Here is a 56,090-nt window from a genome sequence, read left to right as displayed (position 1 = left end):
TACCTGCCGTAGCGATCGCTCGGTGGAACCGAAAGTCGGCCTCGACGGCGTCTTCGGGTGCCGCGGCGACGAACGCATCCAGGGCCGACTGGATCGCGGTGCGGCCCGCGGCGTCCAGCCGGGCCGCAGCCAGTGCTGCCGCCTCGGTCTCGATCCCGAGCCGGAAGTCGATCATGTCGAGCACGTCCTGATGGCTGCGGATCGCGGTGGATTCCACGGTGAACGACGTCGACTCCGGCACCGTGAGCACGAATGAACCCCGGCCGTGGAAGGTTTCGACCAGACCCTCGGCGCGCAGGCGGGTCACCGCTTCCCGTACGACGGTGCGGGACACCCCGAACTCCTCGATGAGTTCGGCCTCCGAGGGCAGCTTGTGACCGGCAGGCAGGTCGCCGGCGAGGATCTTGTCCTTCAAACCGGCGACCACCCGCCCGGCCAGCGTTGTTGTCATTGCCCGAACTCGGCGCTTTCCTTCGTGAGTGCGCGCATCTGATCGGACAGCGAGAAGCCCAGGCCGGGCCGATCGGGTAACCACATGTGGCCATCGTGAATGTCGATGCGCTCGTTGAACAGTGGGTTGAGCCATTCGAAGTGCTCGACCCACGGCTCGGTGGGATAGGTGGCCGCCAGATGCAGATGGATCTCCATCGCGTAGTGCGGGGCCAGCGCCAGCCCGGCATGAGCGGCCAGCGTGGCGAAGCGCAGGAACGGGGTGATGCCGCCGATCCGGGGCGCGTCGGGCTGGACGATGCCGCGGTAGCCGGCGTCGAGCAGTGCCATGTGCTCGGGGACCGACGTGAGCATCTCGCCGGTCGCGATCGGGGTGTCAAAGGTATGGCTGAGGTCCGCGTGCCCGACCGCGTCCCAGGCGTCCAGCGGCTCCTCGATCCACACCAGGTCGTAGCGCTCGAGTTCACGGCACATCCGGCGGGCCCGATCCCGGTCCCACTGCTGATTGGCATCGACCATCAGCGGCGTGTCGCCCAGATGCTCCTTGATCGCCGCTACCCGATCCAGGTCCGTCTTCCAGTCCGGTTGCCCCACTTTGATTTTGATGGCGCCGATGCCGGCCTCGAGCGAGGCGGTGGCTTTCTCCTTGATCTCGTCGACGGAGGCCTGCAGGAAGCCGCCGGAGGTGTTGTAGACACGGCAGGAGTCGCGATGGGCGCCGATGAGCTTGGCCAGCGGAAGCCCGGCCCGCCGCGCCTTGAGGTCCCACAGCGCGACGTCCAATGCCGCGATCGCCTGGGTGGCCACCCCCGATCGGCCGACCGACGCGCCTGCCCACAGCAGCGATTGGTAGATGCGGTCGATGTCGGACGGGTCGGCGCCGATCGCGGTGTCGGCGACCTCGGCGAGGTGCGCGAACTGGGCCCGACCGCCGGCGCGCTTCGAGTAACTGAACCCCATGCCCTCGAGGCCGTCTTCCGTGGTGACCTCGGCGAACAGCAGCACGGTCTCGGTCAGCGGCTTCTGCCTGCCGGTGAGCACCTTGGCGTCACTGACCGGGTTGGCCAGCGGGAGGACCACGTGGGAAAGCGTGATGTGGCGAATGCGGTCGGACATCTCGAACTCCTAGAACAAGTCATATGATGAGTAACCAACTCATCATACAAGTTGTACCGGGCGTCGCGACCGCAGAGGCCGCGGCTAGTCGAACCTGATGATCTGCCGGACTGCATTGCCGTCGGCGAGTTCGTCCATACCGCTGTTGATCTCGTCGAGGGTGATCGTCGACGACACCAGCGACTCGACCGGAAGCCGGCCCGCCCGCCACAGGCCCACGAAGTGCGGGATCTCCCGCGAGGGCACGGCCGAGCCGAGGTAGCTGCCGATCAGCGACCGGCCCTCTGCGACAAAGCCCAACGGCGACAGGTTGATTCGAGCGTCGGGCCGCGGGAGTCCGACGCAGACGGTCCGGCCTCCTGGCGCGGTGAGGTCGACGGCGGTCTCCACCGCCTTCGGATGGCCGACCGCCTCGATCACCACGGCGGCCTTGAGGCCCGCTTCGTGCGCCTCATCCGGTGTGTATGCCTCGTGCGCACCCATGGTGCGCGCCAGACCCAGCTTGGCGGGCAGCTGGTCGACACCGATGACACGGACGTCGTCATGCGAGAGAGCGGTGAGCACCGCGGCCATGCCGACGCCGCCGAGGCCGACGACAACTACGGTGTCACCCGCCCGTGGGCGTCCCGCATTGATCACCGCGCCACCGCCGGTCAGCACGGCACACCCGAGCAACGCCGCGACGTCGGGAGGCACGTCGGCGGGGACGGGCACGACCGAGCGACGGTCGACGACCGCGTGAGTGGCAAAACCGGAGACCCCGAGGTGGTGATGGATCGGGTGCCCGCCGCGCGAGAGCCGACGTTCGCCGGTCATCAAGGTGCCGGCCGCATTGGCCGCGCTGCCCGGCAGACACGGTGTGAGCCCGTTGGTGTCGCACGCCTCGCAAGCTCCGCACCTCGGGAGGAAGGTCATCACCAGGCGCTGTCCCACGGCCCCGTCGGGCACCCCGGGACCCGTCTGCTCGACGACGCCCGCGGCCTCGTGGCCCAGCAGCATCGGCATCGGCCGGACCCGGTTGCCGTCGACCACTGACAGATCGGAGTGGCACATGCCCGCGGCCTCGATGCGGACGAGGAGTTCACCGGCTCCGGGCGGATCCAGGTCGAGCTCCTGCACCGCGAGCGGTCGTGATTCGGCGTATGGCCTTGGCAGGCCGATCTCTTCGAGTACGGCGCCACGGACCCTCATGACTACAGCCTGCCGTCACTGCGAGACCGCTGCAATGACCCAGCGGGTTCCCATACGCTCCCGGGGATGCTGGAAAAGTCCGAGATCCGGTTTCTGCCCGTCGGCGGACGCCGGGTGGCGTACGAGGTGCGCGGCAGCGGGCCACCGCTGGTCGCCCCGGCGTGGTGGGTGAGTCACCTCGAGCTCGACACCCAGGACGCCGATTTTCGTCGCTTCTGGGATGGCATCGCGGATGGATACACACTGATCCGGTACGACCGGCTCGGAGTCGGCATGTCGGATCGCACGCTGCATGATTCCGATCTGACCCTCGACGGCGAGGTCGCAACGCTGCGCTCGCTCATCGACGAGCTCGGACTCGAGCGCGTTTCGCTCATCGGCGGCTCATCCGGCAGCTGCACGGCAATTGCGTTTGCCGCAGCTTTCCCCGAACGCGTCGAGCGGTTGGTGCTGTACGGGTCGTACCCGGACGGGAAGGCACTCACGGCACCCGGCGTGGGTGAGGCGATATTGACTGCGATACAAGCGCATTGGGGCTTGGGCTCACGCCTTCTCGGTGATATCTTTCTCGGCAGTGCCGGCGGTGACGAGCACGAACGTTTCAGCCGGTTGCAGCGTGAGGCGGCGACGGCCGAAACCGCCGCCGCAGTATTGGCTCTCGTCTATCGCCTTGATGTTCGAGACCAGCTTGCGCTCGTCCGCTCGCCAACGCTGGTGGTGCATCGCCGCGACGACCGCGCCGTGCCGTACCGGCTCGGGCGCGAGGTCGCGGCCGCGATTCCCGGCGCGACATTCATCCCGCTGAAGGGAAGCGCGCACTTTCCGTGGCACGGTGACGCCGATTCCGTCGTTCGCGCATGCCGCGAATCGCTGGGACCGGCGCAGCCGTCGCCGCACCACGCGAGCGGGCAGCAGCAGGTCCTGTCGGTTCGTGAACGCGAAATCCTGGCGTGCATCGCGCGCGGTCTCGGTGATCGCGAGATCGCGGAGCACCTGGTGCTCAGCCCGCACACCGTCCACCGCCACGTGGCCAACATCCGCCGCAAGCTGGGCGGCACTTCGCGAACCGCCGCCGTCGCGGAAGCCGCGCGCCTCGGAATCCTGTGAGGTAGCCGAAAGGGGCCATCTGCCGAAGATGGCCGAATCGGGCGATGTGCGCGTCAGGTGGACACTCCTACGTTTGCGGCATGACGGAAATCGCTGACATCAGATCGGATACCGAATCACGGGGGAACCCGCCATCTGCCGCGTGGCTGCGGATCTTCGCTCTCGTGTACGACCCCTTTCTCTGGCTGGGGGAGACCGCAGGCATGCGTCGCCGCCGCGGCACGCTGCTGGCCGACGCCTATGGCCGCGCCGTCGAGATCGGCGCCGGGACCGGGCTGAACATTGCCCACTATCCGGAGTCGGTCACCGAGCTGGTGCTCATCGAGCCCGAACCAGGCATGCGCAACAAACTCTCGCGTCGCATGCCCCGACATGGTTGCCCCACAAGGATTGTCGACGCGTCGGCGGAGCGCCTACCACTGTCCGACGCGTCCGTGGACACCGTCGTTTCGACGCTGGCCCTATGCACAATCGACGAGCCCGAACGTGCGCTGCGCGAAATTGCGCGGGTACTCCGGCCGGGCGGGCAACTGCTGTTCATCGAACATGTGCGCGCAAGCTCGCGGCTACTGGCGACGTGGCAGGACACGCTCGCCGAACCGTGGCGCCGCTTTGCAGGTGGCTGTCGCTGCAACCGCGACACCGTCGAGCGCATGCGCGCCTGCGGCTTCACCGTCGCGGCCCAAAACGTCGTGTGGCGCGGCATGCCCGCGATCGTCCACCCACTCGCCACGGGTCGCGCGACACGAACCGTCAGAACCACTGATGAACACCAAATCCGAAGGGAAACAACATGAGAACTCGACCAATTGGAAGAACGGCGATGGCGGCGATCGCCCTGTCGGGCGCGCTCGTCGGCCTCGGCGCCGGGATAGCGGACGCCAAGCCGATGGAACGCGAGAACCAAAGGTATTGCGCCAAGATCGTCAGGGATTACGAGACCACCGGGCGAATCTACCGGGACTACCACAACAGGTATGGGCCCTATGACGCGCTGACCATCCAGGCCTCCAGCAACCACTCCCGCGCCGCCGACGCGTTCGTGAGCTCACCCTGTAGCTATTAGGCCATAAGTGACCACCACCTGCGAGACTGCTGCCCATGACCGAGCAAGCGCTCACCAGCGCTGACTTTCCCGTGCACTGGCCGGCGACGACCCGATGGACCGACAATGACATGTTCGGTCACCTGAACAACGCGGTCTACTACGGACTGTTCGACACGGCGATCAACGGGTGGATCAACACCAACTGCGAGATCGATCCGTTGACCGTGCCGTGGCTGGGGGTGGTCGCCGAGTCGGGGTGCAAGTACTTCGCCGAACTGCGTTTCCCCGAACCGCTTTTCGTCGGAGTGGCGGTCACACGGCTGGGCAACAGCAGCGTCACCTACCGGCTGGGGATCTGGCAGGAAGGCAAACCCAACGAACCTGTTGCGGCCGTCGGCCACTGGGTGCACGTCTACGTCGACCGGGCTGGACGCAGGCCCGTGCCGATCCCGGAAGTGATTCGTTCCCTGCTCGAAAAGGCGCGCGTCGACTAGTCGATATGCTCGTGCGATGCCGTTTGTGAGCAAGACCGTCGAGGTCGAAGCCCCCGCCGAGGCGATCATGGGCATCGTCGCCGACTTCGAGTCGTACCCGTTGTGGAACGACGAGATCAAGGGCTGCTGGGTGCTGGCCCGCTACGACGACGGCCGTCCCAGCCAATTGCGTCTGGACGTTGTGGTCCAGGGTCAGTCGGGCACGTTCATCACCGCGGTCTACTACCCCGGCGACAATCAGATCCAGACGGTGCTGCAGCAGGGTGAGTTCTTCGAGAAGCAGGAACAGAAGTTCTCGGTGGTCCCCATGGGAGCGACATCGCTTCTGACGGTCGACCTCGACGTCGAGACCAAACTGCCGATCCCGGCACAGTTCGTCAAGAAGGCCATCGGGGACACGCTCGACTATCTGGCAGGCAATTTGAAGACTCGCGCCGAGGAACTCTCCGCGGGCAGCTGACGCTCAGCCCCACAACTTTGTGTCGTCGAGTCGCGCGATGAGGCGTTGCGCGCCGTCGGTGAACTCGCCGCCGGTCAGCCTGACGGCCGTGTCGACGTCGCCTCGGCGTAGCGCCGCGATCATCTCGCGATGACCGGCCACCGCGGAGATTCCCCACTGCGGACTCGCCGCGTAGATGTGGCCGGGCAGGTATCGCGCGACATGTAAGAGGAACCACGCCAGCTTGATGCGGCCGGCAGACCTGTTGAACGCCCGGTGGAACGTGAACTCCGCGGACGCGATCGCGTCGGGCTCATGGTGGTCGACGGCTTCGGCGAGTGCGTCGTTGAGTCGCTCCAGCTCGTCGATCTCCGCCTCGGTGATCTGCGCGGCCGCGGTCGCCGCCAACTCCTTGGCGATGGTGGCCTGGAGCCAGAAGATGTCCTCGACGTCGCGGCGCGTCAGGGGGACGACTACATGGCCGCGGTGCGGTTCGAGTGCCACCATGCCCTCGCCGCGAAGGGTGCGCAGTGCCTCGCGGACCGGCGTGATGCTGACCCCGAGCGCCGCGGCGGTCTCGTCCAGCCTGATGTAGGTGCCCGGCCGCAGGTTGCCGGTCATGATGTCGGTGCGCAGCCGCGCCGCGACCTCGTCGGATAGCTGTTCGCGGCGCACTGCGCGCCGGGCCACGGTCCGGGTCCTCGGTGGTGCGTTCACACGACTCTCCGGTCTGTCTGGGGTGGTCTTGTACCCGAGCAGCCGAGGCCATATTGTGACCGGGGCAACACCATGTTTGATCAAATGTAAAAGCTACGCAACCCGGGAAGTGGGCCCCAGCCTGCGAGGGGAGGAGCACTCGCTGTTGACGTCCCCTCTGGTACCCGACCCGACCGAACAGCCGTTTCTTGCGCGTCGGCAGAATTGGACCACCCAACTCGCACGACACTCACTGATGCAGCCCGGCGATACCGCCCTGCGCTTCCTGGGGCACACCACGACCTGGCGTGAACTGGACAACCGGGTCGCCGCCCTGGCCGGGGCACTGAGCCGGCGTGGGGTCGCATTCTCCGACCGAGTGCTGATCCTGATGCTCAACCGCACGGAGTTCATCGAGTCCTTCCTTGCGATCAACAAGCTCGGAGCCATTGCCGTACCGGTCAACTTCCGGATGACCCCGCCCGAGATCGCCTTCCTGGTGAGCGATTGCCAGGCCCGCGTGATCATCACCGAGTCGGTGCTCGCCGGGGTCGCCACCGCGGTCCGCGACATCGATCAGACGCTGTCCACCGTGATCGTCGCGGGCGGTGCGACGGACGACAACGTGATCGGAACGATCGGCTACGACGATGTGATGGCCGAACCTGGCGACGAAGCCCCGCCCGCCGACATCGAAAACGACTCGCCCGCGCTGATCATGTACACCTCGGGAACCACCGGCAGGCCCAAGGGCGCCGTGCTCACCCACACCAACATCGCCGGGCAGGCGATGACGTTTCTTTTCACCAACGGCGCCGACCTCAACAGCGACGTCGGCTTCATCGGTGTCCCGCTGTTCCACATAGCGGGTATCGGGAACATGATCATCGGCCTGCTGCTCGGCAGGCCCACCGTGATCTATCCGTTGGGCGCATTCGATCCCGGTGCACTGCTCGATGTCCTCGAGGCCGAGGCGGTCACCGGTATCTTCCTGGTGCCCGCGCAGTGGCAGGCGGTCGTCGCCGAACAACGGGCGCGTCCGCGGAACCTGAAGCTGCGGGTGTTGTCGTGGGGTGCGGCGCCGGCTTCAGATACCCTGCTGCGCAGCATGTCCGAGACGTTCCCCGGGACCCAGATCCTCGCCGCGTTCGGCCAGACGGAGATGTCGCCGGTGACCTGCATGCTGCTGGGTGACGATGCCGTCCGGAAACTCGGCTCGGTGGGGAAGGTGATTCCCACGGTGTCGGCGCGCATCGTCGACGAGAACATGAACGACGTCGAAATCGGCCAGGTCGGTGAAATCGTCTACCGCGCGCCAACACTGATGGCGGGCTATTGGAACAACCCCAAGGCCACCGCGGAGGCCTTCGCCGGTGGCTGGTTCCACTCCGGAGACCTCGTGCGCCAGGACGAGGAAGGCTACGTCTGGGTCGTGGACCGCAAGAAGGACATGATCATCTCGGGCGGTGAAAACATCTACTGCGCCGAGATCGAGAACGTCCTCGCCGCACACCCCTCGATCGCCGAGGTGGCGGTCATCGGCCGTCCGGACGACAAGTGGGGTGAGGTCCCGGTGGCCGTGATCGCACTCGGCGCCGACAGCGATCTGGGGCTCGCAGATGTCGAGAGTTTCCTGTCCGAACGCCTCGCCAGATACAAGCATCCGAAGGCTTTGGAGATCGTCGACGCGCTCCCTCGCAACCCGGCTGGCAAAGTACTCAAAACGGAACTACGGGTGCGCTTCGGTGCGGGAAAGCGGATTGACGCAGGCGAAAGCGTTACTCCCCCAACGGTTTCTGCTGGCGCACAAGAGATTTAGGGAATCGGGGCGGGTTTGCTAACGGTTAAGGACTCAATCTTCCAGATGCCATGCAACGCGGGGATGGCATCGGGTACAGTCCTGTGGTCTGTCTTACTACTGACGAGTAGGGAGACGCTGGTCACAGTCAGCGGGTTGGGGCAAGGAGGCCGCGTGCGACAGGGTGTGCCGTCGCGCCGCAACGGGCGCGGTCTCGTCGTAGGAGCACGTCGGTGACGGCGTCGAACGACGTCGTCGGTTACGTCCGCGACCAGATTCGGCCCGGCCTGACCGCCGTCGGCGGATTCGTCCGCATGTGCACGCTCACCGCCAAGGCGACGTTCAAGTCACCGTTCCAGTGGCGCGAGTTCATCCTCCAGAGCTGGTTCCTGATGCGGGTGGCCTTCCTCCCGACCGTCGCGGTGTCGATCCCGCTGACGGTGCTCCTCATATTCACGCTCAACATCCTGCTCACGGAGTTCGGCGCGGCTGACATCTCCGGCGCGGGCGCAGCGCTCGCCGCCGTCACCCAGCTCGGCCCCCTGGTGACCGTGCTCGTGGTGGCGGGTGCCGGCTCGACGGCCATCTGTGCCGACCTCGGCGCCCGCACCATCCGCGAGGAGATCGACGCGCTCGAGGTCCTCGGCATCGACCCGATCCACCGGCTGGTCGTCCCACGCGTGATCGCCTCGACGTTCGTCGCGCTTCTGCTCAACGGTGCGGTCATCACCATCGGTCTGGTCGGCGGCTTCATCTTCGGCGTGTACCTGCAGAACGTCTCGGCAGGCGCGTATGTCTCCACCCTCACCCTCGTGACCGGGCTGCCCGAGGTGCTGATCTCGGTCGTGAAGGCCATGACCTTCGGGCTGATCGCCGGTCTGGTCGGCTGCTACCGCGGACTCACGGTCGCCGGTGGCGCCAAAGGCGTCGGGACGGCGGTCAACGAGACGCTGGTGTTGTGCGTGATCGCCCTGTTCGCGGTGAACGTGGTGCTGACCACAATCGGTGTCCGATTCGGAACGGGGAGCTGACGTGTCGACAACCCAGGTCCTGCGTTCTCGGTTTCCGCGGGGGTTCTCCCGCGGAACGGGCGTCGTCACGGCCCCGGCCAAGTTCCTCGACAGCGTCGGGCATGTCGCGTGGTTCGTCGTCACCGCCATCGGCTCTATCGGCCACGCATTGCGCTTCTACCGCAAGGAGACCCTGCGACTGATCGCTGAGATCGGCATGGGCACCGGCGCGATGGCCGTCATCGGCGGCACCGTGGCGATCGTCGGGTTCGTCACGCTGTCCGGTTCCTCGCTCGTCGCGATCCAGGGCTTCGCATCGCTTGGCAACATCGGTGTCGAGGCGTTCACCGGCTTCTTCGCCGCACTGATCAACGTGCGCATCGCCGCGCCCGTCGTGGCGGGCCAGGCGCTGGCCGCCACGGTCGGCGCGGGCGCCACCGCCGAACTCGGCGCGATGCGGATCAGCGAGGAGATCGACGCGCTGGAGGTGATGGGCATCAAGTCCATCTCGTATCTGGTGTCCACGCGAATCATGGCCGGCTTCGTCGTCATCATCCCGCTGTACGCGATGGCGATCATCATGAGCTTCCTGTCGGCCCAGGTCACCACGACGTTCTTCTACGGACAGTCGATCGGCACCTACGAGCACTACTTCCGCACGTTCCTGCGCGCCGATGACGTCATGTGGTCCTTCGTGCAGGCGATCATCATCTCGGTCATCGTGATGCTCAACCACTGCTATTACGGCTACTTCGCCAGCGGCGGACCGGTGGGCGTCGGAGAGGCAGTCGGCCGGTCGATGCGGGCATCCCTTGTCGCGATCGTCTGCGTGGTCCTGTTCGCATCGTTGGCGCTCTACGGCGTCGACCCGAACTTCAACCTGACGGTGTAGCGCCATGACCGCACCGATCAACTCGCCTCGCACCCCGCCGTACAAGCTGGCCGGCCTGGTGTTGACGCTGTTGGTGATCGTCGCGGTGGTGCTGGTCTACTTCCAGTTCCGCGGGGACTTCCTCAAGCGCGAACAGCTGACGATGATGTCGGCGCGCGCGGGCCTGTCGATGGATCCCGGCGCAAAGGTCACCTTCAACGGCGTGGAGATCGGCCGGGTCGCCACGGTCAACGCCGTGGACGTCGGAGGTGAGCCACGGGCCAAGATCGTCCTCGACGTGGATCCCAAATACATCGAACTGATCCCGAAGAACGTCACGGCCGACATCAGCGCGACGACGGTGTTCGGCAACAAGTACATCTCCTTCACATCGCCGAAAGACCCGTCATCGCAACGGATCACCCCCTCCGACGTGATCGACGTGACGAAGGTGACCACCGAGTTCAACACCCTGTTCGAGACGGTGGTGGACATCTCGTCGCAGGTGGACCCGATCAAGCTGAACCAGACCCTGGCGGCTACCGCCGAAGCGCTGGACGGGCTGGGTGACCGCTTCGGCCAGTCGATCATCAACGGCAATGAGATCCTCGCCGACCTCAATCCGCAGATGCCTCAGCTCCGGAGGGACAACCAGTTGCTGGCCGACCTCGGCGAGACCTATGCCGACGCGGCGCCAGACCTTTTCGACGGTCTGCAGAACGCGGTCACCACGGCCCGCACGCTCAACCAGGAGCAGGGCAACATCGACCAGGCGCTGATGGCAGCGGTCGGGTTCGGCAACACCGGAGCCGACATCTTCGAGCGTGGCGGGCCGTACCTGGTCCGTGGCGCGGAGGATCTGATCCGCCCGTCGGAGATCCTGGACGAGTACAGCCCGGCGCTGTTCTGCACGATCCGCAACTTCCACGACGTCGAACCCAAGGTGGCGGCGTCACTGGGCGGCAACGGCTACTCGCTGCGGACGTGGTCGAGCCTCATGGGCTTGGGCGCGGGCAACCCCTACGTTTATCCGGATAACCTGCCGCGCGTGAACGCCAGGGGCGGCCCCGAGGGCAAGCCCGGATGCTGGCAGCCCATCACGCGTGACCTGTGGCCGGCCCCGCACCTCGTGATGGACACCGGTGCGTCGATCGCGCCGTACAACCACTTCGAACTGGGCCAGCCGATCCTGATCGAGTACGTCTGGGGACGCCAGATTGGGGAGAACACGATCAACCCATGAAAATCACCGGTACCGCCATCAAGCTCGGCGCCTTCTCTCTGGTGCTGTTGCTGTTCACCGCGATCATCATCGTGGTGTTCGGGCAGATGCGTTTCGACCGCACCACCGGCTACTCAGCCGTCTTCTCCAATGCCAGCGGCCTGCGGGCCGGCCAGTTCGTCCGCGCGTCCGGTGTGGAAGTGGGCAAGGTCTCCAAGGTCGAACTCGTCAACAGCGGATCGTTGGTCAAGGTCGACTTCGACGTGGACCGCTCGCTGCCGCTGTTCGAGGGCACTACCGCTTCGATTCGCTACCTGAATCTGATCGGCGACCGGTACATGGAGCTCAAGCGCGGCGAGAGCGACCGTCGGTTGCCCGGTGGAGGGACCATCCCGGTCGAACTCACCGAGCCCGCACTGGATCTCGACGCCTTGATCGGCGGATTCCGCCCGGTGTTCCGGTCCCTTGATCCGGACAAGGTGAACACCATCGCCCAGTCGATCATCACGATTTTCCAGGGACAGGGCGGCACCATAAGCGACATTCTCGACCAGACCGCGTCACTGACTTCCGCGTTGGCCGACCGCGACCAGGCGATCGGAGAGGTGATCCGCAACCTCAACACCGTGCTCGACACCACGGTCAGACACCAGCAGCAGTTCGACGAGACGGTGCAGGATTTCGAGGCGCTCATCACGGGGCTGAACGACCGCGCGGACCCGATCGCCTCATCGGTGGCCGAGATCAGCGACGCTGCGGGCACCATCGCGGATCTACTGGCGGACAACCGCCCACTGCTGCAGAGCACCGTCGGCCATCTCGAGACCGTCCAGCAGCCGCTGGTGGACCAGAGGGACAAGCTCAACGACATCCTGACCAGGCTCCCGACCGCGTTCAAGATCATCGGGCGGGCCGGTGGAATCTACGGTGATTTCTTCAACTTCTACTCCTGCGACATCTCGATCCGGATGAACGGTCTGCAACCCGGCGGTCCGGTGCGCACGATCAAACTCTTCAGCCAGCCGTCGGGTAGGTGCACGCCGCAATGAGAACTCTGGAGGGATCGAACCGCGTCCGTAACGGCATGATGGGCATCCTTGTGCTCTTGCTCGTTATCGGTGTCGGGCAGAGCTTCGCCAGTGTGCCGATGCTGTTCGCGACACCCACGTACTACGCGGAGTTCTCCGACACCGGCGGCATCAACAACGGCGACAAGGTGCGTATCGCCGGTGTGGATGTCGGCCTGGTGCGCAGCGCGGAGATCGTCGGCGACAAGGTCAGGATCGGCTATTCGCTCGACGGCACGCAGATCGGGACGGAGAGCCGGGCGGCCATTCGTACCGACACCATCCTCGGTCGCCGCAACGTCGAGATCGAGCCGCGCGGCTCAACGGTGTTGCGGGCCAACGGAACGCTGCCGCTGGGTCAGACCACGACGCCGTACCAGATCTACGACGCGTTCTTCGACGTGACCGAGGCGTCGTCGGGCTGGGACACCCAGACGGTGAAGAAGTCACTGAATGTGTTGTCGGAGACTATCGACCAGACTTATCCGCATCTGAGTGCCGCACTCGACGGGGTGGCGCGGTTCTCCGACACCATCGGCAAGCGCGACGACCAGATCAAGCAGCTGCTGGCCAACGCCAACCAGATCGCGGGTATCCTCGGCAGCCGCAGTGAACAGATCAACAAGCTCCTGGTCAATGCCCAGCAGCTGCTCGGCGCGATTAACGAACGCCAGTATGCGGTGAGCATGTTGCTCGAACGCGTCGGTTCCTTCTCCGAACAGGTCAAGGGATTCATCGACGACAACCCGAACCTGAACCGGGTACTCGAACAGCTGCGCGTGGTCAGCGACGTCCTGTCCGAGCGCCGATTCGACCTGATGGACACGCTCACCACCGTCGCCAGCTTCGTGGCGTCCCTCGGTGAAGCGGTCGCGTCCGGCCCCTACTTCAAGGTCATGCTCGTCAACCTGCTGCCGGGCCAGATCCTGCAACCGTTCGTCGACGCGGCGTTCAAGAAGCGCGGGATCGACCCCGAGAAGTTCTGGGGTGACGCGGGTCTGCCCGCATGGCGGTTCCCGGATCCGAACGCGGCCCGGTTCCCGAACGGCGCTCCGGCGCCAGGGCCCGCCGTGCTGGAAGGCACTCCCGAGCATCCCGGCCCTGCGGTGCGCGCGGGAACTCCGTGTTCCTACACGCCGGCGCCGGACGGCATCCCGACCCCGGGCAACCCGCTGCCGTGTGCCGGCTTGACCGTCGGTCCGTTCGGCGACAACCCGTACGGACCGAACTACGGACCTCCCGATGTGGTCACGTCCGAGCCGAATGCGCACGGCCCGCAGCCGTCGCCGGGCGTGCCGTCGGCCGCGATCCCGGGTCAGGTGTCGCCGGATATGCCGGGCGTTCCTGCGGCGCTTCCGCCGGCCCCGCCGGGCGCCCGGACGGTACCCGTCGGCCCGCAGCCTCCGCTGCCGCCGGACTTCACGCCGGGCATCGCGCCGCTGCCGCCGGCCTTGACCGGGCCTCCGCCGCCACCGGGGCCCGGCCCGAATGCGGGACCCGCAGGCACAGCGCCGTTGCCGGGCAACCCGCCGTTCCTTCCACCAGGCTCGCAGGGATAGGGGGTGTAACCGATGACAACGATCTTCAACGTTCGAAACATGAAGCTGCCGAAGGTATCCCGTGCTGCGGTGATCATCGGCACGCTCGTCGTGATTCTCGGCCTGGTGGCCGTGATCGTGGGCTGGAACGTCTACAAGAAGCTGACCACCAACACCGTCGTCGCCTACTTCCCTGAGACGCTCGCCCTGTACCCCGGCGACAAGATCCAGATCATGGGCGTCAAGGTCGGCACGATCGAGGCGATCGACCCGGCCGGCGACAAGATGAAGGTCACCTTCAACTACGACAACAAGTTCAAGGTGCCCGCCAACGCCACCGCGTCGATCCTGAACCCCAGCCTGGTCGCGTCGCGCACCATCCAGTTGTCACCGCCCTACACCGGCGGGCCGGTGTTGGAGGACGGCGCGGTCATCCCGATCGACCGCACCCAGATCCCGGTGGAGTACGACGAGCTGCGCGACTCCATCAGCCGCATCCTGACCGACCTGGGTCCGACACCGGAACAGCCCAAGGGCCCGTTCGGCGACATCATCGAGTCGGCGGCCGACGGGTTCGCGGGCAAGGGCGAACAGCTCAACAAGACACTGAACGGCTTGTCCGAGGCGCTCTTCACGCTCAACGAGGGCCGCGGTGACTTCTTCGGCGTGGTCAAGAGTCTCGCCCTGTTCGTCAATGCGCTGTATCAAAGCGATCAGCAGTTCGTCGCGTTGAACGACGACCTCGCGACATTCACCAACGCGTTCACCAACACCGACCGGGAGGTCGCCAACGCACTGCAGGACCTCAACACACTGCTGGCGACCACCCGCAGCTTCCTCGACGAGAACGCCGAGGTGCTGACGCACGACGTCAACAACCTGGCCGACGTTACCAACGCGATCCTGCAGCCCGATTCGAAGGACGGGCTGGAAACGGCGCTGCACGTGTTCCCGAACCTCGGCGCCAACTTGATGAACATCGTCTCCCCGGTCACCGGCGGTGTGAATAGCTTCCCGGTGATCAATAACTTCGCGAATCCGATCCAGTTCGTCTGCAGTTCGATCCAGGCAGGTAGCCGGCTGGGATATCAGGAGTCGGCCGAGATGTGCGCGCAGTACCTCGCCCCCATTTTGGACGCGATCAAGTTCAATTATCTGCCGTTCGGTATCAACCAGACCACGACGGCGATGACCCTGCCCAAGCACATCGCCTACTCGGAGCCGAGGCTGCAGCCGCCACCGGGTTACAAGGACACCACCGTTCCGGGTATCTGGTCGCGCGACACCTTGTTCTCGCACGGCAACCACGAGCCCGGATGGGTGACCGCTCCCGGGATGCAGGGCGTCGACGTGCAGCCGTTCACCAGGAACATGCTGCTGCCCGAGTCCCTCGCCGAGTTGATGGGCGGCCCCGACGCTCCCATCCCGCCCGCGCCGCCGACCTTCGGTGGTCCGCATCAGGCCGGCCCGCCGAACGCGTACACCGAGAACACCCCGCTGCCGCCGCCCTGGTATCCGCAGCCGGGGCCGGTGCCCGGCCCTGCGCCCGGTGTGACCCCGGGTGATCCGGGTAGCGCGGCGCTGACAGGTCCACTGCCCGTCCCCGGACCCGGCCCAGGACCGGCCCCGGCGGCGCCGCCGGCGCCGGTAGGACCGCCGCTACCCGCTGAGGCAGGCTGATGATGACCGGTCGCAGATGGAGTCGAATCGCGCTACGGACCGTCGCGCTGGCGGCCATTGCGCTAGTGCTGAGCTCATGCGGAATGTGGCCATGGCGAGGCATCGCCAATGTCGAGCTGCCCGGCGGGCCAGGTACCGGCTCGGAGCGAATGACGGTCTATGTCCAGATGCCGGATACGTTGGCGCTCAACGTCAACAGCCGGGTCCGGGTTGCCGATGTGTTCGTCGGGCGAGTTCGCGCCATCGAGTTGAAGAACTGGGTGGCCACGCTGACCCTGGATTTGGAGCCCAACCTCGGGCTGCCGTCCAACTCGCTCGCCGCCATCGGACAGACCAGCCTGCTCGGCAGCCAGCACGTGGAATTGGCACCGCCGCCGGATCCGTCCGGAGCGCCGTTGCGCACCGGCGACACGATTCCGTTGAAGAACAGCTCGGCCTTCCCGAGCACCGAGCGGGTGCTGGCGAGCATCGCTACCATCCTGCGTGGTGGCGGTGTGCAGAACCTCGAGACGATTCAGACCGAGATCTTCAACGTGCTGAACGGCCGCGCCGACCAGATTCGTGGGTTCCTGAACAAGCTCGACACGTTCACCGACGAACTGGACAAGCAGACCCAGGACATCACCCGCGCCATCGACTCCACCGACCGCCTGCTGTCGATCGTGGCGCAGCGCAACGACACGTTGGATCAGGTGCTGACCGAATTCCCGCCGCTGATCAAGCATTTCGCCGAGACGCGCGATCTGTTTGCCGATGCGGTGGAGGCGCTGGGCCGCATCAGTCTGGCCGCCGACAACGCGGTGGCACCCGCGAGCGACAACCTGCACACCAACCTGCAGAACTTGCAGCGGCCGCTCAAGCAGCTGGGCCGGGCGTCGCCGTACGTCATCGGCGCACTCAAGTTGCTGCTCACCGCGCCGTTCTCGATCGAGAATGTGCCGAAGGTCATCCGCGGCGACTATCTCAACGCGTCGCTGATGGTCGACCTGACGCTGTCGGCGCTCGACAACGCCGCCTTGTCGGGCACCGGTGTCTCGGGCATGCTGCGTGCGCTCGAGCAGTCTTGGGGACGCGACCCGGCGACGATGATCCCGGATGTTCGGTTCACGCCGAACCCGCACAATGCACCGGGCGGACCGCTGGTCGAAAGGGGTGAATGAGCAGTGCTGACAAGGTTCATCAAGATTCAGCTGGTGCTGTTCACCATCCTGACGGTCATCGCCCTTACGGTGCTGGGCTGGTACTACCTGCGGATACCGAGCCTGGTCGGCATCGGTCAGTACGAGCTCAAAGCCGACCTGGAGCGCTCCGGAGGTTTGTACGCGACGGCCAACGTGACCTACCGAGGTACGCAGATCGGGAAGGTCACCAGCGTGGTGCCCAGCCCGACTGGCGCGGTGGCGACCATGAGCATCGACGACCGGTACAAGATCCCGGCGGATGCGTCGGCCAACGTGCACTCGGTCTCGGCGATCGGTGAGCAGTACCTGGACCTGGTGTCGACGGGTAACCCCGGCCAGTACCTCAGCCCCGGTTCGACTATCACGGACAGCTCCGTGCCCAGCGAAGTCGGACCCGCACTGGACGCGGCCAACGAAGGCCTGGCCGTGCTGCCCAAGGAGAAGATCGACACACTGCTCACCGAAACGTCGAACGCCGTAGGCGGTTTGGGGCCGGCGCTGCAACGGCTGGTCGACTCGACCACCAACGTGGCGCAGGATTTCAAGGACAACCTGCCGCAGGTCAACGACATCATCGCCAACGCGGCGCCGATCCTGGACAGCCAGGTTCAGTCCGGCGACAACATCGAGGCTTGGTCGCGCAACCTGAACGTCATCGCCTCGCAGACGGCGGAGCAGGACGCCGCCCTGCGCAGTGGCATACAGGACGCCGCCCCGACGCTCGATCAGGTGAACTCGGTGTTCAGCGGGGTGCGCGACTCGCTGCCTCAAACACTGGCCAACCTGTCGATCGTCATCGACATGCTCAAGCGCTACAACAAGGGTCTGGAACAGGCGCTGGTGATGCTGCCGCAGGGCGCGGCGGTCGCCCAAGCCGGCACCATCTTCGAGGATCTCGGCCAGCTGCCGTTGGTGCTGGCGATCAACCAGCCGCCGCCGTGCCTCACCGGCTTTTTGCCCGCTTCCGAGTGGCGTTCGCCGGCGGACACGAGCATGCGGCCGCTGCCCAAGGGCACCTACTGCAAGATCCCGAAGGACTATCAGGGCAACGTCGTCCGTGGTGCACGTAACTACCCGTGCGTCGACGTGCCGGGCAAGCGCGCGGCCACACCGATGGAATGCCGCAGCCCCGAACCGTACGTGCCACTTGGCACCAACCCCTGGTACGGCGATCCGAACCAGATCCTGTCGTGCCCGGCGGCCGGTGCCCGGTGCGATCAGGGCGTCAACCCCGGACGCGGAGTCATTCCGGCCCCGACGGTGAACAACGGTGTCAATCCGGCGCCCGCCGACCAGCTGCCTCCGCCGCAGTCCGCGGCACCGATCAGTGACCCGCTCAGCCCCCCTGGCCAGGGAAGTGTTACTTGCAGTGGACAACAGCCCAACCCGTGCATCTACACTCCGGCACCAGGGCCTCCCGGCTCCACGGCCGTTTACAGTCCGGCCAGCGGCCAGGTCGTGGGACCTGACGGCGTCAGGTACAACGTCAGAAATTCGAGCAACCCAGGAGACGACGGATGGAAGGAGATGCTGGCACCCGCCAGCTGAACCCCACCGATGCTGATGAGGCGCTCGACGAGTCGTTAGCAGTAGCCCCAGACCCAAATACCCAAGAAACCACCGACGATCGCCGCCCAGCGCGGCTCGGAGGCGGCTGGGTTGCCGCGATCTGTGCCGGACTACTGGTGCTGGCCGGGGCCGGCGCCGTCGCAGGCTATCTCGCGCTGAAGGCGAACCAGCAGCATCAGGACTCCGCGCGGGAGGAAGCCGCGGCCCTGCAGGCCGCAAGGGATTGCGTGGCCGCAACGCACGCGCCCGATGTCACGGCGATGAGCGCCGCGCAGTCGAAGATCATCGAATGTTCGACGGGTGACTTCGGCGCTCAGGCCAGTCTGTACAGCGGGGTCCTGGTGGACGCGTACCAGGCCGCCAATGTCACGGTGCAGGTATCCGATATGCGCGCCGCGGTCGAAAGGCACAACGACGACGGATCGTTCGAGGTCTTGGTTGCGGTGCAGGTGAAGGTGACCAACTCCGAGACAGCCGATCAAGAACAGGGTTACCGGCTACGTCTTCAGATGGCGCCCGCCGATGGCACATACAAAATCGCGCAGCTGGACCAGGTCACCTCGTGACAGCTGTCCTGGACACCTCCAACGCCTCCGGCGCACTCGATACCGACGAGGCGTCCGGACCGCGGCTCGCCTCATGGCCGGCGCGGGCGGGTGCGTTCGCCGTCGACGCCCTGCTCGGGGTTGCGGTGATCGCGACCATGGCGGTTTCGGCCTGGAGCGCACCGTGGCTCGGCTGGCTGTGGTGGGTGTTCGTCGTCGCCGCGGCGGGTGCGTTCGTGGCGATGGCGGTCAACCGGCTGCTGCTGCCCACCATCACCGGATTCAGCCTGGGCCGCGCACTCTTCGGCATCGCGGTGCATACCCGAGACGGTGCCCCGCCGGGGGTGCTGCGCCTGGTGGGCCGGGAACTGGTGCATCTGCTGGACACCGCGGCGTTGTTCATCGGCTGGCTTTGGCCGCTGTGGGATCGGCGGCACCGCACGTTCGCCGACCTACTGCTTCGCACTGAGGTGCACGATGTCGACCGTCCGCAGCGCGATATGCGCCGACCTGCGGCTGTGGCGCTGATCGTGGCGACGGTGTTGTGCGCGCTGGCCGTCGGACTCGGCTATCTGGTGGTCTATCGACCGGAGCGGGCGGTCGACATCGCTCGTGCGCAGATCGCCGAGCAGGGGCCACGCATCGTCGAACAGATGCTCAGTTATACGAGTGAATCACTGCAACAAGACTTTTCGCATGCACAGTCGTTGACCACAGACGGCTACCGCGACCAGCTGATCGCCCAGCAGCAGATCGTGCAGCAGGCGGGCGCAACCTCCAACGAGTACTGGGCCGTCAGCAGCGCGGTGCTGTCGGCCAGTGCGAACCAGGCCGCCATGTTGATCGCGATGCAGGGTCAACGCGGCACCGACCCGAAAGACCTCAAGTTCATCACCGCGACCCTGCGGGTGGATTTCGAGAAGTCGGGTGACGGCCAGTGGAAGGTCGCCAACCTGATCGTGCTGAAGAAGCCTCAGATGAATGCGCCGGGCCAGTGAGCCCGCGGCGCAAGATCGAGGCCGACGAGCCCGACTTCTTCGAGGTCACACCGGACCCACCCCGGCGCTGGGGCCTGCCCCTCATCGCTGCCCTGGCGTCGGTGTTGATCGCAGCCGCCCTCACTGCAGGCACTCTGATGTTGGTCAGTCACCGAACCGACGTCCGCAGCCGGGCCGACGATGCGCAGGTGCTGGACTACGTGCAGGCGTTCATGACGACGTACACCACTCTGGACCCGTTCAACGCCAACGCCTATACCGACCGAGTTCTTGCGCAGGGCACCGGCGAGTTCGCGAGCATGTTCAAAGAGAAGCAGAACGAGATCCTGATCCAGGTCGCGCAGGCCGAACCGACCACCGGTTCAGTGGTGGCCGCCGGCGTACAGCGATGGAACGACAACGGCAGTGCAGACGTTCTGGTTGCCACGAAGATCACCTCGAAGTCCCCAGATGGGAAGTCGACGATCGAGAGCGGAAACCGTTGGGTTGCAACGGCGATCAAGGAAGGGCAACAGTGGAAGATCAGCCAGCTGATCCAGGTGATCTGACACCCCGAGCTGAATTGCCGGCTCAGCCGGCGCGCCGCCGGTTCTCGCTGCGGCGCCGTCCGAAAACCGCTGAGCCTGAAGCGGTTACCGAGAGCCCCGTGGAGTCGACTGAGGCGTCAGAGCCGACGCCGCGCACTCCCGTCGGCAAGTCGCGACGCGCCCCGAAGGCGGACGTGCCCGTCGCGGAGGAGCCACCCGAACCCGCCGAACCGGCCGAACCAGCTGAAGACGACGAACCCGCAGAGGATCGGATACTGGTTCCGCATCAGCCGGCAGGCAAGCGCCTGCTCATCGCCGCCACCGCGGCCGGGGCTCTCTTCGTGGCGGCCGCCGCCTTCGCGGGCGCAACGGTGCAGCCCGTGCTGGCCGAACGCGCAGCCGTCGACACAAAGCTCGACGTCGCACGCACGGCGGCCAGCGCCATCTCAACACTGTGGACGTACACCCCCGACAACATGGAGGCCCTGCCGGATCGCGCCGAGGTCTTTCTGGGTGGCGACTTCGCCAACGAGTACCGCAAGTACATCGACGCGATAGTCGCACCCAACAAGCAGGCCCAGGTCACCAACACCACCGAGGTGGTGGGCGCGGCAGTGGAATCGCTTTCGGCCAACGAGGCCACTGCGCTGGTCTACACCAACTCGGTGGCCACCAGCCCGGTGACGAAGAACATCCCGTCGCTTCGTTATCTGTCGTATCGACTGACGATGGAGCGCGATCACGCGAAGTGGTTGATCACCAAGATGGATACCGTGACGTCATTCGATCTCACGCCGCAGTTGTAGTAGGACGGACCATCGCAGACCGTGGCCGCCGAATCACCGGTATCGGGCCGCCTGACTCACGTCGCGCTGCTGCTGTTGACGTTCGCGACCGGCCTCGTCGACGCCGTCAGCGTGCTGGAACTCGGCCACGTGTTCGTCGCGAACATGACGGGCAATGTCATATTCCTCGGCCTCTGGCTCGCGCCACGCACCGTCGTGGACGTGACCGCCGCGCTCGTTTCGCTGATCTGCTTCATCGCCGGTGCGGTACTCGGCGGCCGACTGGCCCGGCACCTCGATCGCGAGGTTCGTCGCTGGCTCGGCATCACCCTCTCACTCGAGGTCGTCATGCTCGTGACGCTGTCGATCCTCGCCGGCGCCGGCGTCCTCGACTACCGGGACCACACGAAGCTGATCCTGATCGCAGGGCTGGCCGTCACGTTCGGGATTCAGAACTCCACGGCACGGCAGTTCGGCATCCAGGAGCTGTCCACCACCGTCCTGACCACCACGATCTCCGGCATCGGCTTCGACAGCCGGCTGGCAGGTGGTTCCGGTGATCGCGAAAAGCTGCGCTACAGCGTCGTATTCACGATCGTCGCCGGCGCGACCCTCGGCGCGACGTTGACACGGTTCGCGGTCGCTCCCGTGATCGGACTCGCCGCCGCCGTGGTGGCGTGCAGCGCGGCCATCTTCTGGTTCGGCGCCCGTGAGTGAGGGACGGCGTGGCGGTGTCTTGGTCCTGCCCGGTGGCAGGCCGCACAGCGACGAGGTATTTCGGGTGTGGCAGCCGGCCAACCTGCGGATGGTCTGGTTGGCGGCCGCACTTCGGGCCAGGCTCGGCAGCGGCGTCCGCGTGAGTTGCGTGCAATACCGGCTTCGTGGATGGAACGGTCCGCAGCGCGACGCCTTGCGCGACGCCCGCGGTGCGCTTGACCGCATGCTCAGCGACGTCGACCCGCGCAGGCTGGTGCTCGTGGGCCATTCGATGGGGGGTCGGGTGGCGGCGCACCTGAGCGCCGGCTCAGATGTCGGCGGCGTGGTGGCATTGGCACCGTGGTGGCCGCGCAACGACAGCGAGTTGGTACCTGCCAGTTGTCGACTGCTCGTGCTGCACGGCACGGCCGACACACGCACCGATCCTCGGGCGTCACAGGAGCAAACCCGGCGGGCCGCCAACCGAGGCGTCGATGCGGAATGGGTCGGTGTACCCGACGCCGGCCACAATCTGCTCAGCCATTGGCGCCTCTGGCACCGACGGACCGCGCAATTCGTCGAAGAGCAAATTTCCTAGCGTTTTCAAACATCGGGAAAATGGGTGTTTGGAGGCGGCTGAGGGTGGAAACTCCCGTTTGCGGAGGTGATCCGGGTGATCCGATCAGTTGGCGTGATATCGGCTCTGGTCGCCGCTGCGGTGCTGTCTGCGCCGTCGGCAGCGGCGGGCGAAACCGAGTACTTGAACAGGTTGCAGGACCGGTACGAGTTCCTGACACCGCAACAGCTGCTTGCCGAGGGGCACCGGGTGTGCGCAGCCGAACAAAGCGGCGCGCTGTCACCCGCCAGGACCACGATGGTGATGAATGACCTGGTGGTCTCGCCCAACGCTGCGCTCGAGATTGTCAGCGCCGCCGAATGGGAGCTTTGTTGAGCCGCCGGCATCGCTCGCTGGAGTGACTAGTCTCGGCGTATGCCAACTGCACTCGTCACCGGCGCTTCACGGGGTATCGGCAAAGGTATCGTCGAGCATCTGGCTGCGCGCGGCTGGGATGTCATCGCCGGGGTCCGCAGCCAGCAGGATGCCGATGCCGTGACGAAGCTCGCTCCGCAACGGGTCTCCTCGGTGATCCTCGATGTCACCTCTGCTGACGACATCACGGCGCTGGAGGGGTCGTTGCCCGACGGGCTGGACGCGATCGTCAACAACGCCGGTATCGCCGTCGGCGGGGCGATGGAGACGCTGAGCTCCGACGAGTGGCGAAAACAGTTGGAAATCAACGTCATCGGTGCGCTCGCCGTAACCCGTGCGGTGCTGCCGCGGTTGCGCAAGTCCCGGGGGCGCATCGTCTTCATCTCCAGCGTCAACGGGCGTATGTCCATGCCCCTGGTCGGTGCGTACGCGGCGAGCAAGTTCGCGCTGGAGGCCGCTGCCGACGCGCTGCGAATGGAACTGACCCCCTGGAAGATTCGCGTCGTCGTCGTCGAGCCCGCGCAGACCGACACGGACATGTGGCGCACCGCGGACACCATGGTGGAGGATCTGGAGGCGGGTCTGAGCGCCGAACACCGCGGCCTCTATGCCAAGCATATTGCTGGATTCAAGAAGATGATCCCAATGTCGCAGAAGTTGGCCGTTCCGACGGAAAAGGTATCCGCCGTTGTCGAAGAGGCGCTCACCGCCAAGCGACCACGCGCCCGCTACATCGTCGGCCTCGGCCCTAGGGCTCAGGTCGCGTTGATGTCCGTCATGCCGACGAAGTTGCGCGACATCGCGCTGCGGAAGGTGTCCGGCCAACCGTAAGATGTCGACCTTCGTCAAGCGCAATCCTCGGGCGCCGATAGGCTTCTTCGCCTGCGAAGCGGCTGGACTGCAATGGCTTTCGGCTGCTGTCGGGGGAGTGCCGTGTGCGGAGGTCATCGACCACGACGACACGCGACTCACGTTGGGCCGGCTCGACACCGTGCGCCCCGAGCGCGCCGCCGCACACGAATTCGGTCGCCGGCTGGCACGCACCCACGCTACGGGTGCCGACGCATTCGGCGCTGGGCCCGCCGGGTGGGCGGGGGACGGGTTCTTCGGGCCGTTGCACCATCCACTTCCGATGTCGCTGGCCGGTTACGACACCTGGGGGATGTTCTACGCCCGCGCGCGATTGTCGCCGATGGCCGCACGTGCCGCGGATCGGCTCAGCGCCGAAACCCGCGACGCCGTCGATGCGGTGATAGCGCACTGCGAAGCCGGACGCTTCGACGACGACGACCCGCCCGCCCGTCTGCACGGCGACCTGTGGAGCGGCAATGTGATGTGGACACCCGCCGGTGTCGTCCTGATCGACCCCGCGGCGCAGGGTGGCCACCGCGAGACCGATCTCGCGATGCTGGCCTTGTTCGGCTGCCCGCACTTGGATGCCGTCGTCGATGGATATGAATCCCAGCATCGGCTGCGGGACGGATGGCGCAACCGGGTCGGCCTGCATCAGCTCTATCCGCTACTGGCCCATGTCGTGTTGTTCGGCGGCAGCTACTCGAGTCAGACCGGGGCGGCGGCTCGCTCCGCGCTGGAGGCCGTGCGCTAGTTGAACGCCAGCCAGGCCGGCAACGCACGCTCGCGCGAGTCGCACAACACCTGACGGGTGTCGCAGTTGCCGTCCGGCACACCGGCACCCGACCACATGCCGCCGGTGTCGCGGCGCAGCACGATCGCCGACGACCCGCCGCCGTCGAGCAACACCGCGGAATCGCTGCCGAGGCCACGGAACAGATCCTGGATCTGATCCGGCGTGTAGCTGCCGCCCTGGAAGACGTACATCTCGTCCTTGCCCTTCGCGTACGCGAGGGCGGTGCGGGCGGCGCTCGGCCCGCCGTCGTTGAGCTGGCCGGTGTCGTCGGGCGACAACAACCCGATGCCCGCGACCGCGACGAATCGAACGTTGCGGTCGATGAGGCCCTGGATGACTGGCGAAGCCGCGTCGTAGTCGTCCGGGCTCTTCGGAGGCACGACATAGGGAGCGCCCGCGACCGGAATCACCATCGTGGACAGCGCCTTCCAGTGCTCATTTCCGCCCGACAGCCCCTGCTTACCCGCGTACGCCAGCGTGCCGGTCACTGCGGCATTGGCGCGTCCCTGCCCGCGGGTGTTGTCGACGTAGGCGCCGAGCGGCGAACTGCAGCCGGTCGACTTCCACGAGCCACCCTGCTGTCCGCGAACATCGAAGAAGTTGGCGTTGATCGCGATGGTCGGCTGACCCAGCGCCTGCCATGCCTGCAGCGGCGAGAACACCTCGGATGCCTGCCATAGTCCCTCGCCGGTCCGTGCTCGCGGGTCGCGCTCGCAGCGGCCCTGATATCCGCTGTGCGAGTCGACAAGCAGTCGCGGTGCGATCCGCTGCGACGCCGACTTGATGATCATCAAGTGTCCGCCGTTGGTCATTTCGTACCAGTTGCCGCCGGCGTTGAGCATCGGCGCGGGGTGCCCGCCGCCGAAGTTGTACACGAGATAGGACCCGCGGGTGTTGGCGATGGCGCCGGCGAGGAGATCACGACCGCTGAGAGCTTCCGCGCTTGGGATCCCGGCGGTCGTCGACAGCGCAGCGCACAACATGAGCGCCGCGGCCGATGCCGCAAAGCGCCGAAACATTGTGACTGGAATCGACAAAGTGGTCCCTCCCGGCGACGTACCGACCCGAACCACAGTAATCCCGTCAGCAACACTGTCAACTTTCGTAACAAGTGCATCACAATCGGATTTCACCCGAAAATTCCGGTTTGGGCTATCTGCCGCAAACCCTCGCGCGTTATTTGACACCGAGAATGGGTAACCGCATCGAATGCCAACAGTCTCGCGAACATTCTCAGTCAGCCCGATGCCTCACCAGGTCATCGACTATCTCAAGGATTTCGGCAATGCCGTCGAATGGGATCCGGGCACTCAGCGGTGCACTCGCACCGACAGCGGCCCGATCGGCGAGGGCGCAACCTGGCACAACGTCTCGAAGATCCTGGGCGTGACGGCGGAACTGACCTACACCCTGGAAAGTCTGGGCTCCGGCAATCTCGTGTTCGTCGGAAAGAACAAGTCGTCGACATCCACCGAGAAGATCTACGTCGATGCCGCGAACACGGGTTCGGTGATCACCTACCGCAACGAACTCGAAATGCACGGGCCGATCGCGCTTTTCAATCCGGTGCTGAAGCTGTACTTCGAAAAACTGGCCAATGACACCGAGAAGCAGTTGACGTCGGTGCTCAACCGGCTGCCCATCGAGGAGAAGAAATGATCGGAACCATTCTCAGCGCGCTCGTCGTCGGCCTGATCGTCGGGGCGCTGGCGCGTCTCATCATGCCCGGCAAGCAGAGCATCGGCGTGATCATGACGATCGTGCTCGGCGCGCTCGGATCCTTCATCGGCTCCTGGCTGACTTACCAGTTCGGATACTCGAACTCCAACGGCGGGTGGCAGGTCATTCCGTTCCTCGTCGGCATCATCATCGCGATCGTGTTGATCGCTGTCTACGTCGGCATAACGGGGCGCAAGAACAACCCGGTCCGTTAGCGCGGCGGTGCCAGGCGGTACACGGCGTCGGCGTAATCATCGGTGATGTAGACCGCGCCGTCGGGTCCCGCCACCGCGGCCACCGGACGCCCCCAGCGTGCGCCGTCCTCGGACTGGAATCCGCCGACCAGCGTCTGCTGATCGCCCAATCCGCCGTCCCGCCAGGCGAAATACGACACCTCAGGCGCACGGGGCGGCTCGCGGTTCCATGATCCGTGAACGCCGATGAGTGCCCCGCTGGCGTACGGCGCGGGTAGCACAGCGTCGGTAAAACTCATTCCCAGCGGTGCCGCGTGTGCGCCAAGGCTCTGCTCGATGGGTGGCAGTGCCTCGCAGTCCATTTCGCTGCCGTCGGCGTTGGTCTGCACATCGCGTATCAGCGGCAGATTCGCCGGGCCGCCATCGGGATTGCAGTAGGGCCAGCCCAATTCGCGTCCGGGCGTCAGGCGGGCAACCGACTCCGGGGGATGTTCGTCGACGTATTCGGGATCGGGTCTGCCAGTTGCCGGGTCGACGACATTGTCGCGATTGTTGACCGCGGTCCACACCGAACCATCGGGCGCGACAGCCAGACCGGTGCCGTTGCGGACGCCGGTTGCGAACGCTTCTGCCGTGCCGCCGCCGGGTGGCACCCGCATGATGGTGGCGCGCGGCGGGTTCGCATCGCGATCATCGGCGGAGATGTTGCCCGTGGATCCGATCGAGAAATAGACGGCGCCGTCCTCACCGACAGCGACGCTCTTGAGCGCGTGCGAATAGGCGCCGCGAAGGTCCGGGCTGTTCGCGTCGGGCAGGTCGCCGGCAACGGTGCGCCGATTGATCGCCCGACCTTCGGTGTAGTCGTAGACGTCGACCTGGTCACTTTCCGCGACGTACAACGAATCTCCGGCGAAGGCCAGCCCATGAGGCTGGTCGAGACCCTCGAGCAGTACGTCCTGCGTGGGGCTGCCGTCGGTAGGGCGCAAGACTACGACTTCGCCGGTGCTGGGTACCGATATCAGGAGAGCGCCGTCAGGAGTCCACGCCGCCAGCCTCGGTTTGGACATGCGCGCCCACACCGACAACGTCCACCCTGGCGGAACCAACGCTTGGCGGGGCTCGTCGAACGGCGCCTGTGCCATGTCGTAAGCGACCTGCACCGCCACCGGACTCAGTCCCGCGGCCGTCTCGGTCGTCGGCGCCGCCGATCTCTCGGGTGTTGGCGGCGCCTCAGGTGTCGGTGCCGCCGAACACGCCGTCAGCAGCGCCGCGACGGCAATGCAGAATCCAGTTCGGTTATGCCGCAGCCAAACCCGCATGCATCTCCCAGACAAGTATTTCAGCGGGCTCGGTCGCGGTGACACGCTGGCCGCCTGACGCGGTGAACCGCACGGCGTCGCCCTCGTGCAACGGGCCCGCGCCCTCGAGGGTGACTTCACCCCGCGGTACGAACAGGTGCAGATACGGCGCGGATGGCAGCTCGATGCTGTCGCCGGCCTGCAGGCGCGCACCGTGCAGCGCGGCGTACTTGTTGTGGATCGTGATTGCGGCCTGATCGCTGTGCTCGGGCATCCCGGACGCGATGGTCACCAGCCGACCACGCAGCAACTCATCGTCGATCTCGAGTTGCTGGTATCCGGGTTCGATGCCCGCCTCGTCGGGAACCACCCACATCTGCACGAAACGCACTGGCTCGGTGTGGGATTGCTCGCCGGTCAGCGTCCACGAGTCGTTCTTCTCCGAGTGCAGGATTCCGCGCCCGGCCGACATGCGCTGTGCCAGGCCGGGATAGATCACGCCCGAATGCCCGGTCGAGTCCTGGTGGACGAGTGACCCCCGCAACACCCAGGTGACGATCTCCATATCGCGATGGGGGTGGGTGTCAAACCCGGTGCCCGGCCTCACGATGTCGTCGTTGTTGACCAGCAGCAGGCCGTGGTGGGTGTTGTCGGGCTCGTAGTGACCGCCGAATGAGAACGAGTGCTTGGAGTCGAGCCATTCGATCTTGGTCTTCGCGCGATCGTCAGCGCGACGGACGTCTACGGTCGGGGCGGTCATAAGCGATCCTTTCGCTCGTGGCCCAGCCTAGAGGTGGACACTGGACACGACAACATGAATGATGTGTCATGTATTCCGTGTGGCTGACCGAAGAGCAGCAGGAGATCTGGCGCGACTATCTGGCGATGTCGAGCCGACTGCAGACGGCGATGCACCGCCAACTCCAGCAGGACTGCGAACTATCCCTGTCGGATTACGACGTGCTGGTGGCGTTGTCCGAGCGCGGAGCGTTGCGGATCAACGAACTCGGCGAGGCGTTGGCGTGGGAGCAGAGCCGGTTGTCGCATCAACTGCGGCGGATGCGTGGCCGCGGTCTCGTCATACGTCAGGGCAGCGATGACGACCGGCGCGGTGCCACCGTCGAACTCACCGACGGCGGTCGGGCCGCCCTCGAGCTGGCGGCGCCGGGGCATGTCGAGTTGGTCCGCAGCGCCGTGTTCGACGGAATGCCGGCCGCACAACTGCGCGCCTTCGGTGCCGTGGCCCGTGCGGTCGCGGAGCGGCTTACTACCAGTCCGCCTCATCGAACGTGATGACACCGCGGATGTTGTTGCCGTCGAGCATGTCCTGGTAGCCCTTGTTGATGTCCTCGAGGCGGTAGGTCCTGGTCACCATGTCGTCGATGTTGAGCAGACCCGCCTTGTACAGCCCGGTGAGCTTCGGCGTTTCGACGTGCGAACTGCCGCCGCCGAAGATGTTGCCCTTCAACGTCTTCTGCAACATGGTGAACAGGAACATGTTGAGCTTGACGTCGGCGTCCATCATCGAACCCATGCCGGTCAGGACGCAGGTGCCGGTCTTGGCTGTCAGGATCATGGCCTCTTCGATGTACTCGCCCCTCATGTCCCCGACGGCGATGATCGTCTTGTCGGCCATCAAGCCGTGGGTGACATCGATCATCGGCGCGATGGCCTCGGCCATCGACGGGTAGACATGCGTCGCGCCGAACTTGATCGCCTGATCGCGCTTCCATTCGTTCGGATCGATCGCAATGACGTTCTTGGCGCCCGAAATGACCGCACCCTGCAGTGCGCTCATGCCGATGCCGCCGACGCCGATGATCGCCACGGTCTCGCCGGGTTGGACCTCGGCGACATTGGTGGCCGACCCGAAACCCGTCGGCACCGCGCAGCCCATGATCGCGGCGCTCTCGAAGGGGATGTCCTTGTCGATCTTGACGACGGAGTCCTTGTGGATCGTCATGTACGGCGCGAAGGTGCCGAGCAGGTTCATCGGCGAGACCTCGGTGGTGCCCGCGTGCACCCGAGAAGTGCCGTCAGCGATGGCCTTGCCGCCGAGTAGGAGGGCGCCGCGGTCGCACAGTGAGCGGTAGCCCTTGAGACACGGCGGACATTCACCGCATGCGGGGATGAACGCGAGGATGACGTGGTCGCCCTCCTCGATGCCCTTCACATTGCGGCCGACCTTGGTGACGACGCCGGCGCCCTCGTGACCGCCCAGTGCGGGCAGCGCGATCGGGGTGGCGCCGGTGGTCAGGTGGTAGTCGGAGTGGCACATGCCCGCGGCGTGCACGCGGATCTGCACCTCATCGTCGACGGGGTCGCCGATCTCGATCTCATCGATGCGGAACGGCGTGTTCAGCTCCCAAAGCAGAGCGCCCTTGGTCTTCATGCCGGGAAATGATAGAACACGTTGCAGAACTGGTGCCAATCACAGCATTGAGCTGGGTATTCGCGCGCTATCCCCTATCGCCCAATGGCCACTTATGCGACGGTTTCCGGGCAAGAGCGTCGGACAATTGGCCACTCAGCCTGTGGATAAACGAGCTAGCCGCGGGGGTTCGTGTCGGTCGGCGCCACGACGGTGTGCCCATGGGGGACACCGAATGGCCATTTCTGGGTACCGAAGCGTTGCGGAGCGGGGCGGTCAGCGAGCGTGGACTGCGTAGGGGGTACGACAGGATCTACCGCGATGTCTACCTTGCACGAGGCACGGAGATGACGGCGGAGTCGCGAGCGGTCGCAGCGTGGCTCTGGTCCGGGCGCCAAGCGACGCTGGGCGGATTGTCGGCCGCAGCCCTGCATGGGGCGAAATGGATCGACGCCGATTTGCCTGCGGAGTTGTTCCGGCGTAACGGCAAGCAGGCCAACGGCATCCTGATCCACCGGGACGAATTACTCGCCGACGAAGCGACGGTGTTGCACGACATCAACGTGACTACGCCTGCGCGTACCGCGTTCGACCTCGGCCGGCGTGGGAGACGTATCGCTGCGGTCATTCGAATCGATGCGCTTGCGAACGCGACCGGATTGACACCTTCGCGCATTTGGCCGCTCGTGGATCGACATCCCGGAGTGCGTGGCCTCGTCCAACTGCGTGAGGTGCTGGACCTCATGGACGGCGGCGCGGAGTCACCTCAGGAGACGCGCACGAGGTTGGTGCTCGTGGATGCCGGATTGCCCAGACCGCGAACGCAGATCTGCGTAGGTCGATGGCGCGTCGACATGGGTTACGAAGATTTCAAGGTCGGCCTGGAGTACGACGGTCCACAACATTGGGAAGATCCGGACATCCGAGCAAGAGACATCGAGAAGTACGCCGATTTGTCGGCTCGCGGGTGGGTGATCATCCGTGTCGGCGCGGACCTGCTGCGGTATCGACGGCGGGTGGTTGTCGCGCGGACCTGCGAGGCGCTACTGCAGGCCGGCGCCGAGTGGCCAATTGTCGGACGGATTCTCGGAAAAAGCGTGGCATAAGTGGCCATTCGGCAACTCAGAGCGTGGCGGGTAAGCCCCACTTCTCGAACGACTCCATGTGAAAAGCGACCACATGGGAGATGCCTTCGTCGGTGACGGCGAGGACATGCATCTGGAACGGCTCGTGCGCCCCGGTCTCGCGATTGCGCATGTACATCGCTCCGGCCGGCTGGCCATTGGCCACCGTGCGGATCAATCGCATATCGCCGGGTAGTTCGGCCGGGCAATGCGTCTTCGACAGCAAGACGATGTTCTCCGGCCCCTCATACCAACCGTCGAACGGCGGCATCTCCCACACGGCGTCGGCGGTGAACAACTCGACGAGCTTGTCCATGTCATAGCTCTCGAACGCGTCGATGTAGCGCGTCAGCAGATCCTGCGCCTCCTGCGACTCCGGCACCCGGAGATGGTCGTCCTCGCTGAGGCCGACAGCGTCGAGTTGCGCACGAGCCCGCTGCAGCAGGCTGTTCACCGCCGCCGTCGAGGAGCCGATCGCATCGGCGACCTCCGCGGCCTTCCACTGCAGCACCTCTCGCAACACCAGCACCGCGCGCTGCCGAGCGGACAGATGTTGCAGCGCCGCGACGAACGCCAGCCGCACCGATTCGCGGGAGCCCACGATGTTCGACGGATCCGTCGAATCGTCGGGAATGGGCTCGAGCCACGGCACCTCTTCGCGCGCGACGATGTCGTCGACGGGATCCGAACTGGGTGCGCCGAGCCCGGTCGGAAGCGGCCGCCGCTTGCGGCTGTCCAGAGCCGTCAGACAAGTGTTGGTCGCGATCCGGTACAGCCACGTGCGCACCGACGATTTACCCTGGAAACCCTTGTACGACTTCCACGCCCGCAAATACGTTTCCTGCACCAGATCCTCGGCGTCATGCAGCGAACCGGTCATTCGATAACAGTGGGCGAGTAGCTCCCGGCGATACCGCTGGGCATCAGTCAGGAAGGCGTCCTCGGCGCTGCCGTCGTCGAGATTGTGGGCCAAGACTGTCACCTCGCCGAGCTTAGTCAGTGCATCCGACAAGGCGGGGCCAACCGTCACCTCCGGATCTTTGGCGGCCCGTTAGTCTCGCTTGGTGGCTACTACCCGCAGCGAACGCAGCTTCGACGGCGTCGGCGGTGTCCGCATCGTCTACGACGTGTGGACCCCCGAGGCGGCCCCGCGGGGCATCGTGGTGCTCTGCCATGGATACGCCGAGCACGCGCGCCGCTACGACCACGTAGCGCAGCGATTCGGCGAGGCCGGGCTGATCACCTACGCGCTGGACCTCCGGGGGCACGGGCGCTCCGGTGGCAAACGCGTGTATCTGCGCAACATCTCCGAATACACCGGCGACTTCCACACGCTGGTCGGCATCGCCACCGCGGATCACCCAGACCTGCCGCGCATCGTGCTCGGCCACAGCATGGGCGGCGGCGTCGTCTTCGCATACGGCGTCGAACATCCCGGCGACTACAAGGCCATGGTGCTCTCCGGCCCTGCCGTCTATGCCCAGGACGCCGTGTCGTCGGTCATGATCACCGTCGCCAAGCTGGTGGGCAGCATTCTTCCCGGCCTGCCCGTCGAACAGCTCCCCACCGAAGCGGTGTCCCGCGACCCCGAGGTCGTTGCCGCATATATGGCTGATCCCCTGGTGCATCACGGCAAGCTGCCCGCGGGCATCGGCAAGGCGCTGATCAAGGTCGGCGAGACGATGCCGCAGCGCGCCGCCGCGCTGACTTCGCCACTGCTGGTCGTGCACGGCGAGCAGGACAAGCTGATCCCCGTCGCCGGCAGCCACCACCTCATGGAGTGCGTCGCGTCGACGGACGCTCACCTCAAGGTGTACCCCGGGCTGTACCACGAGGTGTTCAACGAGCCCGAGAAGAATCTGGTGCTCGACGATGTCACCTCGTGGATCGAGGCCAAGCTTTGAAAGCCATTGCGGGCCTGCTTCTTTCGCTTGCCCTGTTCGTGACCGCGTGCGGGTCGCCGTCCGATGAACCACACGGCTGGGTGGACGAGGACGTGACCTTCACCGCCGACGGACTCACCATTCACGGCACCTACCGCCATGAGCGTGGCGCGCAACCAGGGCCCGCGGCGCTGCTGATCTCCGAGAGCGGAAACACCGACCGCAACGGCGACAACGCGGTGGCGGGCCCGATCGGCAATATGCGCCAACTCGCAGAGCTGTTGTCGGACAAGCGCGTGGCCAGCCTGCGCTACGACAAGATCGGCACGGGTAAGACGGGTCTCGGCCCGTACGCGCAGCGGCCCATGGATGTCGTCAGCTCGGTGTACACCACCGGCGCGAAGGCCGCGGTGAGCTACCTCGCCGACCAGCCCGCAACCGAGGAGTCCCGCATTTCGGTGTACGCGGTCGGCGAGGGCGCCATCCACGCGATGGCACTGGCGACCGACACCGATGTAGGGGAACCAAAGGTTCACTCGCTTGGCCTGTTTCAGCCGCTGCCGGGCCGGTACCTGGACATCATCACCGAACGGGTGCGAGCCAGCGCAGGTCCGGAGGCGCTGAACACCTGGCTGGCCGCCGTCGACCAGGTCCGTACCAAGGGCACCGTGGCGGAGAACCTTCCCGAGGGACTCGGCGCGCTGCTCAATTCCGGCAACGCCAAGGCGGTGATCGAGGCCGACAAGATCGATCCACTCACGTTGGCCGCCAAGGTACCCGCGGGCACGCCCGTCCTACTGACGTGTTCAGACGCCGACAAACAGGCCACGTGCGCATCGGTCAAGCCGCTCGTCGATGCGCTCAAGCACACGGCCCTGACCGTGGTCGATCTCAAGGGCGTCAGCCATGTGCTGCGCGACGATCCGACGGACAACGTGGCGAACTACTCCAAGCCGGATCCGCTTTCTCCACAGCTCACCCACGCGCTCGACGCGTTTGTCGGCAAGTAGACCTAATCTGGCGCCATGAGGGTCAGCGAGAAGCGGAGCGGGATCGCGCATGAGTGACGACAAGATGCTGGCGCGTATCGCCGCTCTGCTGCGCCAGGCCGAGGGGACCGACAACACCCACGAGGCCGACGCCTTCATGGCCGCGGCTCAGCGGCTCGCCACGGCGACGTCGATCGACCTGGCCGTCGCACGGTCCCATTCGTCCAACCGGACCAAGGCGCAGATGCCAGAGCAGCGCACCATCACGATCGGCAACGCGGGCGCGCGCGGCCTGCGCACCTATGTCCAGCTGTTCACGGTGATCGCGATGGCCAACGATGTGAAGTGTGACGTCGCATCGAACTCGACGTTCGTCTACGCCTATGGCTTCGGTGAGGACATCGACGCCAGCCATGCGCTCTACGCCAGCCTGGTGATGCAGATGGTGCGCGCGTCTGAGGCCTACATCGCGTCGGGCGCCCACCGGCCGACCCCCACGATCACCGCGCGCATCAACTTTCAACTCGCCTTCGGCGTGCGCATCGGCAAGCGGCTGTCCGAGGCACGCGAAGAGGCTCAGCGGGAGGCCAGGGGAGGACGCTGGCGCAGGAAGCCGGGCACCGCTCTCGCGTTGCGGAACAAGGACATCGAGCTCAAGGACTTCTACAAGGAGACTTCAGCGGCCCGGGGGACGTGGCGGGCGACCAGCGCAACAGCGGGTTACTCGTCGGCGGCGCGGCGTGCGGGCGATCGTGCCGGCCGCAAGGCCCGGCTCGGCGGCACCGCGGAGCTGGGTGGAAAGCGTTCGGCTCTGGAGAGGTGAGCGTCAGAGACACCCAGCGGGGGAAGGTCTATGCCGCCGAGGAGTTCGTTCGGACGCTGTTCGACCGGGCCCACGAGCACGGCAACCGCGTCGTCGAGTTCTTCGGTACGCAGTTGACACTGCCGCCGGAGGGCCGGTTCGCGTCGTCGGTTTCGGTGCAGCGCTATGTCGATGACGTGCTCGCGATGGCGGCCGTCGGCGAACGTTGGCCCGGCATCCGACCGTTGGCTGTGCGCGCCCGGCGCGGGGTGACCGCGGCGCATTACGAGCGTGACGCTGACGGCGCTGGGATCGCCGTTCCGGAGGGACGCACGACGTGGGCGCTGCGCGAACTGGTGGTGCTGCACGAGGTCGCCCACCACCTCTGCGACGCCGAGCCGCCCCATGGACGCGAATTCGTCGCCACCTTCTGCGAACTGGCTGGGGTGGTCATGGGGCCGGAGGTCGAGCATGTTCTCCGCGTGGTGTACGCGAAAGAGGGTGTGCGATAACGTGTCCCACGTGGAAGAGCCAGACCCCAAGGCGCTTGATCAGCTCTTCAACAGTGTGCTGCGCACCGAAGACGATGCGCTGACGGCCACGCGGGAGGCGGCCGATGCCGCGGGAATGCCCGCCATCGAGGTATCCGCGCAACACGGCAAGCTGCTGTATCTGCTTGCCACGGCGGCGCGCGTCACCCGGGTCTTGGAGATCGGCACGCTGGCCGGCTACAGCACCATCAACCTTGCCCGTGCCGTCGGTCCGTCCGGTCGCGTCGTCACACTGGAGTACGAACCCGCCCACGCTGACGTCGCACGCCAGAACCTCGCGCGTGCGGGTGTCGCCGATCGCGTGGAGGTGATCGTCGGTGCTGCCCTCGACAGCCTGCCGGGCCTGGCCGAGCGTGGCGAGATCTTCGATCTGTCATTCATCGACGCCGACAAGGAGAACAACATCGCCTACGTCGAGTGGGCGATCAACCTGAGCCATCCGGGATCAATCATCCTGGTGGACAACATCGCTCGGTTCGGACGGGTGCTGGATCCCGCAGCGGACGACCACCAGGCCCGCGCCGTTCGCGACATGCTGCAGATGATGGGCGAGCATCCGCGGCTCGACACGGCCGCGATTCAGACAGTCGGGGCCAAGGGGTGGGACGGCTTCGCGGTCGCGTTGGTCAACTAGCCAACGACCGCGCGCATTCACGCAGTGCGTGGACGATGCGCTTCTCATTGGCATCGAAGCGGTCGGTGGGCGCGGGCACCGAGATCCCCACGATGTGTCCGCTGACCGTTCTGGCGGCGATCCCCGCCGCCGAGATTCCGACGGTGTGCTCGTCACGGTCGAAGGCGATGTCGCTGAGTCCCGCGGACGGGTCGGTCAGCAGTTCCAGCGCAGCCCTGCCGTTGGCCGTTGACTCCAACGGGAACCGGACTCCTACTGCGGACACCGCTCGCAGTCGGTGGGCGGACTCAACCTGGTCGATGAACAACATCTGCCGCCCCCGCAGCACCGACAGATCGACCGTTTCTCCGGTCAGGCTCGCCAACCGGTCCAGCGTCGGCCGGAACAACGTCGCCAGGCTGGCCTCGTCGGCGCCGCCCAGCCCCAGTAGCCGTTCACCGAGGCTGATCCGGCCGTCATCGTCGATGGTCGCGAACCCGATCTCGACCAGCCCGACCAGCAACCTGCGCACCGTGGACTTGGCCAGGCCGAGCCTGCCGCCCAGGTCGACCAGGCGAAGCTGTCCGGGCGATGCGGCGATCTCGTCGAGGGCCGCTGCAGCGCGTCGCAATACCTGAATTCCGTCCGAACGCGGGGATTCGGTTGGCTGATTCTCTTCCGCAGGCCGCATTCCACCACTATATTGATCCGCATTACGAATCACAAAGATTCGGTATGCGAATCTAGGAGGAGAAGTGACGGGACTTCCAGCGGGGCGGCACTTCGCTCGAGGTGATGACGGCTACGAAGCCGCACGACGCGCGACAGTGTGGAACCAGCGGGTGCCGGACCGGTATCCGGCGATGATCGTCCAAGCCCTGGACGATGAAGACGTCGTTGCAGCGCTCGCCCACGCGAAGGCCAACAATCTCGGCGTCGGAATCCGGTCGGGCGGACACAGCTGGGCGGCCAACCACCTGCGGGACGGCGGCCTGCTGCTCGACATGAGCGGGTTCGATCAGGCGACCATTGACAAGGACAGGATGTGCGCAGTGGCAGGCCCCGGCAAGGGAGGCAGCATCCTCGCGGCCGAACTCGACGCCCAGGATTTGTTCTTCCCCGCAGGCCACTGCAAGGGCGTCTGCATCGGCGGCTATCTGCTCCAGGGCGGTTACGGATGGAACAGCCGGGTTTACGGGCCGGCGTGCGAAAGCGTGCTCGGCCTCGACGTCATCACCGCCGACGGAGAGAAGCTCTACATCGACGCCGAGAACCACCCTGACCTCTACTTCGCCGCCCGGGGCGCAGGACCCGGCTACTTCGCTGTCGTGACGGCTTTCCATCTCAAGCTCTACGCGAAGCCCGCTGTCTGCGGCATGAGCCTGTACGCCTACCCCTTCGACTGCGCTGACGAGGTGTTCACCTGGGCGCGCGACATCAGTGCCGACGTGGACCGCAGAGTGGAACTACAGATCGTCGCCACCAAGAGCGTGGCAGACATCGGGATCGACGGCCCCGCCATCCTGCTGGCGTCACCGGTGTTCGCCGACACTGAGAAGGAAGCCGAGGAAGCGCTCGCGCTGCTCGGCACCTGCCCGGCCATCGACAAGGCGCTCGCCAAAGTTGCCTATGCGCCAACGGATCTGCCCACGTGGTACACGGCCGTGATGGCCAACTACCTGGAAGACCACCGATACTCCGCGGACAACATGTGGACGTCGGCGTCGGCGCAGGATTTGATGCCCGGTATCCATCGCATCCTCGAGACCATGCCGCCGCACCCGGCGCACTTCCTGTGGCTGAACTGGGGACCGTCACCGGCGCGGGCGGACATGGCGTACAGCGTCGAGGCCGAGATCTACCTGGCGCTCTACGGAGGCTGGATGGACGCGGCCGACGATGAAAAGTACGCCGACTGGCCGCGCGCCAACATGGCCGAGATGGCGCACCTGGCCAACGGAATCCAGTTGGCCGACGAGAATCTCGGCAAGCGGCCGGCGAAGTTCGCCACCGACGAGGCCATGGCGCGGCTCGACAAGGCGCGTGCCGCATACGATCCCGACGGCCGGTTCTACGCGTGGATGGGACGTGTCTGATGAGCGCCTACCTCGGCTACCGCGACGGTGACGGCGACACCCCATGGGGCAAGTACTTCAAACCCGAAATGGCCGAACTGCCGCGGCATGTGGTCGTCGCGCTCGAGCACGGCCCGCAGGCCGACCAGACACTGCTCGGGTTCGATTACGCGGGAGACATTCTCGACGGCGGTTACCAGCAGACCGAAAACGGATACGGACAGTTGCGCGGCGGCGGATTCCAGGTTTCGGTCCGTACCGCCATGCCCGGCGTCACCCCGGCGATGTGGGATTGGTGGTTCGGCTGGCACGGCAGTGAAACGACGCGCTACAAGCTGTGGCATCCGCGCGCCCACGCGTCGGCGAAGTGGGCTGACAGCGGTCCTGACGGCAGCTGGGTCGGCCGGACGTCGTTGATCGAGGAGTATCTCGGATCGTCCTACGCCAAGGCCGCGATTCAGTTCGTCGAACCACAGGTGATCGGACTCGATCCGGCCCGCCTGGGCGCAGACGTCGCGGTGTGTGCCCGCCTGGGATCCGCGGAGGTACCCGTCGACATCGGCTGGTTCGTCCACCATGTTCGGGCCACCGCCGACGGTGCCGAGATGCGGTCCCGGTTCTGGATGGGCGGACCCTACATTGGTCTACGCAAGGGAAATATGTTGGCCGACGCGGTGATTCGACCCATTGCCGCCCATCAGCTACCGGACCCGCGCGACCTCCTCGTGCACTGCGCTCAGGAGATGAATCATCTGGCCGGCTTCCTGCCCGCGGTGTATGAGGAGTTCTGCGGTGGATGAGGCCCACGGCGTGTTAACTGATGCCGTGCCCAAGATACTGCCGAAGACGCTGGCCATCGCACTCCTGGCAGGCTCAGGGGCCCTGGTGGCGCCGCCGGTCGCGATCGCCGACCGAGGCACACCTCCGCTGCTGTACGGGTACTACAACGTGTTCGTCGACTTTGCGAAGCAGACGTTCAACGGCGCCCCGACACCGATGGAAGCCAAGACATTTCTTGTCGAATACACCGCCAACTGTGACGTCAACGGTTGTGTGGTGAGTATGGACAATTCCGATGACCTTGCCCGCAACCCAGGCGCACCCGGGGTTTTCGAATACCGATGGAACAACGGCCGCTGGGAGACGAGCGGTGATTATCCGTACTTGTGCGAGCGCATGAATCCCGACAGCGCGGTGAAATCCGTACGCTCGGACTACCTGATCCCAATGCCGGACGGCAGCTTCTTCGGTGAGCGGACCATCACGGTTGAGGGCGCCGGATGTCCGGGTGAGGGCGCAGGCGTCCACTGGCTGCCGATATCGGTTTCACCCGTTTAGCACTCGGCCATCGGGGCACAGACTGCCAATGAACGTTGGCCTCCGGCACCGCATGCCAACGGTCGAACGGCACATCGCGGCACCGCCAGAGGCGGTGTGGAACATTCTGGTCGACCTCGATGCGTGGCCGCAATGGGGGCCGTCGATTCAACGCGCCGAGTTGTCGGGGACCGGCCCGATGAAGTTGGGGTCGCAGGGCAAGGTGTGGACGCCGTTCGGCGTCGCGTTGCCGTTCACCATTACCGAATTCGCCGATCGCCGTTGTTGGGCGTGGGACGTCGCGGGCATCGCCGCCACGCGGCATGAGGTACACGCCGTCGACGACGGAACAAGGCTGGCGTTCGGAGTCCCGTGGTGGGCGCCCGCCTACCTGTCGGTCTGTGCGTTGGCGCTGCGGCGGATCGACCGGATGGTCACCAGACCGCGGGGTTGACGGCGGCGACCGATGTGACCTAGGTTACGTGGAAACGTTCCCATGGAAACGTTCCCACGAGAGGAATCGGCGAGTTGGCTGGTAAGGGTGTCACGATCCGCGAGGTCGCAGCGCACGCCGGTGTTTCGCTGGGCACGGCCTCGCGAGTACTTTCCGGCAACCCCGCCACCTCGCCCGAAGCCCGCACCCGGGTGAGCGATGCGGTGGTCGCGCTCGGATATCGCCCCAATCTGCAGGCGCGCTCGCTGCGGCTGACCCGCACCAATGCCATCGGGCTGCTGGTCTCCGACGTCCGAAACCCGTTCTTCGCCGATGTCGCCCACGCGGCCGAACAGGCGGCGCTGGGCGCCGACTACGTGACGCTGCTCGGCAACGCGAACGAGAACGTCGACCAGCAGGACCGCTACATCGAGACGTTCCTCAATCAGCGCGTCGACGGCGTCGTCCTCGCACCGCAAGGTCGCGGTTCGGGCAGCCTGCAGGCGCTCGTCGACAGCGGGCTGCCGGTGGTGTTCGTCGACCGCACGGTCGACGGCTTCGACGTGCCCAGCGTGACCACCGACAGTCGTTCCGGCATGACCGAGGCCGTAGCGCACCTGGCCGCCAGAGGCCACCACCGCATCGGCTTCATCGGCGGACCACAGGCCATCTCGACGGGACGGCAGCGCTACGACGCCTTCGTCGAGACGCTGCCGGCCCACGGGCTCGTTGTGGACGACGCGCTGATCACCTTCGGCGACTTCCAGGAGGAGAGCGGCATCCGCGCGGCCGAACAACTACTCGCCGCGCCTACCCGGCCCACCGCGTTGATCGCGGCGGACAACCTGATGGCGCTGGGCGCACTGGCCGCCATCCGAAGTCGCGGCTTGCGCATCGGCTCCGACATCGAGGTCGTCGCATTCGACGACATCGAATGGCTCGCGCACTACGACCCGCCCATCTCGGTGATCGCACAGGACACCGACGCGGTCGGGCGGTGTGCCGTCGAACTGCTCATGCGGGTAATCAATGGCGAAGAGCCCGAATCCATCGTCCTCACAACACGATTCATCGATCGCCATGGCTGAGAAACGGGTATTCGTCGTCGGCAGCCTCAATGCCGACCACCGGGTGCGGGTGCGGGGAATCCCCAAGCCCGGCGAAACAGTGCTTGGCTCGGACGTCATCGTGGCCGCGGGTGGCAAGGGCGCCAATCAGGCGGTCGCAGCGGCTCGTGCGGGAGCCAACGCTGTGCTCATCGGTGCGACGGGAGCCGACCGCGATGGTGACCTCGTTCGGCGCACCGTCGCCGAAGAGGCGGTCGACGCACGCCACGTACGCGTGCACGCGGACACGCCCACCGGCCGCGCACTGATCACCGTCGACATCAACGGTGAGAACACCATCGTCGTATCCCCCGGCGCGAACAGCTCACTGGCCGATGGCGACATCGACGCCGGATTGCAGGCGGCCACCTGCGGAGACCTGTTGCTGCTGCAGCTCGAAACCCCGGAACCGCTGGTGCGTCATGCTGCCCGCAGGGCCACAAGCGCCGCATGCACAGTGATCATGAACGCCGCTCCGGTTCCGCGCTCCATCCAGGGTCTGTTCGATGACGTCGACATCCTCGTTGTCAATCAGCACGAGCTTGCCGAAATCGCAGATCTGTTGCGGGACAGCACCAACGACGCCGAAGGCGGCGATGACATGGCCGTGCTCGCCGCAGCATCGGGTGCCACGGTGGTCTGCACCGCTGGAGACGCGGGTGCCTTCGTGACGCACGACGGCGCCGTTGAGCACATCGCCGCAGCTGCGGTTGACGCGGTGGACACGACCGCCGCGGGAGACACCTTCATCGGCTACTTCGCCGCGGAGCTGTCGGCCGCCGAGCACAGCACCATCGCTGCGGTCCAGACAGCGGTGGCGGCGTCAGCGATCGCCGTCACGCGGTCGGGTGCCATCGACTCGATTCCATATCGCCACGAGGTGGAGGGCAAACCATGAAAATCGCGCTGGGTAACGACCACGCCGGGTTCCCGCTCAAGGCACATGTCCGTTCGGTGCTCGAGGGCCTTGGTCACGAGGTGATCGACTGCGGAGCGCCGAGCGAGGAGCCGGTCGACTTTCCCGATATCACCTTCACGACCTGTGATCTCGTGCGCAGGGGTGGGGCTGATCGCGCAGTACTCGTATGCGGAACCGGCCAGGGCGCCGTGATGGCGGCGCACGATGTGTACTCCGCGCATCAGAGCGTCGAACACGACGATGCGAACGCGATCGCCATCGGCGCTTGGGTGATCGGCAGGGCCATCGCGGCGGAGGTCGTCGAGACGTTCGTCAACGCCCGCTTCGACAACGACGACGACACCGTCCGCCGCGTGCAAAAACTCCACGCGCTCGAGCGCAACTCGGCCAGCGAATTATCAAAGGAGATAACGCAATGAGCACCACCATCGACGACCGTCGGCGGCAAGCCGAGCATGGGTCGCCCAACAAGATCAAGACCGCGATCGGCTCGGCGGCGGGCACCTGCGTCGAGAATTACGACTTCGTCGCCTACGGCACGGCATCCGCGCTCTACTTCGGTGATGTCTTCTTCCCGGAGTCCGATCCTGTTGTCGGCACCCTCCTTTCGTTCGCCACCCTCGGTGTCGGCTTCCTGATGCGGCCGATCGGTGGCAGCGTCGGTGGCTACCTCGCCGACCGGTTCGGTCGCAAACCGGTACTCGTCGGCGCATTGCTCATCATGGGTATCGCGACTTTCGCGATCGGTCTACTTCCCACGTACGCGCAGGTGGGTGTCCTGGCTCCGGCACTGCTCGTCACCATCCGTGTCATTCAGGGTCTTGCTTTCGGTGCGGAGTGGGGCGGTGCCGTACTGATGGCCTTCGAACACGCGCCATGGCGGCACCGAGGACGGTTCGCGGCCATTCCGCAGGCCGGCAACCCGCTGGGCATCGCACTCGCCAACATCGCGTTCCTCTCGGCCGCGTCACTCGACGGCGACTGGGCGTGGCGTATCCCGTTCCTGGCCAGTGCAATTCTGATCGGGGTCGGTCTCTTCGTGCGGCTGCGGCTCAATGAGTCACCGGAATTCGAGGCGGTCAAGGCTTCGGGCAAGGTGGTACGCAATCCGTTCCTCACCGTGATCCGCGAAGACTGGCGCAACATCCTGCGTGTCATCGCACTGCGTGTCGTCGAGTCGTGCGCGTACTACCTGACCGCCACGTACCTGCTGTCCTACATCACGAAGCGAAACGAGGCTGATCGCAACATCGCGCTCGCGGGTGTCGTCATCGCCAGCGTGATCGCCGTGGGCACGACGCTTGGCGCAGGTGCACTCACTGACCGGGTTGGACGGCGAAAGGTCTACCTGGTTGGCTGCATCCTGGCGATCGCGTTCGGTATTCCGATGTATCTCATGGCCAACACCGGCGAGCCCTTCCTGATCATCCTGCTGTTCATCATCGGCATCGGCGTCATCCACGCAGTGCTCACCGGTACCCAAGGTGCTTGGTTCGCCGAGCTTTTCAACACGAGCACACGGACCTCGGGTGCCTCGATCGGCTACCAGGTCGCGGCCTCGATCGCCGGCTTCGCTCCGTTCCTCGCCGTGCTGCTCGCGAACTCCTGGGGCTGGATCGGGCCTGCCCTGTTCTACGTCGCGGTCGGCATCGTCGGCCTTGCTGGTGTGCTCGCCACCAAGGAGACCTGGGGACCGACGCAACGCGCCGAGGTCGATGCCGTGATCCGCGGTGACGCCGATTCCCAAAGTGTGCAGGCCGCACCGGCGTAAAGGTCAGCTGCAGACTGCGCCGCTGGCGGCTGAGCCGACGAGCTTGGTGTACTTGGCCAGCACGCCGGTGGTGTAGACCGGCGGTAACGGCTCGAAACCCTTTTTGCGCGAATCGAATTCGGCAGGATCAACCAACACGTCCAGAGTGCCCTTGCCGACGTCGAGGCGGATCTTGTCACCGTCACGCAGGAACGCGATGGGGCCGCCGTCGACCGCCTCGGGCGCGACGTGTCCCACGCACAACCCCGTGGTGCCGCCGGAGAACCGGCCGTCGGTCATCAACAGCACGTCCTTGCCGAGACCCGCACCCTTGATGGCACCGGTGATGGCCAGCATCTCGCGCATGCCGGGTCCGCCCTTGGGCCCCTCGTAGCGGATCACCACTACGTCGCCGTTGGTGATCGTCCCGTCCTCGAGCGCATCGAGCGCGGCTCGCTCACGTTCGAAAACCCTTGCGGTGCCCTCGAACACATCGGAGTCGAAGCCCGCCGACTTCACGACGGCGCCTTCGGGCGCCAGCGATCCGTGCAGGATCGTGATACCGCCGGTTGGATGGATCGGATTGTTCATCGCCCGCAGCACCTTGCCGTCGGGGTCCGGAGGCTCGATGTGGGCGAGGTTCTCGGCCATCGTCTGGCCCGTCACGGTGAGGCAGTCGCCGTGCAGCAGGCCGGCATCCAGCAGTGCCTTCATGACAACGGGGACGCCGCCGATCTCGTCGACGTGCTTCATGACGTGACGGCCGAACGGCTTGACGTCGGCGAGATGCGGCACCTTCTGGCCGACCCGGGTGAAGTCCGCGAGCGACAGCTTGACGTTCGCTTCCCACGCGATGGCAAGCAGGTGAAGCACCGCGTTGGTGGAACCGCCGAACGCCATCACGACGGCGATGGCGTTCTCGAACGCCTCCTTGGTGAGGATGTCGCTCGTGGTGATGCCGCGCCGCAGCATCTCGACGACGGCCTCCCCGGACCGGCGTGCGTACTCGTCGCGTCGCGTGTCGATGGCCGCCGGCGAAGCGCTGCCCGGCAGTGACATCCCCATTGCCTCGGCGGCCGACGCCATGGTGTTGGCGGTGTACATCCCGCCGCAAGCACCCTCGCCGGGACAGATCGCGCGTTCGATGATGTCGACGTCCTCGCGCGACATCAGTCCGCGGGAGCAGGCGCCGACGGCTTCGAAGGCGTCGATGATCGTGACCTCCTTCTCGCTGCCGTCGGTGAGCTTCGCGAGTCCCGGCATGATCGAGCCGTTGTAGAGGAAGACGCTCGCGAGGTTCAGTCGTGCGGCGGCCATCAGCATGCCGGGGATCGATTTGTCGCAACCGGCGAGCAGCACCGATCCGTCGAGGCGCTCGGCTTGCATGACCGTCTCGACGCTGTCGGCGATGACCTCGCGGGACACCAGCGAGAAGTGCATGCCCTCGTGGCCCATCGAGATCCCGTCGGACACCGAGATGGTGCCGAATTCCAGCGGGTAGCCGCCGGCAGAGTGCACGCCGGTCTTGACCGACTGCGCGAGCCGCTGCAGCGACATGTTGCACGGGGTGATCTCGTTCCACGACGAGCCGACTCCGATCTGGGGCTTGGCCCAGTCGTCGTCACCCATGCCGACCGCGCGCAGCATGCCGCGAGCGGCGGTCTTCTCGAGGCCGTCGGTGACGTCGCGGCTACGCGGCTTTATGTCGGGAGTTGTGGACTGTGAGGGCATGAGAGAAGTATGCCTCTGGCGTTTCTGTGGACAAACTCCTTTATATACCCCGCCGGGGTATGCGGTAGTGTGAGGGCCATGTCGTCTCGGATGTCGTCTCGCATCACTCGTATCGCCGCCCTGTTCATAGCCCTGTTCGCCGCGCTGCTGCTCACCTCGTGTTCGGGGTCCGATGAGCACACCGAGGCGCATGCGACGGACGAATCCGTCAGCACGGCGCAGCCCGCCGGCTTCAACGCGGACGACCACGCGTTCGCGACCAACATGATTCCGCACCACGAGCAGGCGATCGAACTGGCGGCCATGGCGCCGACCCGTTCCACCGACCCCGCACTTATCGCGCTGGCCGCCAAGATCTCGGCCGAGCAGGAGCCCGAGATCAGGGCGTTGAGGGTGTTCCTCGTGCAGTGGGATGAAAACCCTGAGGACAACGCATCCCACGGAGAGGGCGGCCACAGCGCGATGGCAGGCATGGTCGACGAAGCCACGATGACCAAACTCCAGTCGCTGCAAGGCGCCGAGTTCGACAAGCTGTGGTTGCAGTCGATGATCAGCCACCACCAGGGAGCCATCGAGATGGCCAAGGCCGAAGTTGCCAACGGTCAGAACGAGGACATCAAGCGCATGGCGCAGACGATGATCGACGCGCAGCAGGCCGAGATAACCCAGATGAATCAGATGCTGGAGGGTGGGGGAAATGGCTGACGACATAACCGTGGGTGACTCGGCCGTGCATGGCTATTCGCCGCAGAAGGAGAACTATGCAAAGCGGCTACGCAGGATCGAAGGCCAGGTTCGCGGAATCGCGAAGATGATCGACGAAGACAAGTACTGCATCGACGTGCTCACGCAGATCAGCGCCGTCAACAGCGCCCTGCAGTCGGTCGCGCTCGGCCTGCTCGACGAGCACCTCGGGCACTGCGTCACCCAGGCCGTCGTCGAAGGCGGCGACGAGGCCGATGTCAAACTGGCTGAGGCGTCCGCCGCCATCGCGCGGCTGGTGCGCTCCTAAGCTCAAAGCGCGGTTGCGGCAATCGCCACCCAACGTAACGTTCGACCGCGACCGGCGGATAAACACAGCAGGTCAGCGCCATTGACGGCGCGACAGGCGGGGTTTTGGCGACACGCTGATGAAGAAAACCGCTCCCCGCGCTGTGCCACACTGGACGAAGTAATGCGACTGGGAGGTCAGGTATGCGGCAGCCGATATGGAGGCGCTTGCTCACCGCTGTGATGGCGGCTGGACTTGTGGGTGGAATGGTGCTGAGCACCCCGTCCGCGCTGGCACAACCCGGCGTTCCGCCGCCGCCGGCGCCGGTCGATCCGGCCGCAGCAGCCGTGCCGCCGCCGGCAGCCCCTGTCGCGTTCCCGCCTGGGCCGCCTGCGCCGCCTGCGCCGGGCGCGCCGCTGCCGCCAGCCCCGCCGCCGTTGTTCCCAGGGATGCAGCCTCAGCCGATGGCGATTCCCGCGGGGACGCCGGAAGGGCAGAACCCGACGCCGTTTGTCGGTGAGCCACCGTTCCTACCGCCGTCGTTCAATCCGACCAACGGTTCGATCGCAGGCGCCGCCAAGCCGATCTACATAAACTTCCAGCGGCCGATCGCCGATCGACAGATGGCCCAGGACGCCGTGCACATCACGTCCGTACCGCCCGTGCCCGGCAGGTTCTACTGGACGACCGATTCCCAGTTGCGCTGGCGTCCGCAGGACTTCTGGCCGGCCGGCACCGTCGTCTACATCGACGCCGCGGGCACCAAGTCCAGCTTCACCGTTCCCGAGCAGTTGGTCGCGACGATCGATAACGACACCCATGAAATGCAGATCCATCGCAACGGTGAGCTGGAGAAGACCTTCCCGGTCTCGATGGGCAAGGAAGGTTACGAGACCCACAACGGCACCTACTACGTGCTGGAGAAGTTCGCCGACATCGTGATGGATTCGTCGACCTACGGCGTGCCCGTCAGTTCTGCCGAGGGCTACAAGCTCAAGGTGCAGGACGCGGTGCGAATCGACAACAGCGGCATCTTCGTGCACAGCGCGCCGTGGTCCACCGGGGCGCAGGGCAACAGCAACGTCAGCCACGGCTGTATCAACCTGAGCCCGGCCAATGCGCAGTGGTTCTACGACAACTTTGGCAGTGGCGACGCGGTCGTCATCAAGAACTCCACCGGCATCTACGACAAACCGGACGGTGCCTCAGACTGGCAGATGTTCTAGCTCCAGATCCGGACCCGCTGCTCGGGATCGAGATACAGCTCGTCGGACTTGTCGACGTCGAACGCTTCGTAGAACGCGTCCAAATTGCGGACGACGCCGTTGCAGCGGAACTCCGGCGGTGAGTGTGGGTCGATCGCGAGCCGCCGGATGGCCTCGGCGTCACGGGATTTCGTGCGCCACACCTGCGCCCAGCCGAAGAATACCCGCTGCTCACCGGTCAGTCCGTCGATCACCGGTGCCGGCTCGCCCCCCAGGGACAACCGGTAGGCCAGCAGCGCGATCGAGAGCCCACCCAGATCGCCGATGTTCTCGCCGACGGTGAATGCGCCGTTCACGTGATGGCCGTTGCTGAGTGCCCGCGGCACATACGCGTCGTACTGTTCGATCAAAGCCGTTGTTCGCGTGCTGAACTCGGCGCGATCCTCGTCGGTCCACCAATCGACGAGATTCCCGTCGCCGTCGTACTTGGCGCCCTGGTCGTCGAAACCGTGACCGATCTCATGACCGATCACCGCGCCGATCCCGCCGTAGTTGGCAGCGTCGTCGGCATCGGCATCGAAGAAGGGCGGCTGCAGAATGGCTGCGGGAAAGACGATCTCGTTCATCCCGGGGTTGTAGTAGGCGTTGACGGTCTGCGGCGTCATGAACCATTCGTCGCGGTCAACGGGGCCACCCAACTTCGCGAGATCCCGGTCGTATTCCACGGCGTAGCCGCGCAGGTAGTTGCCGTACAGATCGTCACGCTCGATCACCAGCGCCGAATAGTCGCGCCACTTCGCGGGATAGCCGATCTTGGGCGTGAACTTGTCGAGCTTGGCCAGCGCCTTTTCGCGGGTCTGCGGAGTCATCCAGGCCAGCGAGTTGATGCTGACCCGGTAGGCCTCTCGGAGATTGGCGACCAGTTCGTCCATCCGGGCCTTGGCCACCGGCGGGAAATACCGGTCGACATAGAGCCGTCCGACGGCGTCACCCATCAGGCCCTCGACCACGGATACGGCGCGCTTCCAGCGTTCGCGGATCTCTTCGGTGCCCGAGAGCCTGCGGCCGTAGAACTCGAAGTCTTCGGCGATCAGTTCGTCGGTGAGCAGAGCGGCGCGCGCTTTGATGAGCCGCCAGCGCAGCCACGCCTTCCAGTCCTCGATATCCTCGCCCGACCAGGCCGCGGCGAACGCCGTCAGGTAGTCGGGTTGGCGCACAACGATTTCTGCGACCTGCTCGGCTGTGACGCCCAGCGCGGACACCCATCCGGACCAGTCGAAGCCGGGCGCTTCTGCGGTCAGATCGGCGAAGCGCCGCAGGTTGTAGGTCAGGTCGGCGTCGCGGCGCTTCACCACATCCCAATGCGCGGCGGCCAGCTTGGCCTCCAGCGCGACGATGCGCTCGGCGGTGGCCCGCCATTCATTGGGCTGGGTCTCCTCGCCGTAGACGAGATCGAACATCGCCGCGATGTGGTCCGGATAGGCGGCCAGGATCTCCGCGTGCTGTTCGTCGCGGTAGTACGACTCGTCGGGCAGGCCGAGCCCGGACTGGGTCAGATGCACCAGGTAGCGGGTCGAGTCCTTGGAGTCGGTGTCGACGTAGATACCCGTGCCGCCGCCGACGCCGGTGCGCTGCAGTGCGCCGAGGACCGCGGCCAGCGCTTCGGGAGTGTCGGCCCCGTCGATGGCGGCCAACTCGTCGAGCAGCGGTTGTACACCGCGTTCGGCGACCGTCCGCTCGTCCATGTAGCTGGCGTACAGATCGCCGATGCGCTGCTCGTCGGTGCCTGCTGCGGCTACGCCATCCGATGTCGCCGCTGACGCGGCTCCGAGGATGAGGTCGCGGACATGCTCCTCGGCGCGGTCGTACAGCGACCGGAACGCACCGTCGGTGGCGCGGTCGCCGGGCATCTCGTAGTCCGTCAGCCAGCGGCCGTTGACATGGCCGAACAGATCGTCTTGTGGGCGGGCACCGGAGTCGACGTGACTCAGGTCGATACCGGATCTGATCGTCGCTCCAGCTCCGCCGCGCGTTGCTTCTACCGTCACCCCACCAGGGTGCCAGACAGGTCGCGGCAGCTGCGTGAGTGAGCCCCCCGGTACCCTCACGCGCATGCCCGATGACGAGTCAACGCCGGCCGACACCGATCACGGTTCCGACATTTCCGGCTATGGCATCGCCTCGGCGGTGGCCGGCGTGATAGCGATCGTCGCGGTCGTGCTCGCCGCGCTGATCTGGACGCAGCATCGCAGCGACGCCGATGAACTGCGCTACCGCACCGGTGCCATGCAGGCCGCCGCCGACTGGACCAGCGTGCTCATCAACATGAACAAAGACACCGTCGACGCCAGTCTGGCCCAGCTCCACGAGGGCACCGTCGGCCAGCTCAACGCGGACTTCGACGCCGCGGTGAGGCCGTATCGCGAGTTGGTCCAGAAGTTGCAGTCGCGCACGACGGGCCAGGTCGACTCGGTGGCGGTGGAATTCGTCCACCACGAACAGCCGGGCTCGGAGGGCCAGCGGCCGCCGTCGTCCTCCGATATTTCCCCGTTCGCCTCCCGCACCGACACCGTGCTGGTCGTGGCCACGTCGGTCAGCGAGAACGCAGGCAACGACAAGCCGCAGACGGTGCGCTGGACGCTGCGGCTCGACGTCTCCGATGTCGATGGCAAGCCGATGATCTCCCGGCTGGAGTCGATCCGATGAGGAACAGTTTGCGCATCCTGGCGTTCGACGTGGCGCCGCCGCTGGCCGCGATCGCCGCACTGGTGTACATCGGCATCGCGCTCGCTTGGCCGCTGTGGTGGGTGTCGGTGTTTTCGGTGCTTTGCCTGCTCATCGTCCAGGCCGTCGTCGTCAACGTCGTACTGGCCCGCAGGGACGGGGTGACCGTCGGCACCGACGACGACGGGCCACGGCTGCGACTGGCGGTGGCGGCGGCCGCGACCGCGACGCTGGCCGCAGCAGTGGTCGTCGGCTACCTGAACTGGTCGGTGCCCGACCGCACCCTGAACAACGACACGGCCGAAGTCATCGGCATCGCCACCAAGGTGTCAGAGGACTCGGCGACGTTCATCCCGGCGAGTCCTACCGCATCTATCGATCGCGTTGCCGAGTTGATGTCGCCGCAGAGCGCGGAGGAGTTCAAGAAGGAATTTGCCTCTGCGGCACAAGATTTGGCGAGCCGGAACATCACAGCTCAGGCCAGCACCATATCTGCGGGGGTCGAGGCGATCGGCCCGGCCGCCGCCAGCGTCGCGGTGGTCCTGCGCGGGACGCAGAACTCGCCAGGCAATCCACCGGACACTGCCGTGCTCGCGTTGCGGGTGCAACTGTCCAAGCAGGACGGTCGGTGGTTGGTCGACGACGTGTCGCCGATCCACTCGCGTTAGCCGAGCAGGCGGGCGTGGTCCACCTTCAGGCAGCGATCCATCACGACCTGCAGCCCGGCCGCGACACCATCGCGGGCGACGTCGTCATCGGCCAGACCCTGTTGCAGCCACAGCGTTTTCGCGCCGATCGCGATCGTGTCGTCCAGCACGGAGCGCAGCTGCTCGCGGCGACGGAATACGTCCACCATGTCGGGTACCACCGGCAGATCCGCGAGTGACGGGTAGACCACGTCGCCGCCGATCTCGCTGATCGTCGGGTTGACCAGGTACAGCTCGTAGTCGCTCGCGGACTTCAGGTACTGCCAGACGCCATGGCTCGGACGCATTGGGTCGGCCGAAACACCTACGATCGCCACACTTTTGGTCTCGCGGAGAATCCGTTCGATGTCCATTGTTACCGGGAGGCGACTAGTAGCTGAACGTGGTCGCGCCGTCGCCGATCCATTCCCAGAGTTGAACTGTCCCTCCGGGTTCGGCCCCTTCGACAAGGTTGTTTTTACTGCTCATGCGGCCCTCCTAGAATTGTGCGATATCAACCAGTAGGTCGACCAGTTCCTGCGGCCGACTCAACGCCAACAGGTGTCCACCCGGCATCACGTCCACCTCCAGGCCGAGCCGTTCGCGTACGACTCTGCGCTGAAATTCCAGTGGGAACAAGCGGTCGTCGTTGCCTGCGATAACACGTGTGGGCACATCCGGCCAATCGTTCAGCGGCCACGGTCCCTCGAAGGGGGTGGCGGACTGTTGCGGCTCGGGCTGGCGCAAGGCCTCATTGCGCACCGCCGTAGGTACGTCGTGGAAAAAGTCCTCGACTGGATCAAAGTCCTGGCGAGACAGACCTATTCGCGCAAAGTACGCAATCCGCGCTGCCCGCTGCCCGGTGTTCTCCCACCATTGCTCGCCGGGCTCGCCGGGCTCGCCGGCCGTCGGCACCATCGGGTTCACCAGCACGATGAGCGCAGTCGGCACTCGCGTCGCCACAATAGGCGCCGTGAAGGCACCCAGTGACTGGCCGACCAGCACGAGCGGCCCCGTGGCCGCCGATACCTCGGCCACCGACTCCACGACGATGTCGGCATAGCGCCCCAGATCGGCGGCGTCATCGCCCGCAGGCAATTCGATCGGGATTGCCGTGGCGCCGGTGGCCGCCAGCAGTGGCGTGACGCGGTGCCAGAACCATGCGCTGCCACCGGCTCCGGGGATCAGCGCAAAGGTGGTCGTCGGCAAAAGTCAGGTCACGGGTTGTCGCGGCGCGTCGAGCGCATCTTGGCGAACCGGTCGGAGAGCTTGCGCATGCGCACCATCAGAGATGCCGACGGACTGGTCTCACCGCTCAGATAGGCCGCGAATTCATTGTTCGGCACGCCGATACGCGACGCGAACTCCTGCTGTCCCAATCCGGACCTGTCGAGCATCGCGTGGATATGGCGCGCTACTTCGGCGCGCTCGTTGGCCTCCAGATGTTCGCGGGTGCGTCCGAGTACCTCGGCGAGCGCCTTCGAGACGCCGTACGGACGTGCTGTCTGCAGGACTTCCTCGACCTGGCGTGCCGTTCGTCCAAACGGGTCGCGCTTGATCGCCGCCACGATGCGCTGCCAGACGGTGAGATCGTCGGTCTCCAATGCGGCGCGAATCGCAGAGGTGGGCCAGAACTCGACGGGCCGATCGTCAGGCTGGCGGCGCGGGGTTTCCCGAACCTCGGGAGTCACCGTCACCTCGCCTCCTCCAGCATCGCCACCGCCACCGACAGGCAACGCTCCCTCACTTTGGCCCATTCGGCCTCCGCTTGCGGGCCCGACATGCGGGTGTCGTGCTCGTCTGACGGCTGGGGGTCAGCCAGTCGACGTACCAACTGGGTGGCCACCCACTGTTTCCTCGAACCCTGTCCAGAGTAGTACCGGTCCATCCCCGCCAGTACCTCTGCGGCGGTTCGAGTCTCCATCGCCTCGACCAAATCGGCAAACTCTGCGTAGTCCCTGGTGCTGTTTCGGCACATGATGAGGTAGCTCTGCAGCCGCAGCGTCTCGGCGCCGGTCGGGATCTGCAAGCGGTCGCCGGTCGGCAGTTGCACATTCGTGGTCTCCACCGGACTGCGCCGCTCCATCGGCGCCCGCTCGAAACCGGACGCCGCGCCAAGTGCCTCCAACGCCACCGACAGCCGGCCCCGCCACATCGTCACCGGATGCACCGGCAGTTCGGCGGTGAGCACCGCTTTGCCGCCTGCTCCGTTGCGGTGAGTGGCGTTGAGCAGGCCTGCGCTGCGCAGCTGATTGGCGGGCATGCAGCCGCTGAAAGCCAGCGGGTCGGCAACGGTAACAGCTTGGGGCGCAAGATTTTTCAGCTTCGCGGCGGACTTGACGACCATCCGCAGTTCCGACCCGGTTGGGCCGAGAGACGACAGGTCGTCGGGGATGAGGATGAGATCGGGAAGGTCGATCTTGGGCAGCGGCTTTTCGAAGTCGACCGACGGCAGAATACGGTCCAGCCAACGCGGCAGCCACCAGTTCCATTCGTCGAACATCGCCATCAGCGCGGGTACCAGCACCAGGCGCACCACCGTGGCGTCGACGGCGATGGCCACTGCGCACGCCACGCCGAGTTGCGCGACCAGCGGCATACCCGCGAATGCGAATCCGGTGAACACCGCGATCATGATCAGCGCGGCGCTGGTGATGGTGCGAGCGCTGGTGCTCACCCCGTATGCGACGGCGTCGCGGGTGTTACCGGTCTGCAGGAACCGCTCCCGAATGCGAGTCAGTAGGAAGATCTCGTAATCCATCGACAGGCCGAACGTCATCGCCAGTACCAGCGGCGGGATGGTGCTGTCCAGCGACGAGATCGGTTTGATGCCCAGCGGCTCCAGCCACCCCCATTGGAAGACGGCGACCAAGCTGCCGTAGGCGGCCGCGACCGACAGCACGGTCATCAAGACGCCCTTGAGCGCCAGGAATACCGAACGGATCGCGATCAGCAGCATCACGAACGCGATCAACGCGACGAACGCGAACACCAGTGGCTGTTTGGCCGAGACCTGATCGTCGAAGTCCTTGATCAGTGCGGTCGGTCCACCGACGTCGACGCGGACATCGCCGAGCCCCGGCGTCGAAGGCAGTTCGGCGCGCATCCAGTCGACCGTTTCGCGGGCACCCAGGTCCTCGGGGTCGACCGAAAGCACGGCGGACAGCAGGGCATGCCGGTAATCCTCGCCGAACACCGCCGGAGCCACCGACACCACGTTGGGGCCCTGGGCCATTCGCTGGCGCACCGCGTCCAGCAGGGGTTCCTTTGAGGGAGCCGACGCGGCATTGCCGTCGGGGAAGCTCACCAACACCCGCACCGGCCCGAGCGCGCCGGGCCCGAGCGCCTCGGCCGCGGCGTTCACCCCGCCGCGGATCTCGTGGGTCGGCTCGAACTGACGCTGCATGCTGTTGCCGAGCACCATCGAGAACGCGGGGGCAGCCAGTGCGAGCAGGAGCGCAGATGCCCCGAGCGCCGCGATCCACGGCCGTCGCATCACCGCGCCCGTCCAGCGTGTCCAGAACCGCGACTGCGTGGTTTCCGGACGCCGCGACCAGTGCAGATAGGACGAGCGCTTGGCTGCCGCCCTGCCGAACGTGCCCAGCACGGCAGGCGTCAGCGTCGTCGAGGTCAGCACCGCAACGGCGACCGCCAGAATCGCGCCGGTGGCCATCGAAACCAGGACCGGTGTGTGAATCAGGTAGATGCCGGTCACCGAGGCGATCACCGTGAGGCCGGAAAGTACGACCGCCAGACCGGAGGTGGCCATGGCGGCGTCGGCGGCCTGTTCGGGATCGCGGCCGGCGCGCAGTTCTTCGCGGAATCGCATGAGGATGAACAGTGAGTAGTCGATGGCCAGGGCGATACCGAACATCGACACCGTCGACGTCACGAACACCGACATGGTCGTGTACATCGACATCAGATAGACCAGACCCATGGTCACGACGACCGTGCAGATGCCGAGCACCAGCGGCATCGCCGCGGCCGCCAGTGATCCGAACACCGCAAGCAGGACGATCAGGACGATCGGCAGGTTCCATTGTTCGGCCTGAGCGATGTCGTGCTTGGTGGCCTGGGTGGCCGCCGCGCCGAGTGCGCCCTGGCCGATGACGTAGAGCTTGACCCTGCCGTTCTCGATCTCGCCGGGGTCCTCGCCGTTGATCCCGACCTTCTGGCGGAGTTGTTTGGCGACGTCGACCGCGCCGGTGTTGTTGAAGTCCAGTTGCAGCGTGACGACGTACGGGCGATCGGGCTGCGGCGCCGGCTGTTGCGGATTGGGCACGACCCGGACGCTGGGCACCTCGGCTGCGGCACGCTCCAGAGCGGCGACCGCGACGTTCATGTCGTCGTAGGACGCATCGGCGCGCGGCGCGGCCACCAACGCCAACGGTGAGGCACCCTGATCCGGGAAGTTCTGCTCGAGTTCACGCTGGACCCGCAGCGACTGCGAACCTTCGACCTCGAAACCACCGCCGGTGAGGTGACTGGATTGGTTCAACGCGAGATAGATCGACGGCACCAGGAGAAGCAGCCACACAGCGAACACCGCCCAGCGATATCTGCGCAGGGTGCCACTCAAGCGCATCATGAACTGCTGGATGGTGAACTCCCCGCTTTCTCCCCGGAGTCGCGCTGCCGTCGACATTCGGTCCGGCGTTGCTAGCGTGAGCGTACAACAGGATGTGCTATGGCGAGCACACGCGAGGATCCTGCCAGCAACGCCTTAAGCAGCTCTAATCCTCTTTTTCGGTACCCGGTCCAACCTGGTCGGCGGGTGTCGGTCTGCTGTCGTTGAGGTGTGTATCTGCTCGCTGAATTCGTAGGCCCCGCGGTGTCGATGGCAATATGGATGGTGGCCGTTCGGCCGGTTTTGCGGTCGGGGATCGATTGCCGCCTATTCGCGAGCGTTTTCGGTGCGCCGATGCATTCTCAAATCGTA

At 65.7% G+C, this 56,090-nt stretch carries 60 protein-coding genes and 1 pseudogene (1 of these 61 only partly in view); 45 read left to right on the top strand and 16 right to left on the bottom strand.

Translation table 11 applies throughout. From position 1 onward, the window contains the following. The 3 genes and pseudogenes from CSQ99_RS04065 to CSQ99_RS04055 form a co-directional block, all read right to left on the bottom strand. Positions 1-451: pseudogene (locus CSQ99_RS04065) on the bottom strand (FadR/GntR family transcriptional regulator) (its annotated part extends 140 nt beyond the left edge of the window); the annotation flags it as partial. Further along, positions 448-1,566, bottom strand: a complete 1,119-nt coding sequence (locus CSQ99_RS04060; protein WP_099037756.1) for an L-talarate/galactarate dehydratase — start codon at positions 1,564-1,566, stop codon at positions 448-450. The pseudogene CSQ99_RS04065 and the gene CSQ99_RS04060, both read right to left, overlap by 4 nt. A gap of 84 nt (positions 1,567-1,650) precedes the next feature. After that, positions 1,651-2,757 (bottom strand): alcohol dehydrogenase catalytic domain-containing protein, encoded by a 1,107-nt coding sequence (locus CSQ99_RS04055; protein ID WP_099037755.1) that lies wholly within the window; start codon positions 2,755-2,757, stop codon positions 1,651-1,653. A 66-nt stretch (positions 2,758-2,823) separates the two neighbouring features. Here CSQ99_RS04055 and CSQ99_RS04050 point away from each other — a divergent pair, with 66 nt between their 5' ends. The 5 genes from CSQ99_RS04050 (at position 2,824) to CSQ99_RS04030 (ending at position 5,866) form a co-directional block, all read left to right on the top strand. Further along, a complete protein-coding gene (locus CSQ99_RS04050; protein WP_099037754.1) occupies positions 2,824-3,864 on the top strand; it encodes an alpha/beta fold hydrolase in 1,041 nt (346 codons plus the stop codon). A gap of 80 nt (positions 3,865-3,944) precedes the next feature. Then, positions 3,945-4,661: a class I SAM-dependent methyltransferase gene (locus CSQ99_RS04045; protein ID WP_099037753.1), complete on the top strand. Its 717-nt coding sequence runs from the start codon at positions 3,945-3,947 to the stop codon at positions 4,659-4,661. Next, positions 4,658-4,930, top strand: a complete 273-nt coding sequence (locus tag CSQ99_RS04040; protein WP_245908667.1) for a hypothetical protein — start codon at positions 4,658-4,660, stop codon at positions 4,928-4,930. Before CSQ99_RS04045 ends, CSQ99_RS04040 begins: the two co-directional genes overlap by 4 nt. A gap of 35 nt (positions 4,931-4,965) precedes the next feature. Next, positions 4,966-5,406, top strand: coding sequence for an acyl-CoA thioesterase (locus CSQ99_RS04035; protein WP_099037751.1), 441 nt, complete (start codon positions 4,966-4,968; stop codon positions 5,404-5,406). A gap of 16 nt (positions 5,407-5,422) precedes the next feature. Next, complete coding sequence (locus tag CSQ99_RS04030; RefSeq protein WP_099037750.1) at positions 5,423-5,866, top strand: SRPBCC family protein; 444 nt, start codon at positions 5,423-5,425, stop codon at positions 5,864-5,866. 3 nt (positions 5,867-5,869) lie between these two features. Here CSQ99_RS04030 and CSQ99_RS04025 read toward each other — a convergent pair whose 3' ends face one another. Beyond that, entirely contained in the window at positions 5,870-6,562 is a 693-nt protein-coding gene (locus CSQ99_RS04025; RefSeq protein WP_099037749.1) for a GntR family transcriptional regulator, read from the bottom strand. A gap of 145 nt (positions 6,563-6,707) precedes the next feature. On the opposite strand from CSQ99_RS04025, the gene fadD5 reads away from it, so the two are divergent. From fadD5 to CSQ99_RS03935, 18 genes are all read left to right on the top strand, one after another. Then, positions 6,708-8,360, top strand: a complete 1,653-nt coding sequence (gene fadD5, locus CSQ99_RS04020; protein WP_176560868.1) for a fatty-acid--CoA ligase FadD5 — start codon at positions 6,708-6,710, stop codon at positions 8,358-8,360. Positions 8,361-8,572: 212 nt separating this feature from the next. Continuing rightward, a complete protein-coding gene (locus CSQ99_RS04015) occupies positions 8,573-9,370 on the top strand; it encodes an MlaE family ABC transporter permease (RefSeq protein ID WP_099037748.1) in 798 nt (265 codons plus the stop codon). A 1-nt stretch (position 9,371) separates the two neighbouring features. Beyond that, positions 9,372-10,241, top strand: coding sequence for an MlaE family ABC transporter permease (locus tag CSQ99_RS04010; RefSeq protein WP_099037747.1), 870 nt, complete (start codon positions 9,372-9,374; stop codon positions 10,239-10,241). A gap of 4 nt (positions 10,242-10,245) precedes the next feature. Further along, positions 10,246-11,463 carry an MCE family protein gene (locus tag CSQ99_RS04005; RefSeq protein ID WP_099037746.1) on the top strand — a complete coding sequence of 406 codons (1,218 nt, stop codon included), beginning with the start codon at positions 10,246-10,248 and terminating at the stop codon, positions 11,461-11,463. After that, entirely contained in the window at positions 11,460-12,491 is a 1,032-nt protein-coding gene (locus CSQ99_RS04000) for a virulence factor Mce family protein (RefSeq protein ID WP_099037745.1), read from the top strand. The genes CSQ99_RS04005 and CSQ99_RS04000 overlap by 4 nt, the downstream gene beginning before the upstream one ends. After that, a complete protein-coding gene (locus CSQ99_RS03995; protein WP_099037865.1) occupies positions 12,488-14,068 on the top strand; it encodes a virulence factor Mce family protein in 1,581 nt (526 codons plus the stop codon). The genes CSQ99_RS04000 and CSQ99_RS03995 overlap by 4 nt, the downstream gene beginning before the upstream one ends. A gap of 12 nt (positions 14,069-14,080) precedes the next feature. Continuing rightward, a complete protein-coding gene (locus tag CSQ99_RS03990) occupies positions 14,081-15,727 on the top strand; it encodes a virulence factor Mce family protein (protein ID WP_006242648.1) in 1,647 nt (548 codons plus the stop codon). Beyond that, on the top strand, positions 15,727-16,887 hold the full coding sequence (locus CSQ99_RS03985) for a virulence factor Mce family protein (protein WP_006242647.1): 1,161 nt from the start codon (positions 15,727-15,729) through the stop codon (positions 16,885-16,887). The genes CSQ99_RS03990 and CSQ99_RS03985 overlap by 1 nt, the downstream gene beginning before the upstream one ends. A gap of 3 nt (positions 16,888-16,890) precedes the next feature. Beyond that, on the top strand, positions 16,891-18,456 hold the full coding sequence (locus CSQ99_RS03980) for an MCE family protein (RefSeq protein WP_099037744.1): 1,566 nt from the start codon (positions 16,891-16,893) through the stop codon (positions 18,454-18,456). Then, positions 18,426-19,043, top strand: a complete 618-nt coding sequence (locus tag CSQ99_RS03975; RefSeq protein ID WP_099037743.1) for a hypothetical protein — start codon at positions 18,426-18,428, stop codon at positions 19,041-19,043. The genes CSQ99_RS03980 and CSQ99_RS03975 overlap by 31 nt, the downstream gene beginning before the upstream one ends. Beyond that, the gene (locus CSQ99_RS03970; protein WP_176560867.1) at positions 19,040-20,020 is read left to right on the top strand and encodes an RDD family protein; all 981 of its coding nucleotides are present in this window, start codon (positions 19,040-19,042) and stop codon (positions 20,018-20,020) included. Before CSQ99_RS03975 ends, CSQ99_RS03970 begins: the two co-directional genes overlap by 4 nt. Further along, the gene (locus tag CSQ99_RS03965) at positions 20,017-20,568 is read left to right on the top strand and encodes a mammalian cell entry protein (protein WP_099037742.1); all 552 of its coding nucleotides are present in this window, start codon (positions 20,017-20,019) and stop codon (positions 20,566-20,568) included. The genes CSQ99_RS03970 and CSQ99_RS03965 overlap by 4 nt, the downstream gene beginning before the upstream one ends. Further along, positions 20,535-21,353: a mammalian cell entry protein gene (locus CSQ99_RS03960; RefSeq protein ID WP_176560866.1), complete on the top strand. Its 819-nt coding sequence runs from the start codon at positions 20,535-20,537 to the stop codon at positions 21,351-21,353. The genes CSQ99_RS03965 and CSQ99_RS03960 overlap by 34 nt, the downstream gene beginning before the upstream one ends. A gap of 21 nt (positions 21,354-21,374) precedes the next feature. Beyond that, entirely contained in the window at positions 21,375-22,049 is a 675-nt protein-coding gene (locus CSQ99_RS03955; RefSeq protein ID WP_099037740.1) for a YoaK family protein, read from the top strand. Then, positions 22,042-22,626 carry an alpha/beta hydrolase family protein gene (locus CSQ99_RS03950; RefSeq protein WP_099037739.1) on the top strand — a complete coding sequence of 195 codons (585 nt, stop codon included), beginning with the start codon at positions 22,042-22,044 and terminating at the stop codon, positions 22,624-22,626. Before CSQ99_RS03955 ends, CSQ99_RS03950 begins: the two co-directional genes overlap by 8 nt. Before the next feature lie 75 nt (positions 22,627-22,701). Beyond that, positions 22,702-22,980 carry a DUF732 domain-containing protein gene (locus CSQ99_RS03945; protein ID WP_099037863.1) on the top strand — a complete coding sequence of 93 codons (279 nt, stop codon included), beginning with the start codon at positions 22,702-22,704 and terminating at the stop codon, positions 22,978-22,980. A gap of 39 nt (positions 22,981-23,019) precedes the next feature. Then, positions 23,020-23,850, top strand: a complete 831-nt coding sequence (locus CSQ99_RS03940) for an SDR family NAD(P)-dependent oxidoreductase (protein ID WP_099037738.1) — start codon at positions 23,020-23,022, stop codon at positions 23,848-23,850. A 1-nt stretch (position 23,851) separates the two neighbouring features. After that, positions 23,852-24,625: a fructosamine kinase family protein gene (locus CSQ99_RS03935; protein ID WP_099037737.1), complete on the top strand. Its 774-nt coding sequence runs from the start codon at positions 23,852-23,854 to the stop codon at positions 24,623-24,625. Here the strand turns inward: CSQ99_RS03935 and CSQ99_RS03930 are convergent. Then, the gene (locus CSQ99_RS03930; RefSeq protein ID WP_099037736.1) at positions 24,622-25,686 is read right to left on the bottom strand and encodes a phosphodiester glycosidase family protein; all 1,065 of its coding nucleotides are present in this window, start codon (positions 25,684-25,686) and stop codon (positions 24,622-24,624) included. The genes CSQ99_RS03935 and CSQ99_RS03930 overlap by 4 nt on opposite strands. Positions 25,687-25,876: 190 nt before the next feature. On the opposite strand from CSQ99_RS03930, the gene CSQ99_RS03925 reads away from it, so the two are divergent. Both CSQ99_RS03925 and CSQ99_RS03920 read left to right on the top strand, forming a co-directional pair. Continuing rightward, positions 25,877-26,326 (top strand): SRPBCC family protein, encoded by a 450-nt coding sequence (locus CSQ99_RS03925; RefSeq protein ID WP_099037735.1) that lies wholly within the window; start codon positions 25,877-25,879, stop codon positions 26,324-26,326. Beyond that, positions 26,323-26,601, top strand: a complete 279-nt coding sequence (locus tag CSQ99_RS03920; RefSeq protein WP_099037734.1) for a GlsB/YeaQ/YmgE family stress response membrane protein — start codon at positions 26,323-26,325, stop codon at positions 26,599-26,601. The genes CSQ99_RS03925 and CSQ99_RS03920 overlap by 4 nt, the downstream gene beginning before the upstream one ends. On the opposite strand, the gene CSQ99_RS03915 is transcribed toward CSQ99_RS03920, so the two are convergent. Together CSQ99_RS03915 and CSQ99_RS03910 are read right to left on the bottom strand one after the other, a co-directional pair. Further along, positions 26,598-27,899, bottom strand: a complete 1,302-nt coding sequence (locus CSQ99_RS03915) for a PQQ-dependent sugar dehydrogenase (protein ID WP_099037733.1) — start codon at positions 27,897-27,899, stop codon at positions 26,598-26,600. The two genes, CSQ99_RS03920 and CSQ99_RS03915, sit on opposite strands and share 4 nt — an antisense overlap. Next, positions 27,877-28,638 (bottom strand): pirin family protein, encoded by a 762-nt coding sequence (locus CSQ99_RS03910; RefSeq protein WP_099037732.1) that lies wholly within the window; start codon positions 28,636-28,638, stop codon positions 27,877-27,879. The genes CSQ99_RS03915 and CSQ99_RS03910 overlap by 23 nt, the downstream gene beginning before the upstream one ends. 68 nt (positions 28,639-28,706) lie before the next feature. On the opposite strand from CSQ99_RS03910, the gene CSQ99_RS03905 reads away from it, so the two are divergent. Further along, entirely contained in the window at positions 28,707-29,171 is a 465-nt protein-coding gene (locus CSQ99_RS03905; RefSeq protein WP_099037731.1) for a MarR family winged helix-turn-helix transcriptional regulator, read from the top strand. On the opposite strand, the gene CSQ99_RS03900 is transcribed toward CSQ99_RS03905, so the two are convergent. Next, a complete protein-coding gene (locus CSQ99_RS03900; RefSeq protein WP_099037730.1) occupies positions 29,146-30,270 on the bottom strand; it encodes an NDMA-dependent alcohol dehydrogenase in 1,125 nt (374 codons plus the stop codon). The genes CSQ99_RS03905 and CSQ99_RS03900 overlap by 26 nt on opposite strands. Before the next feature lie 200 nt (positions 30,271-30,470). Between CSQ99_RS03900 and CSQ99_RS03895 the strand changes: the two genes are divergently transcribed. Continuing rightward, complete coding sequence (locus tag CSQ99_RS03895; protein ID WP_099037729.1) at positions 30,471-31,355, top strand: hypothetical protein; 885 nt, start codon at positions 30,471-30,473, stop codon at positions 31,353-31,355. A gap of 16 nt (positions 31,356-31,371) precedes the next feature. Here the strand turns inward: CSQ99_RS03895 and CSQ99_RS03890 are convergent, their stop codons facing one another. Continuing rightward, complete coding sequence (locus CSQ99_RS03890; protein WP_099037862.1) at positions 31,372-32,385, bottom strand: sigma-70 family RNA polymerase sigma factor; 1,014 nt, start codon at positions 32,383-32,385, stop codon at positions 31,372-31,374. 52 nt (positions 32,386-32,437) lie between these two features. Here CSQ99_RS03890 and CSQ99_RS03885 point away from each other — a divergent pair, with 52 nt between their 5' ends. Genes CSQ99_RS03885 through CSQ99_RS03865 form a run of 5 tightly spaced genes read left to right on the top strand, consistent with a single transcriptional unit; the run spans position 32,438 to position 36,232 of the window. Further along, the gene (locus CSQ99_RS03885) at positions 32,438-33,277 is read left to right on the top strand and encodes an alpha/beta hydrolase (RefSeq protein WP_099037728.1); all 840 of its coding nucleotides are present in this window, start codon (positions 32,438-32,440) and stop codon (positions 33,275-33,277) included. After that, positions 33,274-34,266 (top strand): alpha/beta hydrolase, encoded by a 993-nt coding sequence (locus tag CSQ99_RS03880; protein ID WP_099037727.1) that lies wholly within the window; start codon positions 33,274-33,276, stop codon positions 34,264-34,266. Before CSQ99_RS03885 ends, CSQ99_RS03880 begins: the two co-directional genes overlap by 4 nt. A 49-nt stretch (positions 34,267-34,315) precedes the next feature. Continuing rightward, positions 34,316-35,068 carry a DUF2786 domain-containing protein gene (locus CSQ99_RS03875; protein ID WP_099037726.1) on the top strand — a complete coding sequence of 251 codons (753 nt, stop codon included), beginning with the start codon at positions 34,316-34,318 and terminating at the stop codon, positions 35,066-35,068. Beyond that, positions 35,065-35,559, top strand: a complete 495-nt coding sequence (locus tag CSQ99_RS03870) for a TIGR04338 family metallohydrolase (protein WP_099037725.1) — start codon at positions 35,065-35,067, stop codon at positions 35,557-35,559. Before CSQ99_RS03875 ends, CSQ99_RS03870 begins: the two co-directional genes overlap by 4 nt. Next, entirely contained in the window at positions 35,519-36,232 is a 714-nt protein-coding gene (locus CSQ99_RS03865) for an O-methyltransferase (protein WP_425437770.1), read from the top strand. Before CSQ99_RS03870 ends, CSQ99_RS03865 begins: the two co-directional genes overlap by 41 nt. Here CSQ99_RS03865 and CSQ99_RS03860 read toward each other — a convergent pair. After that, entirely contained in the window at positions 36,225-36,902 is a 678-nt protein-coding gene (locus CSQ99_RS03860; protein WP_099037724.1) for an IclR family transcriptional regulator, read from the bottom strand. The two genes, CSQ99_RS03865 and CSQ99_RS03860, sit on opposite strands and share 8 nt — an antisense overlap. Before the next feature lie 64 nt (positions 36,903-36,966). On the opposite strand from CSQ99_RS03860, the gene CSQ99_RS03855 reads away from it, so the two are divergent. The 8 genes from CSQ99_RS03855 (at position 36,967) to CSQ99_RS03820 (ending at position 43,832) form a co-directional block, all read left to right on the top strand. Beyond that, a complete protein-coding gene (locus CSQ99_RS03855; protein WP_099037723.1) occupies positions 36,967-38,307 on the top strand; it encodes an FAD-binding oxidoreductase in 1,341 nt (446 codons plus the stop codon). Then, positions 38,307-39,086, top strand: coding sequence for a DAPG hydrolase family protein (locus CSQ99_RS03850; RefSeq protein WP_099037722.1), 780 nt, complete (start codon positions 38,307-38,309; stop codon positions 39,084-39,086). The genes CSQ99_RS03855 and CSQ99_RS03850 overlap by 1 nt, the downstream gene beginning before the upstream one ends. A 25-nt stretch (positions 39,087-39,111) precedes the next feature. Then, entirely contained in the window at positions 39,112-39,624 is a 513-nt protein-coding gene (locus tag CSQ99_RS03845) for an MBOE_33420 family protein (protein WP_099037721.1), read from the top strand. A 28-nt stretch (positions 39,625-39,652) separates the two neighbouring features. Further along, complete coding sequence (locus CSQ99_RS03840) at positions 39,653-40,057, top strand: SRPBCC family protein (protein ID WP_099037720.1); 405 nt, start codon at positions 39,653-39,655, stop codon at positions 40,055-40,057. 74 nt (positions 40,058-40,131) lie between these two features. After that, positions 40,132-41,124, top strand: coding sequence for a LacI family DNA-binding transcriptional regulator (locus tag CSQ99_RS03835; RefSeq protein ID WP_099037719.1), 993 nt, complete (start codon positions 40,132-40,134; stop codon positions 41,122-41,124). Next, positions 41,117-42,040 (top strand): ribokinase, encoded by a 924-nt coding sequence (locus tag CSQ99_RS03830; RefSeq protein ID WP_176560864.1) that lies wholly within the window; start codon positions 41,117-41,119, stop codon positions 42,038-42,040. Before CSQ99_RS03835 ends, CSQ99_RS03830 begins: the two co-directional genes overlap by 8 nt. After that, on the top strand, positions 42,037-42,480 hold the full coding sequence (locus tag CSQ99_RS03825; RefSeq protein WP_099037717.1) for an RpiB/LacA/LacB family sugar-phosphate isomerase: 444 nt from the start codon (positions 42,037-42,039) through the stop codon (positions 42,478-42,480). The genes CSQ99_RS03830 and CSQ99_RS03825 overlap by 4 nt, the downstream gene beginning before the upstream one ends. Continuing rightward, positions 42,477-43,832 (top strand): MFS transporter, encoded by a 1,356-nt coding sequence (locus CSQ99_RS03820; protein ID WP_099037716.1) that lies wholly within the window; start codon positions 42,477-42,479, stop codon positions 43,830-43,832. The genes CSQ99_RS03825 and CSQ99_RS03820 overlap by 4 nt, the downstream gene beginning before the upstream one ends. Positions 43,833-43,835: 3 nt before the next feature. Here CSQ99_RS03820 and ilvD read toward each other — a convergent pair whose 3' ends face one another. Next, the gene (gene ilvD, locus CSQ99_RS03815) at positions 43,836-45,542 is read right to left on the bottom strand and encodes a dihydroxy-acid dehydratase (RefSeq protein WP_099037715.1); all 1,707 of its coding nucleotides are present in this window, start codon (positions 45,540-45,542) and stop codon (positions 43,836-43,838) included. A 90-nt stretch (positions 45,543-45,632) separates the two neighbouring features. Here ilvD and CSQ99_RS03810 point away from each other — a divergent pair, with 90 nt between their 5' ends. From CSQ99_RS03810 to CSQ99_RS03800, 3 genes are all read left to right on the top strand, one after another. Next, positions 45,633-46,247: a DUF305 domain-containing protein gene (locus CSQ99_RS03810; protein ID WP_176560874.1), complete on the top strand. Its 615-nt coding sequence runs from the start codon at positions 45,633-45,635 to the stop codon at positions 46,245-46,247. Next, positions 46,240-46,554 carry a copper-sensing transcriptional repressor RicR gene (ricR, locus tag CSQ99_RS03805; protein WP_099037713.1) on the top strand — a complete coding sequence of 105 codons (315 nt, stop codon included), beginning with the start codon at positions 46,240-46,242 and terminating at the stop codon, positions 46,552-46,554. The genes CSQ99_RS03810 and ricR overlap by 8 nt, the downstream gene beginning before the upstream one ends. Positions 46,555-46,736: 182 nt before the next feature. Next, positions 46,737-47,759 (top strand): L,D-transpeptidase, encoded by a 1,023-nt coding sequence (locus tag CSQ99_RS03800; RefSeq protein ID WP_099037712.1) that lies wholly within the window; start codon positions 46,737-46,739, stop codon positions 47,757-47,759. Here the strand turns inward: CSQ99_RS03800 and CSQ99_RS03795 are convergent. Continuing rightward, complete coding sequence (locus tag CSQ99_RS03795; protein ID WP_425437774.1) at positions 47,756-49,747, bottom strand: M13 family metallopeptidase; 1,992 nt, start codon at positions 49,745-49,747, stop codon at positions 47,756-47,758. The genes CSQ99_RS03800 and CSQ99_RS03795 overlap by 4 nt on opposite strands. 103 nt (positions 49,748-49,850) lie before the next feature. Here CSQ99_RS03795 and CSQ99_RS03790 point away from each other — a divergent pair, with 103 nt between their 5' ends. Together CSQ99_RS03790 and CSQ99_RS03785 are read left to right on the top strand one after the other, a co-directional pair. Then, positions 49,851-50,444, top strand: a complete 594-nt coding sequence (locus CSQ99_RS03790) for a hypothetical protein (protein WP_099037860.1) — start codon at positions 49,851-49,853, stop codon at positions 50,442-50,444. After that, the gene (locus tag CSQ99_RS03785; protein ID WP_099037710.1) at positions 50,441-51,130 is read left to right on the top strand and encodes a hypothetical protein; all 690 of its coding nucleotides are present in this window, start codon (positions 50,441-50,443) and stop codon (positions 51,128-51,130) included. Before CSQ99_RS03790 ends, CSQ99_RS03785 begins: the two co-directional genes overlap by 4 nt. Here the strand turns inward: CSQ99_RS03785 and CSQ99_RS03780 are convergent. The 4 genes from CSQ99_RS03780 to CSQ99_RS03760 form a co-directional block, all read right to left on the bottom strand. Then, positions 51,127-51,522 (bottom strand): CoA-binding protein, encoded by a 396-nt coding sequence (locus CSQ99_RS03780; RefSeq protein WP_099037709.1) that lies wholly within the window; start codon positions 51,520-51,522, stop codon positions 51,127-51,129. The genes CSQ99_RS03785 and CSQ99_RS03780 overlap by 4 nt on opposite strands. Positions 51,523-51,646: 124 nt before the next feature. After that, positions 51,647-52,357: an alpha/beta fold hydrolase gene (locus CSQ99_RS03770; protein ID WP_099037708.1), complete on the bottom strand. Its 711-nt coding sequence runs from the start codon at positions 52,355-52,357 to the stop codon at positions 51,647-51,649. An 8-nt stretch (positions 52,358-52,365) separates the two neighbouring features. Continuing rightward, positions 52,366-52,845, bottom strand: a complete 480-nt coding sequence (locus CSQ99_RS03765) for a helix-turn-helix domain-containing protein (RefSeq protein WP_099037707.1) — start codon at positions 52,843-52,845, stop codon at positions 52,366-52,368. Further along, complete coding sequence (locus tag CSQ99_RS03760) at positions 52,842-55,739, bottom strand: MMPL family transporter (protein WP_099037859.1); 2,898 nt, start codon at positions 55,737-55,739, stop codon at positions 52,842-52,844. Before CSQ99_RS03760 ends, CSQ99_RS03765 begins: the two co-directional genes overlap by 4 nt. Positions 55,740-56,090: the final 351 nt, after the last annotated feature.

Origin of the sequence: Mycobacterium neglectum (assembly GCF_002591975.1) — a bacterium.
Taxonomy (GTDB): domain Bacteria; phylum Actinomycetota; class Actinomycetes; order Mycobacteriales; family Mycobacteriaceae; genus Mycobacterium; species Mycobacterium neglectum.
The sequence above is the reverse complement of the archived record's forward strand: the minus strand, read 5'-3'. Positions and strand labels throughout refer to the sequence as shown.

Bases quoted from the DNA above. Each gene is read 5' to 3' on its own strand.
- CSQ99_RS04060 (WP_099037756.1), bottom strand. From the start codon at position 1,566: ATGTCCGACCGCATTCGCCACATCACGCTTTCCCACGTGGTCCTCCCG.
- CSQ99_RS04055 (WP_099037755.1), bottom strand. From the start codon at position 2,757: ATGAGGGTCCGTGGCGCCGTACTCGAAGAGATCGGCCTGCCAAGGCCA.
- CSQ99_RS04050 (WP_099037754.1), top strand. From the start codon at position 2,824: ATGCTGGAAAAGTCCGAGATCCGGTTTCTGCCCGTCGGCGGACGCCGG.
- CSQ99_RS04045 (WP_099037753.1), top strand. From the start codon at position 3,945: ATGACGGAAATCGCTGACATCAGATCGGATACCGAATCACGGGGGAAC.
- CSQ99_RS04040 (WP_245908667.1), top strand. From the start codon at position 4,658: ATGAGAACTCGACCAATTGGAAGAACGGCGATGGCGGCGATCGCCCTG.
- CSQ99_RS04035 (WP_099037751.1), top strand. From the start codon at position 4,966: ATGACCGAGCAAGCGCTCACCAGCGCTGACTTTCCCGTGCACTGGCCG.
- CSQ99_RS04030 (WP_099037750.1), top strand. From the start codon at position 5,423: ATGCCGTTTGTGAGCAAGACCGTCGAGGTCGAAGCCCCCGCCGAGGCG.
- CSQ99_RS04005 (WP_099037746.1), top strand. From the start codon at position 10,246: ATGACCGCACCGATCAACTCGCCTCGCACCCCGCCGTACAAGCTGGCC.
- CSQ99_RS04000 (WP_099037745.1), top strand. From the start codon at position 11,460: ATGAAAATCACCGGTACCGCCATCAAGCTCGGCGCCTTCTCTCTGGTG.
- CSQ99_RS03995 (WP_099037865.1), top strand. From the start codon at position 12,488: ATGAGAACTCTGGAGGGATCGAACCGCGTCCGTAACGGCATGATGGGC.
- CSQ99_RS03990 (WP_006242648.1), top strand. From the start codon at position 14,081: ATGACAACGATCTTCAACGTTCGAAACATGAAGCTGCCGAAGGTATCC.
- CSQ99_RS03985 (WP_006242647.1), top strand. From the start codon at position 15,727: ATGATGACCGGTCGCAGATGGAGTCGAATCGCGCTACGGACCGTCGCG.
- CSQ99_RS03975 (WP_099037743.1), top strand. From the start codon at position 18,426: ATGGAAGGAGATGCTGGCACCCGCCAGCTGAACCCCACCGATGCTGAT.
- CSQ99_RS03940 (WP_099037738.1), top strand. From the start codon at position 23,020: ATGCCAACTGCACTCGTCACCGGCGCTTCACGGGGTATCGGCAAAGGT.
- CSQ99_RS03935 (WP_099037737.1), top strand. From the start codon at position 23,852: ATGTCGACCTTCGTCAAGCGCAATCCTCGGGCGCCGATAGGCTTCTTC.
- CSQ99_RS03930 (WP_099037736.1), bottom strand. From the start codon at position 25,686: ATGTTTCGGCGCTTTGCGGCATCGGCCGCGGCGCTCATGTTGTGCGCT.
- CSQ99_RS03925 (WP_099037735.1), top strand. From the start codon at position 25,877: ATGCCAACAGTCTCGCGAACATTCTCAGTCAGCCCGATGCCTCACCAG.
- CSQ99_RS03920 (WP_099037734.1), top strand. From the start codon at position 26,323: ATGATCGGAACCATTCTCAGCGCGCTCGTCGTCGGCCTGATCGTCGGG.
- CSQ99_RS03915 (WP_099037733.1), bottom strand. From the start codon at position 27,899: ATGCGGGTTTGGCTGCGGCATAACCGAACTGGATTCTGCATTGCCGTC.
- CSQ99_RS03910 (WP_099037732.1), bottom strand. From the start codon at position 28,638: ATGACCGCCCCGACCGTAGACGTCCGTCGCGCTGACGATCGCGCGAAG.
- CSQ99_RS03905 (WP_099037731.1), top strand. From the start codon at position 28,707: ATGTATTCCGTGTGGCTGACCGAAGAGCAGCAGGAGATCTGGCGCGAC.
- CSQ99_RS03900 (WP_099037730.1), bottom strand. From the start codon at position 30,270: ATGAAGACCAAGGGCGCTCTGCTTTGGGAGCTGAACACGCCGTTCCGC.
- CSQ99_RS03895 (WP_099037729.1), top strand. From the start codon at position 30,471: ATGGGGGACACCGAATGGCCATTTCTGGGTACCGAAGCGTTGCGGAGC.
- CSQ99_RS03875 (WP_099037726.1), top strand. From the start codon at position 34,316: ATGAGTGACGACAAGATGCTGGCGCGTATCGCCGCTCTGCTGCGCCAG.
- CSQ99_RS03865 (WP_425437770.1), top strand. From the start codon at position 35,519: ATGTTCTCCGCGTGGTGTACGCGAAAGAGGGTGTGCGATAACGTGTCC.
- CSQ99_RS03860 (WP_099037724.1), bottom strand. From the start codon at position 36,902: ATGCGGCCTGCGGAAGAGAATCAGCCAACCGAATCCCCGCGTTCGGAC.
- CSQ99_RS03850 (WP_099037722.1), top strand. From the start codon at position 38,307: ATGAGCGCCTACCTCGGCTACCGCGACGGTGACGGCGACACCCCATGG.
- CSQ99_RS03840 (WP_099037720.1), top strand. From the start codon at position 39,653: ATGAACGTTGGCCTCCGGCACCGCATGCCAACGGTCGAACGGCACATC.
- CSQ99_RS03830 (WP_176560864.1), top strand. From the start codon at position 41,117: ATGGCTGAGAAACGGGTATTCGTCGTCGGCAGCCTCAATGCCGACCAC.
- CSQ99_RS03825 (WP_099037717.1), top strand. From the start codon at position 42,037: ATGAAAATCGCGCTGGGTAACGACCACGCCGGGTTCCCGCTCAAGGCA.
- CSQ99_RS03820 (WP_099037716.1), top strand. From the start codon at position 42,477: ATGAGCACCACCATCGACGACCGTCGGCGGCAAGCCGAGCATGGGTCG.
- ilvD (WP_099037715.1), bottom strand. From the start codon at position 45,542: ATGCCCTCACAGTCCACAACTCCCGACATAAAGCCGCGTAGCCGCGAC.
- CSQ99_RS03810 (WP_176560874.1), top strand. From the start codon at position 45,633: ATGTCGTCTCGCATCACTCGTATCGCCGCCCTGTTCATAGCCCTGTTC.
- ricR (WP_099037713.1), top strand. From the start codon at position 46,240: ATGGCTGACGACATAACCGTGGGTGACTCGGCCGTGCATGGCTATTCG.
- CSQ99_RS03800 (WP_099037712.1), top strand. From the start codon at position 46,737: ATGCGGCAGCCGATATGGAGGCGCTTGCTCACCGCTGTGATGGCGGCT.
- CSQ99_RS03790 (WP_099037860.1), top strand. From the start codon at position 49,851: ATGCCCGATGACGAGTCAACGCCGGCCGACACCGATCACGGTTCCGAC.
- CSQ99_RS03785 (WP_099037710.1), top strand. From the start codon at position 50,441: ATGAGGAACAGTTTGCGCATCCTGGCGTTCGACGTGGCGCCGCCGCTG.
- CSQ99_RS03780 (WP_099037709.1), bottom strand. From the start codon at position 51,522: ATGGACATCGAACGGATTCTCCGCGAGACCAAAAGTGTGGCGATCGTA.
- CSQ99_RS03760 (WP_099037859.1), bottom strand. From the start codon at position 55,739: ATGATGCGCTTGAGTGGCACCCTGCGCAGATATCGCTGGGCGGTGTTC.